Source organism: Mycobacterium sp. GA-1841 (genome assembly GCF_001954135.1).
In the GTDB taxonomy this organism is placed as follows: domain Bacteria; phylum Actinomycetota; class Actinomycetes; order Mycobacteriales; family Mycobacteriaceae; genus Mycobacterium.
Window position 1 is genome coordinate 54959 of sequence record NZ_MBEQ01000094.1, and the last position, 57503, is coordinate 112461.

Below are 57503 nucleotides of genomic sequence, written 5' to 3' on the forward strand. Positions count from 1 at the left end.
CCGCCGGAGTTGATGAGCGCTGACACCGCAGCGAGGGTCTGTTCGGTGCTGGGATAGGTGGAAGATTCGTTCAGTGAGAGCGTCGCGCCGACCGGTAGGTGCCCGACCGGGGATTGGTCGGAGGGGGGATCGAGGGCTAGGTGACTCGATCCGAGCAGGCTGGTTTGGCCGATGGTGGCAACCGCATTCGCCGCCACCGTGGCCTCTGGGCGGATCGAGATTTCGACGTCGGCGTGGCCGTCTTTGACTTTCATCTTGGCGATGCTGCCCACCACGACATCGCTGATCATGACCGGCGAGTTTGCTTCGAGCGTCCCGACGTTGGCGATCTCGACGTGATACACCCGGGCGTCTGGTCCACGTCCGGCGGCGCCGGGCAGTGGTAGGGAGTTGATGCCCTGAAACGCGCATCCAGCCGTCGAGGTCAACAACATGCAACCACCGGCGCCGATGAGCCGCCGCAGTGTGGAAATGGTGCTCATGACGGTGGTTCCTCTGTCGCCGGTGGTGCTTCCGCAGGCCTCGTCGGTTGCTCGGCCGGCAACAGCATCTCGGGCAGGTTGCTGGGATGGGGTGGTGCCGGTGGTGGGCCGTAGGCCGACACCGCAGGGGGTGTTTCGGGTGGACCAGGGTCAGGGCCGGTTCCGCCGGGCATCAGGCCTGGTTCGGTGTAGATCAAGTCTTCGGGTGGTGGCGATTTCGCCAGAAACGGATTGATGGGAAAGGGCAACATGTTGAAGTTGGCAGCGTTGAGTGCAGGACCGAGGTACTGGGCGCAAAGCTTGCCGGTCTCGGACGCTGTCACGTTGGCGATAGCCCCGATCGAGGAGCAGATGAACTGGACCGGATTGGAGAAGTTGGTCAGCACGAACGCTCCGGCGCCCGAACCCATTTGGGGGTCGAACATGTTGACGGTGTTGGCCAGTGCGTGTGGCGCGACGTGCAAGACCTGTTCGAGATCTTTACGGTGATCGACAAGGGTTTGGGTGACGTTGGTGAGGCGCTGTAGTTGTTCGCTGGTCTTGTCGCGAGTGCCGGCGATGAATCTCTGTATTTCACCTACGACGGCCGAGAGATTGGTCAGCGCTGCGTCGAGTTCGGAGCGGCTGTTGTCCAAAGTGCTGGTGAGTGTGGCGAACCGATCCTGAAATTGGACGATCTGGGCATTGCTGTCCTTCAGCGCGCTGACGAACGATTGCAAGTTCTTCAGGATGTCAGCGATGCTTCCCCCACCATCGGCGAGGATGCGTCCGACCCCGGACAGTTGAGCCAGTGTGTGGCGTAGTTTGTCGCCGTTGCCGCTCAAGGCGTTGGCGGTGCTGTCGATGAATCGGGTGGCGGCGGTCGACGACCCACCGTTGTGCGGTCCCAGGTCGCTGGCCAGACGCATCAGTTGTTGTTTGACTTCGTCCCAGTCGACGGGTACCGCGGTGCGATCGAGGCCGATCAGCGCACCGTCTGCGATGATCGTAGCGCTCGGCGCGCTTGGCGCGACAAGCTGAATGTAGCAGGCCGAGACAAGGTTTGGTGCGACGATGACGGCGCTGGCGTTGTCGGGCACCGGCACTGTGCGATTGATGTGCATGGTCACTGTGGACTGGGTGCCATGAGGTTCGATGGCTTCGATGGCGCCGACCGTGACCCCAGCTACTCGAACTTGGTCACCGGGGTAAATCGCACTGGCGTGGGTGAAAAGGGCGGTGATGGTTTTCGGAGCGAATGTCGTCACGCGCAGGAGCCATGCCGACGCGGCAGCGATCATTACGACGAACATGAGAGCGGTCGCCCGACGCAGCTGGGATGTGGCGATCATCGCGGGGCCTCCGGGATACCGTTGCGGGGCATCGGGAACTCGGGCCGCGGACCGGGCTGGTCAGCGGGTTGGCCGGCGGTTGGCCCCCGTCGAAATCCGAAGGCGTAGTCGAGGAATGGCTGCAAGAGATTGCCGGGCAGCAGGTCGGGCACGTAGGCGTTGTAGTAGAAGCCATTGGCGACGGTCTCACCGAGTGTGATCTGGAACTTCGCCAACGAGGGCAACATCTTGGCGATGTTGTCTCGGCTGCGTTCCAGCGTTGCCGTGACCGCGTTGAGTTTGTCCAGAGTGCGTGCCAGTTTCTGCTCGTTGTCGTGGATGAAGCCTGAGAGTTGTTGGGCCACCGCCGAGGTATTGACGAGCAGGTCGATGATGGCTTGTCGCCGCTGCACGAGTACCTCGACGAGGTCGTTGGCGTTGAGGATCAGTGTGTTGAGTTGTTGACTGCGCTGAGCGAGGACACCGGTGACTTCGGAGGTGGACGACAGCAGCTCACCGAGTGTCTGGTTGCGGCTGTTGAGAGATTTCGATAGCCGGGTGAGTCCGTCGAAGGTAGGACCCAACCGGGGAGCGATCTGGTCGATTGTGGTTGCCAGAGTCTCCAGCGACTGGTTCAACGTGGCGGTATCGGTCGCCGCGGCGTTGGTGGTGAGGTCGTCGACCGCGTCGGTCAACGAATACGGGGACGAAGTTCGCGTCTGCGGAATCACGTCCAAGGGGCGCATGGTGCCGCTGCCGGCGGACTCCAACACCAGCACTCGTTCGCCCAGGAGGCTGCCGGTGCGGATGTGCGCCGAGGTGTCCGAGGCCAGCCGCACTGTCGCGTTGACGGTGAAAGTGACGAGCGGCTGCAGGCCCCACAGGACCACGTCGGTGACGGTCCCGATGTCGACGCCGGACAGCTTCACCTTGTTGCCGGCGCTGAGACCGCCGGCTTCAGCGAACAATGCCTGATAGGTGATCTGTGATGCTCGCGCCCACAACCGCTCGGGTTGCAGGCCGACCGCGATGATCAGCGTTACCAAGATGATTCCGATGAGGCCACCGCGGATGAGGTGGGTACCGCCGTATTTCAGCATCAGGGCTCCCCGCATCTTCCGGCTTCTTGTTTGAACCAAGGAAATTCGGCCGTGCGGCCCTGCAGATCGGATACCCGTACCGCGATACCGCACAAGTAGTAGTTCACGAAGCTGCCGTAAGCGCCCGTACGGATCAGCTTGTAGTAGTTCTCCGGTGCCATTCGCAGGCCGGTTTCGAGCCGATCCTTGTCTTGGTCGAGTAGTGGCGCCAGGCGGTTGAGTTGTTCGACTGTGCCCGACAATGGCGGTCGTGCCTGGGTGAGCAGGCCGGCCAGCGACGCTGTGCCGTTGTTGAGTGACTCGATGGCAACGCCGATCGGGTCCCGATCTGTCGATAGGCCGTCGACGAGTCGTTGCAGGCGGTCGATGGTTCCGGAGAATTGATCGCTGTCGTTGGCCAGGGTGTGCAGGGTGGTTTTCAGATTGTCGATGACCGACTGCACGGTCGCGCTGTTGTCGGCCAAGGTGTTCGTGAACGAAGCGGTCTTGGACATCAGCGAATCCAATGTGGCGCCTTGGTCTTGGAAGACTGCGATCAGTGAGGAAGTCAGTGCGTTGACGTCTGCGGGGTCGAGGCCCTGGATGACGGGTTTGAGCCCGCCGAGTAACAGGTCCAGATCGAGTGCGCCGGCGGTCCGCTCCAGAGGAATTTGCGCGCCGGCGGTCAGTATTTCAGTGGGCCCGGGACTGTCGATGAGTTCGAGGTAGCGGTCGCCGACCAGGTTGAGGTAGCGCACCACAGCACGGGTTTTCTGGGTGAGAAGGACATCGCGTTGGGTGTCGAAATCGACTTCGACCGTCTTGTCCTCACGGAGCAAAACCGCGTTCACAGTCCCGATGCGGATGCCGGCCATGCGTACCGAGTCGCCCTTGTGCAGGCTTGAGGCGTCACCGAAGAGCGCCGAATACGACGTCTTGGGACCGGATTGGAACTCGCCGAAAACCATGAAGAGCGCTGCGGTCAGAAACGCCATGACCGCGGCGAAGGTACCGAATCTGACGAGAGTTGTTGTGACGTGCATGGTTATCCCGGTTGTCCGATCTGAGCGGTGTTGCGGGGCGGACCGTCGAGCGGGCCGAACAGCCATTGTTTGAGGCCATCGGTATTGAGAAGGATGTTTTGATTCCCGTATTTCCACGGGTTGCTGCCGGTGTCGGCGACCACCCACCGGGGCCGCCCGAGAAACGGCACCGGCAGATCTTCGCAGTGTGGGCCACCTTTGGCGGCAACTTTCGGTAGGTCGCCCGGATAGCGGTAGCGTTCCTGCCCGGCAGTGAGGCCGGCGATCACCTCGGCACCGGGGATTCGCAGCGGCTGCCACTTCGACATGTATGCCATCGCGGTGAGCTGACAATGCAGCGCAGCGTTGTACTCGTTGGTCAGATGGGTCGTGGGAACCAGCAGGTGCAGCGCATCGGCCAGCGACTGCCGGTTCTCACTCAGCATTGAGGTACCGCTTTGCGCCAATCCGATTGTGCTGAGAAGAAATGCATCGAGGTGGTGTCGCTCGTCGATGATGGAATTGCTGATGCGGGTGACGTTGTCGATGGTGGTGAGAAATTCCGGCGCGGCATCGACGTAAGTGCCGAATACGGTAGGGGCGACGGCCAAATCATGGCTGAGTGCGGGTAAAGCCGGCTCGGTGGCGGCCAGGAAAGCGTCGAAGTCATCGATTGTCTGCCCGATTCGGTGACCACGTCCGCTGAGCGCTGACCCCAACGTCGACAGTGTTTCGTTGAGTTTGTCGGGTGGCACATGATCGAGCAATGTGGTGAGTTGCTCGAAGAGGGTGTTGATTTCGACCATCACATGGCGGGCGCCGATGACCTGCCCCGCGGAGATGCGTTGTGACACAGGGTGCTCAGGATCGCGGAGTTCCACCGCCTTCGCACCGAATGCGGTCGGCGAGGCGATCTCGACGAGCACGTTCGCCGGTACCAGGTGGACGTGGGATTCATCGAGAGCGAGGTGGATGGCGGCCTGCCCGTCAGGCCGGGTTTCGATGGCCGTGACACGGCCGATCTGCACACCGTGCAGCTTCACCTTCGCCCCGGCGTTGAGAACCAACCCTGCTCGGTGCGAAAGCACAGTCACCGGCATTCCCTGACGAAAGTCGCCACGAAACAAGCTGACCGCCAGCGCGAGGACACCGATCAGCGCTGCAACAGTGGCGAAACCGGCCAGCGGCCGCTTGTACTGCGGTGGGTGGAGTCGGCTCACGTACTTCTCCATATCGCGCGACCAGCACGGTTCGTTTCACGACACACCGCGACCTCGGCAGCCGCTGCGAGGTGCACTGCGCAGGTCGGCGAAAACCACTGCCACCCACCGCCAATCGTGTGCTCAGGCCCCACCCCATACCTCCTTTGACGCCGAGCGAGTTACAGTATTGCCCGATATTATTTCAGAAACTGAAATGAATCTAGTGCCAATGGAGGCGAGAGTGAAGCGAGCAATGGCGGTCAAGGATCTTGCCGGGCCGGAGACGGCGGACTACATCGTCGTGGGTTCTGGGAGCGCAGGGGCGATCGTGGCCCGGCGGCTGGCCGACACCGGTGCGGCGGTCATCCTGATCGAGTCAGGCCGCCAGCGCCGTGGCCCGCTGGTGACGGTCCCCGGTCTCTGCGGGGCCATGCACGCGGTCACGGGCCTACAGCGGCTACTCACCTGGCCCGCCTACAGCGTCCCGCAACGACACATGAACGGCCGCAAGCTTCCCCAGTCCCACGGCCGCGTACTCGGCGGCGGCAGCGTGATCAACGGAATGGCGTTCGTGCGCGGAAATCGGCGGAACTACGACGACTGGGCGGCCGAGGGCGCCACCGGCTGGGCGTTCTCCGACGTATTGGCGTCCTTCCGTCGGCTGGAGAGTTTCGAGGACGGTGCCAGTGAACTTCGCGGGGGCCACGGACCGATAGCAGTGGAGCGCGCGACCGGTCTGGCGAGCGTTACCGAACGCTTCATGGCCGCGTTGGCGGCAACCGCCGGGGTCGGCATGAACAGCGACTACAACGGTGAACAGCAAGCCGGGGTGGCGCCGATACAGCAGAGTGCAGGCGCGGGCCGCCGAGTGGGGACCGACCGCGGCTACCTGTGGGGAGCACCGGCCAATCTCCGTGTGCTCACCGGAGTTACGGCAACTCGGGTGATCGTGGAGAACGGCCGAGCAACCGGCGTGGAGCTGGTTTCGGGCCGCAACCGGCGCCCGATCGGTCCCGTCCGCGCAAGTCTCGAGGTGATCGTCAGCGCCGGTTCGCTGGGCTCACCGCGACTGCTGATGTTCTCTGGTATCGGCCACGCAAGTCATCTGCGTGAGCATCGGATTCCGGTTGTTGCCGACCTGCCTGTCGGTGACAACCTGCACGATCATCTGTTCGTACCGATGTCGTACCAGGCGCCCGGCGGCCGCCGCTCCTCGCCGTGGAGTTTCGTCGGAGCAGCGGCCCGCGAATGTGTCCGGCCGCGCTCGACCTTTATGGCGCACACGCCATTCGAGGCGCTGGGCTTCGTAGACAGCGGGACACGGATCGGCACCGATGTTCCCGATCTTCAGATCTTCATACTGCCCCTTGGCTATCCCGAGAACCAGGATGAGCCGGGACTGCACCTGGCCGCCGATCCGTCACCGTCGTTGTCGTTGTTGCCGACCATGATCTATCCAGAGAGTCGTGGCACCGTGCGGCTGGCCTCGACCGATCCGTTCACTGCTCCGCTGATCGATCCGAACTACCTCGCCGATCCCCGGGATCTGAGGACCCTGGTGGCCGGCATGGAGCTTGTCAGGGAGACCTTGGCGCACCAGGCGATTTCACGGGAGATCGGCCGGGAGGTAATGCCGGGTTCGGATCAGACCGGTGTCGACCTGGCGGACTTCGTGCGTCGAAATGCTTCGGGCGTGTATCACCCGGTCGGGACGTGCCGGATGGGCACCGATGAGCGCGCGGTTGTCGATCCAACGCTGCGGGTGCGGGGAGTGGAGGGGCTCCGGGTGGCCGATGCATCGATCATGCCAAACATAGTGGGCGGCAATACGAATGCTGCGTCTATGATGATCGGTGAGCGGGCTGCTGAACTGATCATCGACGGACAGTTCCGGTGAAGGGGGCGCCGCGCGTCAGCGGGCACCGCCCGGCACGGTCTGACCACTGCGATATTTCAACCGCAACACGTAATAACAGAGACGTGCTGTTCAGCGAGGTGTGGCAACACATCCATTCCGCCTCTGCCCCTAAGGGATTCAATGGGTGCGGCAGCGGTATGACTCCACGGTGATGTCCGTCGGCCGTCCCTCCGGTTGCCCGATTTGCCACGTGCTGGCCGCACCGGCGGTGAATGGTCCTGGCGCTCCTTGCGATCCATAGTACCCACGCGGATCCCACGTCTTGGCCTCCGGATACGGCCAAGGGCATGCCACGGAGGACGCCGCGCCGGTCACACGCACCAGCCAGAATGCCGAGCTGAAACTGATCATTGCGACATTGAGGATGAGCGTCATCACCAAAAAGGTGGCCAACTTCGGGCGACGAGAATGCAGGCGCATTCGTCGGGCGAGCTTTTCCGCCTGAGTTTTCCCGGTGTCGTCGCGATAGAGCAGGATCGACGCCGGAATCATGATGACCGTGATGAGGACACTGGCCATCAACAATGGGAACTGACTGTTCTTCCCGACATCGATCGAGCCGAATTCGATGACATGGCTATACGTGAGGAACTGAGCACGGGTCAGCAGGATCTCTTGAGCGGCATCCCAGATGACACCGATGACGAAGGTGAGTAAACCAATCGAGATGAGCGGATGGCGCCAGACGAAGCCCTCCGGGCCTTTGCGCCGTTGGAGAGCTCTCAGGATCGGGTTGGCCAGGAAGTACGGAAGTAACACATAGGGCGCGTAAACGAAGGAAGTGATCGGCTCGATGATCGGAGAGATGTTGAACCACGGCCAATCTCGGGGAAAGTGCCAGAGATTCGGGTTGTAGACCAGCCCTATCGCCCAGTTGTTGATCGGGTCCCACCACAGCAATGTGCTGGAGGCAAGGACCATGAGCACGGCTGGATGCCCCGGGCGCCGCCGCCACGCCAGTACGGACGCGACGAAGATCCCGGCAGCGAGCAGGGCCCCGAGTACCTGTCCCCAGAGAATCCAGTCGAACGGGTAGAGAAGTGGCTCCACCGGTGGCGGCTTGCCCACCCCGTCGGGATTCGCATTCTCGGGCGATACCGGCCCGTGCTTCTCCGCCGATACCAGTACGAATACGAACAGCGCCGCGACCACCACCCAACAGACAACGGGCTTCCACGGCAAAGTACCGCGTGACCCCACCGCACGCGTCGCGACCGCGGACTCCTGGACACGAATCAATGGCTTCATGGGTCTCCGTGCTGATCGTCGCGTCCGTGGTGGCGCGTAAGGCGAATCTCGCCTTGCAGGCACAATAGCCCGTTTCTTTCAGAAACTGAACTATTTGCCTGGAGCGCCGACACAACGTCGGCCGGTATCGTGTGACGTCGTGACCGACACCATTGGAGCCGCCGACGACGCCGATATCGTCGATTTCCTCGGTGCCGTGATGGATGTTCAGCGCATGCTCTCGAGCCTGACCATGCCTGTGGCAGAGGAGCATGCGATCTCTGAACGCGCCCTCGGCATCATCTTTCTCGTCCATGCCGGACTCGACCGCCCCGGCTTGCTGCACGAATATCTCAATGTCTTGCCGAGCACGATCACCTCCGACATCGACAAGCTGATCGCCGCGGATCTGCTGAGACGGAAGCCATCGAAAACCGACCGACGGGTCACCCGGATCGAGGTGACACCGCGAGGCGCGCGCGTGCAAAAGGAGTCATTGGGCCGACTGCACGAGTTCTTCCGCGCCAAGGTAGCCGGCGTCGCTCTCCAAGAGCTCCAAGATTGCATCGCCACACTGCGCAAACTGAGCGGCGTTCCACAGTCGCCGGTTCCCAATCCGCTGCGTAGAGACGGGTCATCGCCGGATTAGGCTCCGGACAAGTTGGTCGGTCACCAGCCATGCCGGGCCGAAGACTAGAAGTCAGTGGACGCCTCCAGCCGGCTAATCAGTTGATCCCGGTGAGCGGTATTCCGAAGAGGTCGAAGTCAAACGGACTATGGGCTCGGACGAAAGGCGTTCGCCTTTGGCCGCCATCACATTTCTAGGGAACGAGACACCCCTTCACACGCGCCGGGCGGTCGACGTTTTCACCGTTGTGGTGTTTCGTATCAACCCCAGATTGGCGATCACGTGTTGCCACCCACAGAGTGTAGATTGCCATTTTCGATGACCGGCGACATCTCCTCCACCTGCAATCTTTCCCGGGTTGCCACAGATTTGACGGAAACGGTTTTGCCATCCAGATGGCGGATCCTAGAACCGGACGGTGGTCCGCGAAATGCCCACGCCGGCAAGTCGCCTGGGTCGTGAAGGCGGAGCGCGTGCCGTGTCGCAGGCGTTCAGGAGGTGGCTGTATCCCGCCGTGCCTCGTCAACCGTTGAGGATCTCGGTGATCCCCTCGCGGTAGGTGGTGGTCCGGAACTTGGGGAAGCGGGCGGCGAACTTCGAGGTGTCGAAGATGTTGTCGACGCCGTAGCGCGGCATGAGTTCCGTTGCCTCCTTCGCCTTCTCGTTGACCAGGCCGGCCAGCTTGAACACCATGAGCGGGACTGTGGTGAAGCGGATCTTGCGGCCCGTGACTTCCGAGGCGATCGTGATCATCTCGCGGTAGGTCAGCCGGTTCGGGTCGACGGGCAGGTGCCAGGTCTGACCGTAGGCATCGGGCGTGTTGCCGATCAGGCCCATGGCATGGCTGGCGTCAGGCGTCCAGATGAGGCTGCGCTTGGTGTCGGCGCTGACCGGGACCAGCGGGCGCTCGCCTTTCTTGATCCGGTCGAAGACGGTGGTGTTGGTAAGGCCTTGCGTCTTGCCGGGACCGTAGAACTCGGGGGCCCGCACGATCACCGCCTCGACCCGTCCTTCGTCGATCTCCTCCTGCAGCCGTGTCGCGATCTGCGCGCGCACAGCCGCCTTGCGTCCGCGGGGCTTGAAGGGGGTTCTGCCCTCGATCTGCGGGGCCGCCGTCTGCGGATACATGTAGGTGTTGTCGAAGAAGACAAGCTTGCTGCTGTGTTTGCGGACGGCGGCGATGGTGTTCTCCATCATCACCGGGAAGCGCTGCTCCCAAATCGCCGAGTCCATCGGCAGCCCGACGGTCAGATAGGCGATGTCGCTGCCGGCGACGGCGCGGTGGGTGGCCTCGGCGTCGGTCAGGTCGGCCTTGAGCAGCTCGTCCGTCTCGTTGACCTTGTCAGGGTTGCGTCCGACCAGCCGGATGTCATGGGTGACGTTCGCGTGCAGGTAACGCGCGAGTTCTTCGCCGATCTGCCCGTTGGCTCCTAGGATGGTTTGCATTCTTCGTTCCTCGATTCCGGTGGCCTTACTTCACGCCGGGCAGGTGTTTTGCCAGTCGTAGCCATAGGGTGGCGATGCGGGCGTAGGTCTTGGGACTGATGCCGTCGGGCGCCCCGACGGGTAGGAGTCTCTCGATGGCGATCGTCTGGGACTCTGTGTACTTCAGGATGCCGTGCTCACCGTGGCGGCGGCCCGATAGCCGCGTTTCTCATCAGAGGTCCACACGCTGAAGTTGAGACCGTACTCGCTGTCGTTGGCCTTGGCGATGGCTTTCTCTTCGTCGGCGACTCGGTAGAGCGAGACGAGTGGTCCGAAGGTCTCGTGGGCGTAGACCTCCATGCTGGAGTCGACGTCGGTGAGGATGGTGGGCTCGTAGAAGTAGGGTCCGAGGTCGGGGCGGGGCTTGCCGCCGGCGAGCACGGACGCGCCCTTGGCGACCGCATCGTCGACGTGCCGGGTGACGGTGTCGAGCTGCTTCTGCGACACCAGGGATCCCATGTCGGCGGAGTAGTCGATGCTCGGTGACAGTTTCATCGCCCGGGTCGCGGCGGCTAACTTGGCGGTGAACTCGTCCCACAGCGAATCGGGTACATAGATGCGCTCCATGGAGATGCACAGCTGGCCGGTGTTGGAGAAGCACGCGCGGACGGCTCCTGAGACCGCCGTGTCGACATCGGCGTCGTCGAGCACGAGCAGGGCGTTCTTGCCGCCGAGCTCCATCGAGCAGTCGATGAGATGCTGGCCTGCCTGAGCAGCAACAGTGCGGCCCACGGCTGTGGAGCCGGTGAACATGAGGAAGTCCGAAACCTCGATGATCGGCGTACCCAACTCGGCGCCGGACCCGGTCACCACCTGCACCAGACCGGGCGGCATACCCGCCTCCTCGAGCAGGTCGACGGCCCACAACGCCGAGTACGGGGTTTGGGCATCAGGCTTGGTCAGCACCGCGTTACCAGCCCCGATCGCCGGCAGGGCGTCGCTGATACCGAGGGTGAGCGGATAGTTCCACGGGGAGATCACACCGACGAGCCCCTTGGAGTGGTGCAGCTCCCAGACCTTGGTCAGCGCCAGCTGCGCACCCTGGCGGCACTTCGGCTTCAAGTAATCAGCAGCGGTGTTCGCGTAGTAGCGGCTGCTCATGGCCACGTCGAGTGTCTCCTCGAACGCATGCCTGCGTGCTTTGCCGTTCTCAAGTTGGATGAGGTCGAGCACCTCGTCCCGGCGGTCCAACACGAGGTCATGGAAACGCCGGAGCACGCCCGCGCGCTCCTCGACGGGCCGTTGCGCCCATACCTTCTGGACGCCGCGGGCTCGTCGTGCGGCGTCCAGAACGTCGTCGGGCGAGCAGCGCGGGACGCGGCCGAGGACTTTCCCGGTCATGGCGTTCGTAACGTCTTGGCGCGCATCAGGATCGGCCGCCCGTACCCGGGCGGCCAGCGACTGCAGCCGCGCCGAGTCGATGTTGTCGGCGATCGCAGTCATCGGCGCGGTCATCGTGCCGGAACCGAGACGGGCACGGGGATGTGCAGGGCGTTCTGGCATTCGGTGAACACATCGAAACGCAGTGCCTTGATCGGCTTGAGCGAGCGAATGTCGTCGGTCAACCGTCCGGACCCCAGCTCCAGTGAGATGTCTCGCGGGAGCAACTTGCTGCCCGCGGCCAGGTTATTGGTCTGGCTCAACGTGGCGTTCCAGCCCCCGCCCAGTTCCGTGTAGGAGATCAGTGTGGAGACCTTAGTACCGCTGGGAATCTGCTTCTGCGACGGAGTGGCGACGTCGATCGCGATGTCGGTGCCCCCGTCGTCATTGGCCACCCGGGCGATGGTCCGCCGGCTGTCGATGTCGACGTCGATCTCGGTCACCCACTTCGGGAAGCCGTAGCCGTCATGGCCGCGCACCTGGGCGATCTCGGTGTTCACCGGCAGCGACAGGACGTAGGCGTGCATCGAATCGTTCGCCAACGAGGAGACCAGGTCGGTAGCGGCAAGCTTGCCGTGTCGCGCGGGTCGCACCGCGATGCCGACGGTCGCCTCGGTGTAGAAGTCGATGTCGCATACGTCGTAGCGGAAGAACACCACGGAAAACAGCCCGATCCCCGGAACGACCTGCAGCGGGTCCAGTTCGCGAGGAAGTCGGGACCGTAGCGCCTTCATCGGAGCAAGGTAGGTGATCTGCGCTTTCGACATCGCATAGTAGAAGTTGGGCGTTCGCGTCGGCCCAATTGCGGACTGGACCTGTGTCTTGGGCAGCGTCCGGAAGAAGTCGACGCTGCGCACGCGGGGATCGGCGGCGACGACGTCCAGGTCAGCGTCCATGCGGTAGCGGTCATACAGCCCGCCCCTGGGCACGGTGACCTTGCGCTCTCCGAATTCGACTTCCACCACATCCTCGGCCGTGCCGTTGTCACGCCCCGTACTCGACGCCATCGCCGCCCCTTCCTCAATGTGTGCAGTGCATACATGGCGACGATAGAATCTCATGTGAGCGGTGTCAACATGCAAATGTATCCGCGGTGGCGCCCGCCATGGCGGGCGACTGCCATGCTTTAGGCCGGATAGACGAAGAGGTATCGACGCAACGATGACAACCACCAAGGGCAGCTACCATCACGGCGATCTCCGCGCCGCGCTGTTGACGACAGCCATGGACATGCTTGAGCGGGGTGAGCAATTCTCCATCCGCGCCGTGGCCCGCGAAGCCGGCGTCTCGCCGACTGCCCCGTACCGACACTTCCCCGACCGCGATGCGCTGGAATCTGCCCTGGCAGCCCAGGGCTTGCGCGACCTGAAGGACGACCTGACGCGTGGCCGTGAATTGCCGTGCACCATCGGTGAATTGGCCGACCTCGGAGTAGCCTATGTCGAGTTCGCTCTCCGCCGGCCCGCCCTGTTCCGGCTGATGTTCGGCAACGAGTGTGACCACGAGAGCGACGAGCGGGTGCGGGCGGCAGCCGCGGTGCACGAGCTTCTGGCAACGGCGATCACGCGCGTCTTCCCCGCTTCCGACCCCATCGACCTTGCCCTGGGAGGGTGGGGACTGGTTCACGGTTTGGCCTACCTTTACCTGGACCGCAAGCTCAGCAGCTCGTCCATCGAGGACGTCGTCGCGCAAGTCCGTTTGTCGTTCATCGCCGTACTCACCGCGCGATCCTGAGTTCGACCGGACCGGACCTCGCCGCGGACACTTTCCGTTGACGACCCGTCGCCGTCGCGCTAGCGTTATGTAAGCGATGCATACATTCGCGTCGCGTACTGCACTCGCCGACTTCAGAAGGGCGACACCATGACTGATCTTCCGCCGCCCGTCACGCCCTACCTCGAACCCGAGGCGAAGGAGCTGTGTGAACAGACCGATCCGCACCCCCGCATCTACGAGGTTCCACCTGAGCGGGGTCGCCAGATCCTCTCCGACCTGCAAGGCGGTGAGGGCGTCGACCGCCCCGAAGTCGATGAGGAGTGGGTCGAGGTGGATGCCGGCAAGTGGGGAACGGTCCGGACCCGCATCATCCGGCCCAAGGGGGTCGAAGGGCCGCTGCCGGTGGTGTTCTACGTCCATGGCGCCGGGTGGGTTTTCGGCGACGAGCACACCCACGATCGGCTCTTCCGTGAGCTCACCGTCGGTGCCGGTGCCGCCGGGGTCTTCCCGGTCTACGACCGTGCACCCGAGAAGAAATATCCCACCCAGGTCGAGCAGAACTACGCCGTCGGCCAGTGGGTCGTCGCTCACGGCGCCGACCACGGACTCGACACCTCACGCATCGCGGTGACGGGTGAGTCCGTCGGAGGTTGCATGTCCGCGGTTTTCGCCTTGATGAACAAGGACCGCGGCGGTATCGACCTCAAGGCGCAGGTGCTGCTCTATCCGGTCACCAACGCCGACTTCGACACTTCGTCCTATTTGCAGTTCGCCGAGGGCTACTACCTGACCCGCGACGGCATGAAGTGGTTTTGGGACGCCTACGCCCCTGATAAAACCCAGCGGGCCGAGAAGTACGCCTCGCCTCTGCAGGCCTCCCTCGACGACCTCGAAGGCTTGCCGACCACCCTGGTCATCACCGACGAGGCCGACGTGCTGCGGGACGAGGGCGAGCAGTACGCCAACAAGCTCCGAGAGGCCGGGGTCGACGTCACCTCCGTGCGGGTGGCCGGGATGGTCCATGACTTCCTGCTCCTGGACAGCCTCCGTAATACCAAGGCCGCCAACGTCGCTCGTAGCCTGGCCATCGATGCGCTGAACAAGGCGCTGCACTAACCAGAGGCCTCCAACGGCCATGTCGACTCCGAGTTGACCACCGATGAATGGCACGGGCATGAGCCACCCCTTGCGAATTGACGAGCACGGCACCTCGAACCGGAAAATCCAACGACAACACGTAAGACAAGGCTGGAAATGACGAAGCGCATCCTGAACGTTGTCACCAACGTCGCCCACTATGACGACCCAAGCCACCCGACTGGACTCTGGCTGTCCGAACTCACCCACGCCTGGCACGTTTTCGACGAGCACGGCTTCGAACAAACTCTCGTCAGCCCCGCCAGCGGCAAAGTGCCGCTCGAGCCCAGAGCACTGAAGTTTCCCAATTACGACAAGACCGCCAAAGCCTGGCACGCCGACCCGGCCAAGATGGCGCTGCTGGAAAACACGCTGAGCCCCAACGAGATCGACTCAACCGACTACGACGCCATCTACTTCACCGGCGGCCACGCCGTCATGTACGACTTCCCCGACAGCGAGGGCTTGCAACGGATCACGCGCGAGATCTACGAACGCGGCGACATCGTTTCGTCGGTATGCCACGGCTACTGCGGACTCCTCAACACCAAGCTCTCCGACGGCTCGTATCTCATCGCCGGCAAGAAGATGACCGGGTTCGCTTGGCAAGAAGAAGTACTCGCCCGCGTCGACAAGCTCGTCCCCTACAACGCCGAGAAAAGGGCCAAAGAGCGCGGCGCGCTCTACGAAAAAGGTCTGATTCCTTTCACTTCCTACGCTGTCGTCGACGGGAATCTCGTCACGGGACAAAATCCGGGCTCCGCGAAGGAGACAGCGAAGAAGGTCGCTTCGCTTCTGGGCTAGCTCACTTCTATGCATCTACACGTTTGCGCAAGCAGTGCAGCGTACGACTGAGCGTCCCTCTGGTGCCACCGGCGAGGGGACTTGTGTTGTGCACGTTTCAGCTCACGCCAACATCGTGGCCCGCACTACCCGGACCAGATCCTGCAGAGCCGCGAAAACCAAGTCAGGAGCGTCGAGTTGGGGACAGTGGCCGGCGTTGTCGAGCACATTCAGCTGGGCTCCGCCGATCGCGGTCGCGAGTCGGCGTGACGCGGCGAGCGACACAATCGGGTCAACCCGGCCGTGCACCACGGTGGTCGTGCATCTCACCAAAGGGACGATGTCGACAGCGTTCACCTCGGTGACGATTTCCCGCGCGAGCGCCAAGATGTGCCTGCGCTGGGCCGGCTGCTGAAGCTGGTCGGTCAGCAGCCGGATCATCATCGGGTCAACCGCCGCTTGCTTGTCCCCATAAAGGCCGTATCTGGCGATACTGTCCGACAATTGACGGCGTACCGCCGCCGGGGCCGGCACAGAACCCAGCCACCCCAAGCGTCGGCCGGCAGCGCGCGCAAGCACCCGTCCTAGCGGAGTCCAGCCGAAACCCGCCGCATTCACCGGCATCACCGCTCCGACTCGGTCGTCGTCGGATCTGGCGGCAGCACGTACAGCGAGCAGACCGCCGAGTGAGTTGCCTACGACCACGGCCGAGCAAGAGGCACCATGCCTGCCGACCATCTCATCGACGAATCGGTCCAGCTGCGGTAGCCGCGGACCCGGACGAAACGGGTCCGCGGCACCGAACCCGGGCAGGTCCGCCGCCACCGCGGGGATACCGGCCGCTGCGCAGCGTTGAAGGATTGCCTGCCATGCATCTGCGGGATGAGCAAAGTCGTGCAACAGGATTACAGTCGGGCCGTCTCCGGTCACCGAAAGTTCTCGTGTCTGATATCCCGCGTAAGTGGCGCTGTCTATCGTCACCATCGCTCTATGCCTCGAGTGCACGGGCTTCATTTCCACGTGTGACCGGAATGCCGAGTCTCCGAAGCCCGCGCGCGGCAGTCGCGCGCATCAGAGCGACTATCAGTTTGATCTTGAGAGGCGAGTACGGGTACCAGTTCGGTTCAGTGCTGAGAGTCGGTATCCGTGGTGCTGTGATCGCTTGCTGCCGGCAGTATTTCCGCAGCCCGGATGCTCCGCCCCACCTCGAGCCGACGCCAGATTCCTTCCAACCTCCCATGGGCAGTGCAAAGCTGAACAGATTCGCATATACGTCGTTGATGTTGACCGCGCCGGCCTCCAGCTTGCGGGCAACACGCATGCCGCGTTGCGTGTCACGCGTCCATACGGTGGCCGACAACCCGTAGACCGAGTCGTTCGCCAGCCGGATGGCTTCTGTTTCGTCTGCGACCTTGATGACCGGGAGCGTCGGGCCGAAGGTCTCCTCGCGGATGCACGACATCGACTGGTCGACGTCAGCGAGCACGGTGGGCTCGAAGAAGTTGCCTACCCCGGTCGTCGTGCCGCCGGTGATGGCGTGAGCGCCCGCAGCTACAGCCTCGTCAACATGCCGCGACACGATATCGACCTGCGCTCGGCTCGCCAGCGGACCGACGTCGAACTTACAACTGCGGTCATCCTGGCCTTGGCGTAGACCGCGCACAGTGTCGACAAGTTTCGCGAGAAACTCGTCGTAGACGGGTGCTTCGACGTACACCCGCTCGACCGAGATGCAGACCTGGCCCGCGTTGAACATGCCACCCCATGCGATGCCCTTCGCGGCGCGATCGAGATCGGCGTCGGCCAGCACGATCGCCGGGTCCTTGCCGCCGAGTTCCAGGCTGTACGGGACCATCCGGTCCGCGCAGTGCCTGCCGACGATTCGTCCCGTCCTGGTGGAGCCGGTGAACTGGACGTAGTCGACCTCCGCGACGACCGCAGCGCCAGTCTCCGCGTACCCGATTGCGAGTGAAAGTACCCGTGGCGCACCGATTTCAGTCCAACCACGGACGAACTCGACCGCGCTCAACGGAGTGACCTCCGAGGGCTTCAACAACACCGCCGCTCCAGCCGCGAGTGCCGGGATCACGTCCAACGCAGGCTGTGCGAATGGGAAATTCCACGGCGAGATCACGCCGACGACCGGGTACGGCCGGTACACCGTCGTCAGCTTCTTCGGCAACCCGAGCAGCCCGTGTGCCGCGGGATGCTCATCGGCGAGAAACTTCTCGGCGTTCTTCCCCCAGTAGTTGAGCAGATCAATCGCGGCGAGCGGCTCGATATAGCTGTCAACGCGAGGTTTTCCGGTTTCGGACTGGACCACGTCGTTGATGCGTTCCGTGTGATCGAGCACCCACTCCTGAAACTTCAACAGCCAGTGCTTGCGGCCGCTTGCTCCGAGATCCTCCCAACCACGTTGGGCAATACGCAGATCAGCGACTTTGGTGGCGACGATCTGTGGAGTGTCCACGGGTACCGCGCCGGCCACTCGGCCGTCTGCCGGATTGCGCACTTCGATCATCGGTAGATCTGCCTCAATTGTCCGTGCCACGAGCGCGGTCCTCGTACGCCTTACGTTGCGCACTGTTGACGTCGTCGGTGAAGACATGGTCGCCACCGAGCCAGCTGGACAACGTTTCGCCAACGGACATGGGCAGGAACTTCTGCGTCGAGATGATGGCGCCGATCAGTCTGCTGACGCGCAGCTTGGCCCGCGGGTGGTTGATCAACGACACGATGCCTTCGGCGATGGCACTGGGCTCGACATTGCGAAACCCCTTGATGCCCTTGGTCCCTGCGGTCAGTTCGGTGTTGACGAACGACGGCATCATCGTCGAGAAGCGCACCCCGGTGGTGCGGTTCTCGACGCGGACGGCGTCGGTGAATCCGACGACCGCGTACTTGCTGGCGCAGTAGGTCGCCAAACCGGGGGCATAAGTTTCGCCGGCCAGCGACGCGACGTTGATGACGTGACCTGATCCGCGCGGAACCATCCGCCGCACAGCAAGTTTGGTACCCAGAATCACGCCGTAGGTGTTGATGTCGAGGATTCGTCGGGTCACGGCGTTCGGCTCGTCGGTGATCGTGCCAACCGGCATGATGCCCGCGTTGTTGACCAGCACATCGATCGGTCCGAGCCGGCGTTCCACGTCGTCCAGGAACGCATTGAACGAATCCGGATCAGTGACATCGAGTCGGCCGGCAACCTCGAGTCCCAAATCGCTGCCCGACTGCTTCACGGCCGTTTCGTCGATGTCGCCGATCGCGACTTTCGCGCCCAGATTGTGCAAGGCGGTCGCCGTCGCAAGCCCGATACCCCGCGCCCCGCCGGTGATGACAATAACTTTGCCGCGCACCGCTGCTACCCGATCTGCCATGGAAACTCCTTCATATGGCGCCGGTACGAGTCCCGCCCACGGCACCTGCCAGTTGCAGGGCGAGAGCGGTGATGTGGTCCGGCGCATCCAGTTGGGGACAGTGCCCGACGCCGTCCAGCAACTCGAGTCGACTCTGTGGATTGGCGGCGTGCAGGCGCTTGCTGGCCGCGACCGCGACGAGCTTGTCCCGGGTGCCGTGCACGAACACGGTGGGATAGGCGATGTCGTGTGCGGTGGCGACCACTGCGACCTCGACCATCAGCCGGCCGCCGAGAACGGCGAAATCGCTCCGTACTCGCCGCGAGCTGAGTTGGTCGGTCAGCAGCGCGACCACGGCGGGGTCGGCGAGCCGGTAGTCGCCGTAAAGCAGTTGGGCGCCGACAACCTTCGCGCTCTGTCCGAAGATCGCACCCGGGATCGGCAACCTGGCCAATGCGGCCAGTGTCCGGCCTCGGCACGTCATCCCGGCCTTCATCAGCGGCGTCCACCGGTCGGTGGCGGTGTCCAAGGCAAGCAGCCCGCGTACGGGCAGACCGGATTCGGTGTCGAGCAATCGCACCGCAGCGCTCGCGCCGAGTGAGTTCCCCACCAGCACGACGGGAGTGCCAATTCCGTGTGTGGTCACCACGGCCCGCAGAAACCGCACCAGCTGCGGCAGGAACGGACCCGTCGACGGTGGGTCGGCCTGGCCGAAGCCGGGCAGATCGACCGCGATGGCCGCCTGCCCGGCCGCGGCGCACCGCTGCAGAACGGGACGCCAACATGGCGCAGGATGGCCGAATCCGTGCACCAGAACCAGCGTCGGCCCCGCTCCGTCGACATACAGTTCGCGGGTACCGACACCGGCGTACTCAGCGCGCCGCTCGCCGATCATTCGGTGGCGGCCCAGTGATCCAATTGCGCGGGCAGCTTGTCGAGCAGCCAGGGGCCGTCGGTCTCGACGACATCCTTCGTGGTCCAGCCTTGCAGCAGTGACACCGCGCCACCCTGCACCGCGAGAACCTTGCCAGTCAGCGGGCAGTCCTCGGAGGCGAGGTACACGACGACCGGGGCAATGTTGGCCGGGCTGAACGCATCGAACTCGCCATCGGGAACTTCTTCTTCGAACATGGCGCTCATGCCCGGGGTGGCCAGGGTGAGGCGAGTGCGCGCCACCGGGGCGATCGCGTTCACGCGCACGCCATAGCGCTCGAGTTCCAGTGCGGCCACCTCGGTGAGGGCAGCGATACCGGCCTTGGCGGCACCGTAGTTGGCCTGCCCTGCGTTGGGCATGAATGTGCCGGATGCCGACGCGGTGTTGACCACCGCGGCCTTGACCCTTTTACCGGCCTTGACCTGATCCTTCCAGTAGGCCGCGGCATGGTGGAGCACCGAGAAATGACCCTTGAGGTGCACCGCGATCACCGAGTCCCACTGTGACTCGTCCATGCCCGCGATGAACGCGTCGCGCAGGATACCCGCGTTGTTCACCACGATGTCCAGGCCGCCGAACTCTGAAATAGCCTGGTCAACAAGGCTTTTCGACCCAACCCAGGTGGCGATGTTGTCAGTGTTGGCGACGGCTTTGCCGCCGGCGGCGATGATCTCGTCGACCACCTGCTGAGCCGGCCCGGCGTCCGTGCCGCTGCCGTCGTTGCTGCCGCCGAGGTCATTGACGACCACGCTGGCACCCTCTTTGGCGAAGAGCAGCGCGTGCTCGCGCCCGATGCCACGCCCGGCGCCGGTAATGACGGCGACACGATTCTCCATTGAACCCATGGTGTTTTCCTTCGGTTGAGTCAGGGCTGACGAGCCAGAGCCGGTCAGGCGACCAGCGCGGCCAGCTTGTCGAGGGAGGCTTCGAGCTCCTTGGTGGAGGCCCGCTCGATCGCACCGCCGATGGCGCCGACCATCATCTGGCTGATGAACTCCGCGTCGAGCGTCGCGATCGACGCGTCGTCACCCTTGGGTTCGACAGTCAGCGTGAAGGCGATCTTGGCGCCTGCCATGCCGGTGCCCGAGAACTTGGTCGTGTTGGGTGCGTCGTACTCGTCGACGGTGAAGGTGATCGTGTTCGCCATGCCCATGATGGTGAGAACCTCGGCCATCGTTGCGCCCTTGGACAGCTGAGCCGGCGGCGCTTCCTTCCACTTGGTGTGCAGAGTCAGCCACTCCTCGAACCGGTTCGGGTCGGAGATCACCGCCCACACCTTGTCCTGCGACGCCGCAAACTCCCGGCTTACGTTCGATGATGCCATTTTCGTACTCCTTGTTCGTGATTGATGTTGTGGAACAGATTGTTTCAGCGCTGGGCTGGTCGGTAGGCGGTGACGACGGCGGCGCCACCGAGACCGATGTTGTGGGCGAGAGCAACCTTGGCGTCCGGCACCTGACGGGCGTCGGCCTGGCCGCGCAACTGCCACGTCATCTCGGCGCACTGCGCGAGCCCGGTCGCGCCGAGGGGGTGGCCCTTGGAGATGAGCCCGCCGGACGGGTTGACGACCCAGCGGCCGCCGTAGGTGGTGTCGCCGGCGTCCACCAGTTTGTGGCCCTCACCTTCGGCGCACAGGCCCAGCGCCTCGTAGGTGAGCAGTTCGTTGGGGGAGAAACAGTCGTGCAACTCGATGACGTCGACGTCGTCGGCGGTGATCCCGGCCTGCTCGTAGACGTTGCGGGCCGCGGTGGCACTCATGTCGTATCCGACGAGCGCACGGGCGGTTTTCGCGGAGAACGTCGACTCCATGTCGGTGACCAGCGACTGGCCCACGATTTCGACCGCACGATCCGCGAGGTCGTGCTCCTCGACGAATCGCTCGCTGGCCAGCACTGCAGCGCCGGAGCCATCCGATGTGGGCGAGCACATCAGCCGCGTCATCTGCAGCGGCTCATAGACCATCTTCGCGGACTGGATCTCCGCCAGCGTGTACACGTCCTGGAACTGGGCATACGGGTTGTTTGCCGAGTGCCGGTGGTTCTTCTCGGCGATCTTGGCGTAGTGCTCCGGGGTGGAGCCGTAGCGTTCCATGTGCTCGGCACCCGCGGCGCCGAACATCCAGGGCGCCACCGGCATTGCGAAGTCCCGCAACTGGGCGAGCGCCTCGATGTGGCGGAGCAGCGGCTGCTCCCGGTCGGTGAAGCCGGCGTCGAGTGAGCCGCTCTGCATCTTCTCGAAGCCGATCGCCAGCGCACAATCGGCCAACCCGCCGCGAATCGCCCGGGCTGCCAGGTACAACGCCGACGATCCGGTGGAGCAGTTGTTGTTCACGTTGACCACGGGGATGCCCGTCATGCCGAGCTCGTAGATGGCCCGCTCGCCGGAAGTCGAGTCACCGTAGACGTAGCCGGCGGCAGCCTCCTGGACCTTGCCGTACTCGATCCCGGCATCCTCCAGGGCCTTGGTGCCGGATTCCTTTGCCATCGCCGGGTAGTCCCAGCCCTCGCGGCGACCCGGCTTCTCGAACTTCGTCATGCCGACACCGACGACAAATACCTTGTTGGTCATGGTGTTCACTCCTTGAATTCGGCGAGACCGTCGGTGATGACGAACTTGTCGGGCTTCTCATCACCCGCGGTCTCATAGGCGTACACGCCGTCTGCCTTACGCCAGATGCGGCTTGTGATGGTTTCTTTCGGCCGACCCGGCTTCGTCAGACGCACCGCCAGCCGCTTCAACCGAGCGGGATCTTCGGGGCTGATATTGGCGATCAAGGCGTGCGAGGTGAACGCGATGGTGCACAACCCGTGGATGATGATCCCGGGAAGGCCCATGGCCCTGGCGAATTCGTCGTCCAGATGGATCGGCATCGGATCACCGGCCGGCTCGCTGTACCGGAACGTCTGGTCCTCGTCGAACTGCTGGACCACGGTGAAGTCCGGGTCACGCTCGCGCAGTGAGTCGTCGAACGCGTGATCAGGCGCGGGAACGCCGAGCGAGCCGTCGAATTCGCCGCCGCGGAAGAACCCGATGAAGTATTGCTCGTTGACCAGATCGCCGCGGTCGCTGCGAGTTTCCATCAGCGTGGTCACCACCACGCCAGATGACTTACCCTCGATGCCGATCGGCTTGGCCCGAACGGTCAGCACCTCGCCGGGTTCGATGGGGCGGCGGAACCGGAAGTCGTGCTCGCCGTGCAGGATTCGCAACATTAGCTCGTCCGGGACGACGGACATGGTGGCGTCCGCCATCATCACCATGGCCGGTACCACCGCGAACACCGGCGGCGCGTACGTGCCGTCCAAGTGCTGGGCGATCGGGTCGTTGGTGGCCTTGGCGTACGCGATCGTGCGCTCGGCCTCAACCTTGAACTCCTGCTCTTCGCCCCATACATCGAGGCGGTCGAGGTTGTATCCCTCGTTATCGGCCACTGGTGAACTCCTGTGCGCTTCATCGGGCGAGTTGTCACGGTCGACGCTAAGGAGCGGGACGGGGTCCGGCGATGACCGAACCTCTCGCCCCGTTGACCGAAACGCTCACGTCTTTTCACCGGTGCCCAGAGCCGGTTGCTACGGTCAGCGTCATGTCCGCCGGCCCTGAATACACGATTGCGATTCGGCGCGTGCAGGACATGATCGAGCTCGGACGTCGCCTGAACTTGGACGTCGAGACCCTGCTCACCGAGGCGAGCATCGAGCCGATGCTGCTCGACGAGGGGCGCTCCCGCGCCACGGCCGCCCAGGCCTCCACCCTGATCCGACACGTGTGGCAGGTCACCGACGACGAACTGCTCGGGCTGGGTTTGCAGCCGGTGCCGCGCGGCACCTTCCGCCTGGTGTGCTTCGGTCTGCTCAGCGCCGCCGACGTGGGCACTGCCCTACGACGGTTCGAAAGCTTCAACAAGTCACTGCCGGGGGTTCCGCCGGTGATGCTGTCCGAGGATGCAGGAGTCGCCCGCGTCTCGTTCGACATCAGTGCCGTCTCGCAGCCGGTGGGCCTGGCCATCGACACCATGCTGGCCGTCGTGCACCGCTTCATCGGCTGGGCGATTCGTCGCAGGGTGGCGCTGCTAGGGGTCGAGGTGCCGTACCGGGCCGATCCCGAACTTGACGACTACGACCTGTTATTCGGTGCGCCCGTGCGGTTCTCTGCACCGGCACCGGCGCTGATGTTCGACGCCGAGGTGCTCTCCGCGCCGATCGTGCGCAGCGAGCAAGAGTTGATGGAGTTCCTTCGGGACGCGCCCGCGGGGGTGCTGGAACGACGTGACTATGGGGTCTCACTGACCAGCCAAGTGCGGCGCATCCTGCAACGCGGCCCGGCCGGCGACTGGCCGAGCGTCGAAGACACCGCGGCTGAACTGGCCATGAGTCCGCAGACCCTTCGGCGCAAGCTGCGTGAGGAGAACACCTCGGCTCGCGACATCCGGGAGGACATCCTGCGTGACGCCGCGATCGCCAGCTTGGTGCGCGGCGACGAAACCGTCGCGGCACTGTCCCGTCGGCTCGGCTTTTCCGAACCCAGCGCGTTCTCCCGAGCCTTCCGGCGTTGGACCGGTAGCGCGCCGGGCTCATATCAGCATTGAAAACGCGCCCAACCACCGTGAGCGATCCGGTCAATGAGGTGATCGCCGCGGTCATTGGTGGCGGACCACCAGACCCATAGCGTCGAAGCAGGAGTCATCACAGACCAGAGGAGTTCAACTGTGGCCTTGCACCGATCATCATGGATGGACAAGGACCTGGACGCGCTGACCGATCTCGCGCGCCGGTTCTACGAGAAGGAATGCGCCCCGAACGAGGAGCGCTGGGGCGCCCAGCAGCACGCCGACCGCGAAGTCTGGAAAAAGGCCGGTGAGCTCGGCCTGCTGTGCACGAGCATCCCCGAGGAGTACGGCGGTGGCGGCGGCACCTTCGCCCATGACGCAGTGATCGCGGTCGAGCAGATTCGTGCCCTGGCACCGAGTTTCGGCGGGCCACTACACAGCACCATCGTCGCCCACTACATCAGCAGCTATGGCACCGAAGATCAGAAGCACGCCTGGCTGCCGAAAATGGCCAGCGGCGAAGCCATCGGCGCCATCGCCATGACCGAGCCGGGCACCGGCTCGGATCTGCAGAGCATCAAGACCAAGGCCGTCAAAGATGGTGACGACTATGTGATCAGCGGATCCAAGACGTTCATCTCCAATGGCTTCCTGGCAGATCTGGTGATCGTGGCCGCCAAGACCGCTCCCGAGAGCAGCGGCGTGGACAGCACCTCGCTCATCGTGGTGGAGACGGATCGCGCCGGCTTCCGGCGCGGCCGCAACCTCGAGAAGATCGGCCAGCACGGCCAGGACACCGTCGAGCTGTTCTTCGACGACGTCCGGGTTCCCCAGTCCAACCTGGTGGGCGGCGCCGAAGGGCTGGGCTTCATCCAGCTGATGCAGCAGTTGCCGCAGGAGCGCCTGATCCTCGCCGTGATTGCGGCTGCCGCGATCGAGAAAACCGTCGAGCTCACCGTCGCCTACACCAAGGAGCGAGAAGCGTTCGGCAAACCTGTCTTCAAGTTCCAGAACACCCAGTTCGTGCTCGCCGAGTGCGACACCATCAAGAGCATCGCCTGGAGCTTCGTCGATGATTGCGTCGCCAAGCACCTGGTGGGCGAATTGGACGTCCCGACCGTGGCCAAGGCCAAGTGGTGGCTCGCCGATCAGCAGTGCAAGGTCGCCGACGAATGTCTTCAGTTGTTCGGAGGCTACGGCTACATGACCGAGTACCCGATCTCCCGGATATTCGCCGACTCCCGTATCCAGAAGATCTACGGGGGCACCAACGAGATCATGAAGATGATCATCGGAAAGAGCCTGTGACCATGGGTCCGCTGCACGGTGTCAAGGTCGTCGAGATGGCAGGGCTGGCGCCGGCCCCGTTCGGCGCCATGATCCTGGCCGACCTGGGCGCCGAGGTGGTCCGGGTCGATCGGGGCGGCGCTCCCGGCGGTGGGTTGGTGCCGCCCGACGGACCGCTTGACCGCGGCAAGCACACCATCCGGCTCGACCTCAAAGAACCCGCGGACCGCGAGACCCTCTTTGCGCTCGTCGATGCCGCGGACGTGTTCATCGAGGGCTTCCGTCCCGGTGTCGCCGAACGGCTCGGAATCGGTCCGGACGACCTGATGTCGCGCAACCCGCGGCTGCTGTACGGACGGATGACCGGCTACGGGCAGGACGGGCCGCTGGCCCCGCTCGCCGGGCACGACATCAACTACATCGCGATCTCCGGGGCGCTCGATCTGGTCGGCCGCGCCGGGGAGCGTCCGCTTCCGCCCGGCAACATCATCGGTGATTTCGCCGGCGGCGGAATGCTTCTCGCGCTCGGTGTGCTCGGCGGGCTCTACGAGCGCGAACGCTCCGGCCTCGGGCAGGTGATCGACGCGGCGATGGTCGACGGTTCGGCGCTGCTCACCGCATTCATGCACGGCATGCACCACAACGGGCTGTGGAACCAGCCGCGCGGACAGAACCTGCTCGACGGTGGCGCGCCGTTCTACGACACCTACGAGTGCGCCGACGGTAAATACGTGGCCGTCGGCTGCGTCGAGCACCCGTTCTACCTGCAGCTGCTGACCGGACTCGGCATCGACGATCCGGAGCTGCCGTTCCAGCTCGACAGCACCCGCTGGGATCAGCTGCGCGACGTCATCGGCGCCAAGTTCAAGGAACGCACCCGTGACGAATGGGCGGCGGCGTTCGCTGAATCGGACGCCTGCGTCGTGCCCGTGCTGAGCCCGTGGGAGGCACACCAGCACCCGCACAACCAGGCCCGTAGCGCCTTCATCGAGGTCAATGGATTGCGTCAGCCCGCACCGGCACCGCGATACAGCCGAACTCCGGCAGCGACACCGAAACCGATGTCCGACGATCCTGACGAGATTCGGAATCTGTTGTCCCGCTGGAAGGTTGCCGGCAGGAGCAACACATGAACCTGATCGCGATGCTCAAGGACCCCGCTCGCCGGGCCGGCCTTGAGATGCAATCGCTGATCGCGGTGTCGCGCGCGGGAATGATCGGGATCGAGACACCACACCGGATCGTCCAGATCATCAAGGCACTCACCGACTACGGGCCGTTCGGCGCGGCTCCGCGGATCGCCGCGATCCGCCACGGCCAACGCGCCGCGGTCGCCGACGAGCTGGGCGAACTCAGCTTCGCCGAGCTCGACGAGCAGGTGAACCGGCTCGCGAACTCACTCCGCGCCACGGGCCTGCGGCCGGGCGCGAACGTCGGCATCCTGTGCCGCAACCACCGCTACCCGCTGATCGCGGCGTTCGCGGCGTCACGGGCCGGGATGAGCGGGACCTGGCTCAACACCGCGTTCTCGGCGCCGCAGGCACGCGAGGTCGCCGAACGCGAAGGCATCGACCTGCTCATTCACGATGCCGAGTTCGACGATGTCGTCACCGACATCAACCCGCCCCAGGGACGGGTCCGCTGCTTCACCGACGACCCCGCCGACGATCAGCTCGCGCAGCTGATCGCGGCCGGGGATCCGCAGCGGCCCGCCGTACCGGCAAAGCCAGGCCGGATCGTCCTGCTGACCAGCGGCACCACCGGAACGCCGAAGGGAGCGCCGCGCGCCGAGCCCAAATCACTGACCCTGCCCGGCGCGCTGCTCGATCGGTTACCGATGCGCGCGCGAGAGACGACCGTGATCGGGCCGCCGCTCTTCCACGGCACCGGGCTGATCATCGCGCTACTGTCCATCGCCCTCGGCTCGAAGCTCGTCCTGCGGCGTCGCTTCGAGGCCGCAGAGTTCCTCGACGACATAGAACGCCACCGGGCGACGACGATCTGCGTGGTTCCGATAATGCTGCAACGGATCCTGGCGCTCGGCGACGAGGAAGTACGCCGACGGGACCTGTCCTCCCTTCGCGTCGCGTTCTGCGCCGGCTCGCAACTCCCGGCCACAGTCGCCATCGCTGCGTCAGACCTACTCGGTGAGGTGATCTACAACCTCTATGGATCGACCGAAGTCTCCGTCGCCACGCTCGCGACCCCAGCGGATGTGCGGGCCGCCCCGACGTCGGTCGGCAAACCGGCACTCGGCTCGACGGTCAGGATCTACGACGGAGACGGCAATGAGGTCGCCCGAGGCGGCACGGGACGAATCTTCGTCGGCGCCGCAACCCCATTCGAGGGCTACACCGGCGGTGGAGGCAAGGAGATCATCGACGGACTGATGTCGACCGGCGACATCGGCCACTTCGACGACACCGGACGCCTCTACATCGACGGCCGTGACGACGAGATGATCGTCTCGGGAGGCGAGAACGTCTTCCCGCGCGAGGTCGAGGAACTGCTCGTCACCCACCCCGCAGTCATCGATGTGGCCGTGATCGGGGTCGATGACCCCGACTTCGGGCAGCGGCTACGCGCATTCTGCGTCCTCGCCGACAACGCGCAGGCCAGCGAGAAGGAACTGCAGAGCTTCGTCAAAGAGAACCTCGCCCGCTACAAGGTCCCGCGCGACATCGTCTTCCTCGCCGAACTGCCGCGCAACCCCACCGGCAAAGTCCTCAAACGCGAACTCGCTTGAGGTACACGTGATCGCTTCGACGCCAACACAACCCAAGGCTTTGGACGCTCACCAACTGCCGATCACAGTCCGACCATCGCCATGCCGGCGTCGTTGTAACGGTTGCCTCGCACGCCGACGCGCACGGCAAGTGCGTTGAGGTCGGCGATGTCGTCTGCGGACAGTGCAATCTGGGTGGAACCCGAGTTCTCGTCGATGCGATTGCGGTGGCGGGTTCCAGGGATCGGCACGATCCACGGCTGCTGAGCGAGCAACCAGGCCAACGCGATCTGTCCCGGGGTGGCACCTCTGGTTTCGGCCAGGCGTCGCACGTGCGCCACCAAAGCTTCATTGGCCGTGATGTTCTCGGTGTTGAACCGCGGGATCGTGGCGCGGATGTCACCGGCGGCGAATTCAGTCGAAGCCGCAACGGTGCCGGTCAGAAAGCCCTTGCCGAGTGGGCTGAACGGCACGAACCCGATGCCCAGTTCAGCGCAGGTCGGTAGCACCTCCGGTTCCGGATCGCGGGTCCGCAACGAGTACTCGCTCTGTACGGCGGTGACGGGGTGCACGGCGTGGGCACGGTGGATCGTCGACGCACCCGCCTCTGACAACCCGAAGTGACGTACCTTGCCGGCGGTCACCAGCTCGGCGACGGCGCCCGCGACGTCTTCGATCGGTACCCCGGGATCCACACGGTGTTGGTAGAAGAGGTCGATGACGTCGGTCCGCAGCCGGCGCAGCGAGGCGTCGGCGACCCTCTTGATCTGGTCGGGTCGCGAATCGGTGCCGGCCATTTTGCCGTCCACGATGTTCCAACCGAACTTGGTGGCGATGCTCACCTGGTCACGAAGCGGCGCCAGGGCCTCGCCGACGAGTTCCTCGTTGACGTAGGGCCCGTAGACCTCGGCGGTGTCGATGAACGTGACGCCCGCTTGCTCGACGGCGTAGCGGAGCACACCGATCATGTCGTCGCGGTCGCCAGGGTTGGGGCCATAGCCCTGCGACATTCCCATGGCGCCGAGACCAATGGCCGAGACTTCCAGTCCCTGCCCGAGTGTGCGTGTGTGCATGAATCCTCCTCAGTTCGCCGGGATTTCGATTCCGTATTTCTCGCTGGTGATGCCTCAGGTGCCGGTTCGCCACGAACCCCGGTGTCCAGCTATGTGGCTCGGATGGGGTCCAGTCAACGCCGGTATTCGCGTGTAAGGGAGTCCCAGCTGTTCGGGGGACTGCCAGTACCTCCCACCTCGGTGCGGAGCGCCCTACCGTGGAGACATGACCACGATGGACTTGCGCAGCGAGATCCGCGAGTTCTTGAGCTCACGGCGGGCACGGATCAGCCCGGATCAGGCCGGGTTACCCGCCTACGGCGGGAACCGACGAGTCAAGGGACTGCGCCGCGAAGAGGTGGCACTGCTGGCCGGGGTGTCGGTGGACTACTACGTGCGCATGGAGCGAGGCAGCCTCGCCGGTGCCTCCGAAACCGTGCTCGATGCGCTGGCCTCGGCTCTACACCTCGACGAAGCCGAGCGTGACCACCTCTTCGCCTTGGCCCGCGAATCCGGAACCCACAGCACCCGTCGGCGGCGCAAAACTCCGGCAACGGTGCGCCCGGTGCTTCAGCAGGTGCTCGACGCCATCACCGACGCACCCGCCTGGATCCGCAACGGCCGCCACGACATCCTTGCCATGAACCAACTCGCCCGCGCGCTGTATTCCCCCGTCCTCGCCGACCCACGACGACCAGCCAACACCACACGCTTCGTCTACCTCAACGCCGAAGCCGCCCGGGAGTTCTTCGTCGACTACGACAAGGTGGTCCGTGACGCCGCCGCGATGCTACGGCTAGAAGCCGGACGCAACCCCCACGATGAAGAACTCGTGGCATTGATCGGCGAACTGTCAACCCGCAGCGAGCTTTTCCGGCAACGCTGGGCCTCCCAGGACGTGCGGTTCCACCGGTCCGGCCGTAAACGGTTGCGCCACCCCGTCGTAGGTCAACTCGACCTCGACTTCGAAGCCATGGAACTTCCATCGGAACCTGGTCTGGCACTGAACATCTACACCGCGGCCGCAGGCACCCCGAGCGCCGACGGCCTCAAACTGCTCGCATCCTGGGCCGCCAGCCAGAACCTCATGACGGAAACCGCTCCCCCCCAACCGCTGAGGCGCTCGGCACCGTCGAGGCGACAACCAGAATGACGACCAGTGACTTGTCGTGAACGAGAGTAGGGAATTCCATGGCAGACACGGATTTCGACCAGATCTTCCCACTCGGGGAGCCCAACGATGCCTACGCGCAGTACTTCACCGGGCAGAGCTACCTAGCCCCGCTCGCCTCCGGGAGTGTCCCGGTAAGCAATGTGTCCTTCGAACCGGGCTGCCGCAACAACTGGCACATCCATCACGGCGCCGCCGGCGGTGGTGACCAGATTCTGCTGTGCACGGCGGGCAGCGGCTGGTACCAGGCTGAGGGTCAGGACGCCGTCAGCATGATGCCGGGCACCGTGATCCGCGTCCCGGCCGGCACGAAGCACTGGCACGGCGCGAAGGTCGACTCGTGGTTCTCCCACATCGCCTTCATCACCCCCGGCGAAAACGTCAGCAACGAATGGCTCGAACCCGTCACCGACGAGGTGTACGGCCGGCTCCCAAAGGACGGAGAAAACGCATGAGCATCCTGACCGAGACCTACGCCCTCCCTAACGGCGTCGAGATCCCCAAGTTGGGACTGGGGACTTGGCTGATCGACGACGCCTTGGTGGCCAACGCGGTGCGAGCGGCCGTAGAGATCGGTTACCGCAACATCGACACCGCCCAGGCCTACGGCAACGAGCGCGGCGTCGGTGAGGGCGTACGCACCTCCGGCGTGAATCGCGACGAGCTGTTCGTCTCGACCAAGCTGGCCGCCGAGATAAAGGACTATGCCAGTGCAGCCGCCGCGATCGAGGGATCACTGGACAAGCTCGGGCTCGAGTACATCGACCTGATGCTCATCCACAGTCCGCAGCCCTGGAACGACTTCCGCGGCGGAGACTACGCCGAGGGCAATCGTGAGGCGTGGCGAGCGCTCGAGGACGCCTACGAGGCCGGCAAGCTGCGGTCGATCGGGGTCTCGAACTTCGAGGAAACTGACCTCGACAATGTTCTCGGCGCGTGCACGGTCGCACCGCACGTGAACCAGATCCTCGTGCATGCGGGCAATACCCCGGCCGACCTCATCGCCTACTGCGGGAGCAAGAATATCCTCGTGGAGGCCTACTCGCCGATCGCGCACGGCGAGATCCTGAAGAACCAGGACGTCGCCGCGATCGCGGAGAAATACCGAGTGTCGGTACCGCAGCTGTGCATCCGCTACACGCTGCAGCTCGGAACCGTGTCACTGCCGAAAACCGCCAATCCAGAGCACATGCGCTCCAACGCGCAACTCGATTTCGTCATCGCCGACGACGATATGGACGTCTTACGCAACCTGGACGAACGGGACTACGGCGACGCCAGCGTCTTCCCTGTCTACAGCGGCAAATAACGCCCTGCACCAACGACATTCGTCGCCTTCACAAGCGTCCGTTGTTGCCGACTATCCTCGAATGCACGGATTGGAGGTGGTGGCCCAGATGACCGAGGCGCAGAAAGCACAGCGACGGATCAAGGCTGTGCGCGCGATCCGCCGCAGCTCGGAACTGGAGGGCTCGCGCAGCACCGACGCCACCCGCGCAGACCAGGTCGCCTACGCACGCGGCTCGATCACCGCAGCTGAACTCACCGATCGCGTGCGCCGCCGCTACAACGTCCGGTAGTTGCCACACCCCTGGGATACCGGCGATATCGAGCGCACTTGCAGGCTATTTCGTCTCCGGCACAAGCACTCTGAGAAACCGGGTCGGAGCCCGCACAGCCGACGAACTTCGGGACGCGGAGAATGACCTCGTCGAGACCCGCCTGATCGAGCTACGCGAAGATCCCAACCTAGTGGGACAACGCTCATACGATCTCGACTACCTGCAACGCATCCACCAGCACCTTTTCCAAAATGTCTACGAGTGGGCCGGAGACCTACGCACTGCCGGTATCGAAAAGGGCGGCGAGTCTGTCTGTCCCCCGGGCAACATCAACCAGGCAATGAACCACGTCGTCGACGAGATCCATCGCCACAACAAGCTCAAAGATGTGCCAAACGCCGATCTCGCCCTCACCATCGCGTACCTATACGACTACGTGAATTTCACCCACCCATTCCGTGAGGCAACGGCAGATCCACTCGCGAGTTCTTCGACCTACTTCTGTCCGAACGTCGCGCCGGACTCGACTGGGCTGAAACCGATCTGGACGAGCTGCACGGCGCGTGCCATGCTGCGCGGGCACAATCCGACCTCAGCGGGTTGATCGCCATGTTCGCAAAGATCCTCGACGATGAGCCCGCATACGATTTTTGACGTCATCATCGGTGCTGCCGTCCTTCGTCGCCGTGGTCATCAGTGTCGTTGGGCCCGCCCATACTGGGCTGGCTGGCTGGCTGGTGTCGATTCCAGAACTCCGCTGGCAATGACGCTTCCCTGACCTGTGGGTTCGGCGAGTTCCATTTTGTTCTGGCAGCGACATTCTCCATTTGAGGCTGGCAAAGCCGTAACCGCACGGTTGTGCAGCTTGCGTGTCTCACTGCACCCATTTCACTAGATTCGCGGGGCCGCAAGGGTTGTTGGGTGAAACCGTAATCGACGGTATCCACAAGTGCCTGCCGAAAGACACCACGGACTTGCACAGGCGGTGCGATATCGTCCCGAGATCTATAGAGCGCTTAAAAGATTCGCATACCGCGTAGCCGTGCGGCCTCGACGAAGGGCTTCGTGTGCTTGCCGATGCTGGAGGGCTCCAGTTGCGTAACTGGGTCGGTACCGGTTTCATCGTCGACGCGCCGCAACCACATCGCGTAGTTTTCACCGAGCGTGGTTCCCCATTTGGAGGGGTAGAGGATTCCATGCGGACGCTCACCGTCGAACACAATGATCCGCTCTCGAATCCAGGTAGCGATGCCGGTCGTGAGCTTCTTCATATCTGCTGCGGAACTCGTCAGTTCGCTGACCGTGAGCTGTTCGATCCCACACTCGGCCAACAGGGTCGCGCCCAGCTGTTCTGACAGCACCGATATCGACTCGGCGCCTGTTATGTCGACGAACCAACCGCTGTAGGGCAATTGCAGTTCATAGAGTGCGTGTGGTCACCTGACTTGGCCCCACTTTGGTCGGTGTTCTTCACCAATTTTGGCCCCGGTGGGTGGGTGAGCGTTTCCGGCCGGGTGGGGCGGTGTGTCGTCACGAATTTTGGCCCCACCCTCGTTCAGATCGTTCCTGTCGCACCGTCGTCTCTGGCGGTCGTCAGGGAGGTCGGTCAGGATGCGGTCACGCGTGGAACTGTTCGAGAAGATCAGGAGGGACCGGCGGCTGGAGAGCTTGTCGATCCGTGAGCTGGCGGATCGTCATGGGACGCATCGCCGGACGGTGCGCCAGGCGCTTGCCGATGCGGTGCCGCCACCGCGCAAGGCATACCCGGCCCGGCCCCGGCCGGCGATCGATGAGTGGGTGTCGGTGATCGATGGCTGGTTGATCGCCGATAAGGACGCTCCGCGCAAGCAACGCCATACCGCCCGGCGGATCTGGCAGCGTTTGGTCGCCGAGCACGGGGCCACCTGTGCGGAGGTGACGGTGTCGCGTTACGTCGCGCGTCGCAGGGTCGAGCTGGGGCTGGACCATCAGGAGGTGTCGGTCCCGCAGACCCATGAGGCAGGCGCCGAAGCCGAGGTCGACTTCGGCGAGTTCTACGCCACGATCGCCGGGCTGGTGGTGAAGTGCTGGATGTTCGTGATGCGACTGTCGCACTCGGGCAAAGCATTTCACGTCGCGTTCGCCACCCAGGCCCAGGAGGCGTTCCTGGAGGGCCACGTACTGGCCTTTGAGCACTTCGGCGGGGTGCCGGCCCGGATCCGCTACGACAACCTCAAACCCGCCGTCGTCCGGGTCCTCAAAGGCCGTGACCGTACGGAGTCTGAACGGTTCACCGCGCTGCGCAGCCACTACGGGTTCGACTCGTTCTTCTGCCGCCCCGGGGTCGACGGAGCCCATGAGAAGGGCGGTGTGGAGGGCGAGATCGGCCGCTTCCGGCGCCGCCACCTCGTCCCGGTCCCCAAGGTCGCCTCTGTGGCCGAGCTCAACGAGTTGATCGCCACTGCCGACCACCTCGATGACGACCGAGTGATCACTGGCCGCCCGATCACCATCGGGGCGGCGTTCGCCGCCGAAGCCCGCGCGTTGATGCAGTTGCCTGCCGAGGGGTTCGACTGCGCGCGGCTGCTGCACGCCCGGGTCGACAATCGGGCCAGAGTGTCTGTGCGGCAATGCTTCTACTCTGTTCCGGCCCGCTACGCCGGGCGGCGTCTGCCGGTGCGTCTGGCCGCCCGGACTGTCGAGATCTATGACGGACCCCGGCCGGTGGCCTCCCACGAACGCGCGGCCGGACGCTACGTGGAAGTCCTGTGCCTGGATCACTATCTGGAAGTCCTGGCGAGAAAACCCGGCGCACTGCCCGGGGCGACCGCCCTGGCACAGGCCAAGGCCCGCGGCGTGTTCACCAGCAGCCACCAGTCCTACTGGGATGCCGCCCGAACCGCCCGTGGCGATGCCAAGGGCACCCGCGCCCTGATCACCGTCCTGCTGGCGCACCGCAGCCTGCCGGCGACCGCGCTGATCACCGCGATGGAACGCGCGGTCACCTCGGGCTGTCTGGATCCCGAGGCGGTGATCATCGACGCCCGCCGCGAAACCAGCCCGCCTGCCCCCGTCGCCGCGATCGGCGCCCTGGCCCGATACGACCGGCCCGCACCCTCGCTGACCGACTACGACGACCTGCTGACCGGAAGTGACTCATGACCACCACCAAACCGGCGACCGTTGATGCCGCCGCACAAGCCTCCATCGGAGCGGCCGCCCGTGAACTGCACCTGCCCACGGTGCGCACCGAGTCCGCCCGGTTGGCCGAGATCGCCGACCGGGAACGCCACACCCATCTGCGCTACCTCGCCGAAGTCCTGGCCGCCGAGGTCGACGACCGCACCGAACGGCGCCGCGCCCGGCGCATCAACGACGCCAAGTTCCCCAGGCTGAAACGGTTGGCGGAGTTCAACATCGACGCCGTCCCCGCCATCAACCCGGCCCTGCTGGGGCAGCTGGCCGCCGGGCACTACATGGAAGCCGGCGAGCCGGTCGTGCTGCTCGGAGACTCCGGAACCGGCAAATCCCACCTGCTCATCGGGCTCGGGCTGGCGGCCTGCGAACAGGGCCGCCGAGTCCGCTACGTCACCACCGCGCAACTGGTCAACGAACTCGTCGAAGCCGCCGACGAGCGCGTCCTATCCCGGGTCGTGGCCCGCTACGGACGCCTTGATCTGCTCTGCCTCGACGAACTCGGATACGTCCAAATCGACCCTCGCGGAGCCGAATTGCTGTTCCAGATCATCACCGAACGCGAAGAACGCGCCTCCGTGGCGATTGCCACCAACCTGCCGTTCAGCGAGTGGGGCACCGTCTTCCCTGACCCCCGCCTGGTCGCTGCCATCGTCGACCGCGTCACCTTCAACGCCCACATCATCGAGACCGGCACCAAGTCCTACCGACTACGCACAAGCAAAACCGCCACCCGAGCCAAACGCCCCGACTAAACCGGGCGGGGCCAAAATTCACGACGACGGTGGGGCCAAAATTCACGACGACGGTGGGGCCAAAACACTTGACGAAACGCAATAGAGGGAGCGCACCTCCCGCCAGCCCTTCGAGATGGACCGGTACAGCATGGCTCCGTGCGCCGGCAGCTCTCGCGCAATCTGCTCGGCCAACGTCGCTGCGTCGCCAGGCCCAACGTCATCGAACAGCTCAGCCAATGGCGTCTGAGGCGGATCCGGCCTGATGTACTCCAAGACTTCGACGAACGCGCCCGTCGCCGAGGTGCATCCATAGATAGTCCGTCCCGGCGTATCCCAACGCGACCAGTCCTCGACAGGATGGTCGCCAGGAACGCGGGGTGGCGGATTGACCGGACCGTACTGGGTGCGAGCCACACGAAAGATGCTCTGCCCGGCACTGGCGACGATGTTGAGCCCCGTGGACGCGCAGATAGCCGTCTCCATCAACGACACCTGCACCTGCCCTCCTCTACACAGCGATCCGGCTGAGTATAGAAAGACTTCAGCTCAGGAATAGCTAGGAGTGGTAAGTGTCGGTGATGAATGCGTCCGCGGCGCGAAAGACAGTGGGGAATTTGTCTTCGCGCAGCAGTTCAGCCGGAGTGATTCCATCCATGCGAGGGTTGGCCGAGATCAGCCAACTACGGGCGACTTGATCATTTTCCGCTTCCTCGATCAGAAGAAACACGGTGTGGGCGGCCTTTAGGCGCCTCGTCCTTTCAGTCGAAGGCTCGGCATGGGAGCTGTCGCCCGGAGGGGCAGCCCAGCGCGCAGGCATCGCCCGGCTCTTGGAGCCTGCGATGTAGGCGGTCAAAGTGGGTCCGAGGCGGGCCAACAGGTAGGCGACAACCTCGTGGGTCTCCATGCGCGCGGTGTCGTCACCAGCCTTAACCAGCAGGTCAGACATTTCGCGAACACCTCCTCGGCCAGCCACGAGTCTATAGGACAACCACGCAGGCGGCGTTTATCATGCGTAAAGTAGCGCAGTAGTAGACGTCAAATATACCGGTTTTGACCGTAGGTCGTCACTTTGGGCTTCACGTCGGACTCAAGACCAACTGATCAACGGGTCGCGCCGAGCCGGAAATGTTGACGTGCGCAGCACATGAAAGCGCTGGCCAGAGCGGCCGATGGCTTCTTACGGCCAATACATTCAGAAGGCGCATGGCCCCAGTGACCCAGCAGCCGAGGCTGCGCTCCAAGGAAGCGAGCTGACACCTCAATTGGTCCGTCGCGGCCGATTGTCATGGCAGTGTGCACGTCTGGCCCGGTCTACCGCTTCAGAGCCTTCGTCCAGGCACGAAGGTGTCCGCCGCCGATTCCTCGGCGGGGGACGCTCGACAGGCACCTCTCAACATCGGACTTTGGCCTTGAATTCCGTCCGCAAACGTCCCACTTCGGCTCGACCAAGCAGCCACCAAGGACTGCACTGGCAACCGCAGATATCCCGGAGGATGCGGGACCGGCAGTGACAGCGGAGATGTCCGACCCTAGCTGTCTCTCGGTTCACCAAGTTCTCCGGTGCTTGTTTGAGATCGTCGTAGTATCCGGTTATGGCGTTGCGCTCTGGACAGATATTCGCAGGACTTCAGCGCCGTAAGCCTGCTCTGCGCAGCGGCATGGGTGAGGCGTACCTGGCGCAGCATCCTCGGCTGCCGCCAGGTCAACTTTTTGCGTAGCATCGCCGCAGTTGTGCCTCCTTCGGTTGCCGACTCAACTCCTGGGACTATCGGGGCCCCGGCATGCACCTTGTTCAAGTCAAGCAGTGGGAACCCCTTTGCGCCGGACTTCAGATTCCTCGCCACGGGACACGCCGCACTTCATTTCTCGCAGATTTGAAGCAAACATGCTTCACTTTTGCCATGCTCCAGTTGGACGAGGCGGCCAGCGATCGACTTCGGGATATCGTTGAGCAGCTACGGGATAGTCGCGTCATCGCAGTGCTCGAAGCGACCATCGCCGGCGTATGGCACGCGAACACCGCCCGATACGAGCCCAGCGATCTCGGAGACACACCGCGGTCGTTAGGCATCACCGCCGCCGAGAACATTCGTGAACTCGTCCTCCGTCAAAAGTGGGGTCCCGCAAGTACGGACGAACTCGGACGAGACGTCCAAATCACTGCACCGAGCGGCTCGCTGCTCGTCGAATCTCGCGGCGTGAACCTTCTCGTAAAGAAGGCCGATTCGATGGTCTCGCTGGTGGAACCCGACTGGAGCGGATTCGAGTGGGCTACTGAGAGCGACGTGCGTCGGGCTGCAGCCAGGAACAATAAGGCCCGGTATAACCCGCTACAGATTGGTGGTGGCACGCTCTTTGACGGCGCCTTCCCTGTCGAAGGCGACCCTAAGACGTTGCGCGACGTCATCCTTGTCTGGGCCGGCGGCTCGTCCAGCCCAAACACCGCAGGTTGGCTTGGCCTCCCAACCGAGAGCGCAGATCATCCTTGGTTGGCTGTGCAGCAAATCTGGTGGCACCAAGCTGACCCCGGCAGCTCGCAACGCGACCACATCGGCCCAACAGATCCAGACGCGGATACCTTTGAACGCCGACCGCTTCCGCAACCAGAGATTCGGTTGAAGCCGAAGCCGAAGACGGCAGGTGAATGAACGGGCCTAGTGAAGCCGTGCAAGCAGCTCGACGTCGTCGGGTCACTGGGTCTGTAACGACCTTCAGCGGTTCGCGGTTGTCGATTGCACGCCGGATGGCCCGCATGTCTCGCGCCGAACTTGCAGCATTGGTCGACATCTCGCCGACGGCAATCACCCAGCTTGAGCGGGAACAGTATCGACCGACGACGGCGGTGGCAGCAGAACTTGCACTCCGGCTTGGGGTACCAGGTCATTTCCTTCAACGCAGCGTAAGCGACCAGTCAATACCCGCTTCGGCAGCGCACTTTCGCTCCCTGCGCGCAACACCCGCGATCAGTCGCGAACAGGCTCTCGCCCACGCCGAACTCGCCCTCGAAGTGCTTTTCGCGGTTGAAGACTTTGTCGACTTGCCGCCGGCAGACCTTCCTTCATTGAAGGGTTACATCGGTGACATCTCCAAAGCTGACGCCGAACGTGCGGCGGCAGAAGCCCGTCACATGTTAGGCGTTACAGAAGGACCTGTGCCGCACGTCGTCAGACTCCTTGAATCCCGCGGTGTATTAGTTCTGCGGTATCCCGGTGACCAGTTCGACCGTCGTGTCGACGCGTTCTCTACATCGGTGACCAGCCGTCCGGTTGTGCTGCTGTCGTCGATGAAGGATGACAAGGCGCGCAGTCGTTTCGACAGTGCACACGAGCTCGGTCACTTGCTGCTTCATCCAGATGCGGAGCCAGGTTCGAAGCTAATCGAAGGTCAAGCCCAGGACTTCGCTGCCGCCTTTCTCACTCCCGCCGAGCAGGTCATCGATGACCTTCCCCGCAACCTCGACTGGGACGCGTTCCACATGGCGAAGCGGCGATGGGGCGTCAGCCTGCGTGCACTCGTGTACCGAGCTCACACCCTAGGTCTACTCTCAGACTCAGCCTACAAGCGCGCAAATATCGCGTTATCGAATTGGGGCACACCCGAACCCGGGCCCCTCGGCCCACCCGAATCTCCATCGCTCCTTGGTGCCGCAGTCGCTCTTCTCGCCGAACACGGCGTAACGGCGACAGAACTGGCTCAGCACGGCGCCCTGCCCGAGGAATATGTCGAAATGGTCGTCGCTGCGGCAACCGACATCCGGCCGAAAGTCAGGCCCACCTCACTATGACCGGCGACACCACGAACCAATGGACAGCCGACGAAGCAGGCGTCTACTTCAGTGATCGGTTCAATGTCGAACCTGACATCTTGGACAAATACGGAGCTTTCAACATATCCGTCGTCACAGACCTGCCCTTGTTTATTGACCCCTTCTTGTTGTTTAACAGCAGCAAGCCGAAGTACCAAGCACTGCACGAATCGATGATCGAATACCTGCGATTCTTGAAGTCAAAGGCGGATCTCAACCTCACCAGCGGACTGATCGACAGCTGGTATCGGTTCCCAGAAGTACGCCAGAACTGGCTAGGGTTTGCCGACGGAGGCAACGCGGGTCACGGCCTTGGCCGCGGGTTTGCTGCTGACCTCAACGAAGCTCTCGCATTTCTCCTGTCCGACTTCGGGTCCGAAGCAGTAACCGAGTCAACGCACCTTGAGAAGCTCGCTTTGATACGAGCCGGGGTTGGCCGGGACACTATCAGCGACTTCACAACGAACCTGATCAAGCACTTCCTCTGTGACTACACCCAGACGTTCACGCGCAAGCACATTGTCGAGGAGCTATCGCGGGACTTCGCGGTTCCACGTGTGGCATTCAATCGCCAAACCGAAACTTGGATGAGCGGCAGATACCGATTGCCGAACCTCGACGGCGACTACGTACTGCTGACCCCGACGGATCTACTCACCCGAGAAGACACCTGGATCAACCACAATGACATGGTTCGTTCGTTTGACCAGATCGTTGAGGCGGTCAACGACGGGCAACTCCGCGCGCAGATGCAGAACTACCTCACTCGCCGCCTTAGTCAGAACCCAACGGCGAGGGAAATCAGAGATGCACGGGCTCGAACAGTTCGTGAGTTTCCCATCCTCGTAGACCTTTACATCAAGGCGAAAGAGGATGACCGCGAGGAAGCGAGTTCAGTCAGCGCTGAGCGGGCGGCTGACGCGTACAGCGTCCTTGTGTCGCAGGTGCAGGCCGCTGCGTCCGATATTGCGGCCAAGACCACGCTGTACCATAAGCCCTGGTCGTCCTACGCGGAAGCGCTAAAGGCTGTCGCGCTCTTCAAGCACTACGTCGAGCACCAGGACGGCTACACGCTAATCAATCGCGGTGGTGGCAAGCCCTTCTCGTCGGAGAAGGAGGTGCAAACGTTTTTCGGGCTGCTCCTCACCCAATCGAGATTCGACGTGAATCGGGAGCCGAACAACGGCCGAGGCCCCGTCGACTACAAGATCAGCTCAGGTGCCCACGATAAAGCGCTCGTCGAGTTCAAGCTTGCGAAATCGAGCTCACTTCGCCGCAACTTGGAGAAGCAGGTCGAGATCTACAAGACAGCAAACAAAACACCCCACGCCGTCAAGGTGATCATTGCGTACACCGAGGGAGACATGAGCAAGGTTGAGCGCGTTCTCGCCGAACTGGGGCTCACCGGCGACAGCTCAACCGTAGTGATTGACGCCCGCAGCGATAACAAACCCTCAGCCTCGACTGCGTAATCCCTAGCGAAGCCCTTGCAGGATCCCGGACGCTTAATCACCTGCCGCACAGCACGGCGATGCTCTTCCAACCCTCGATACTGAGCTTGGGCAAACAAATGGCTTGCGCTCTTGCGCCCACACCGCGCCCGAAAACTCCCCGGCATGCGTTTCAGCGAGGCGGTTCACTTCCAACGAACGCTAATTGTGAAGTCAGGTAGGCGTCCGCCACAGTCCGTGCCGATAACGCCCAACTACGTCGCGCCGATAATCCCGCCTTCAGTCGACTTCGAGACGGAACACCGTGAAGACGAACCCTGCGCTGTCTTAGCCATCATCAAGCCCTGCGGTTAGCGCCTTCACGCCTGTGCCGCCAACGCGGGACGGTTGTCGGACGCAACTGTCATGCTGAACCAAGGAGGGCTGACGCATGGCGGTGGACGATGCAGCAGAACGTGGGTCTGCAGCGAACAGTTTGAGCACGAGGTTCCCGCTGTTGGCCGCCGAATGGCATCCGACCTTGAACGGTGATCGCGTCCCTTCTTCGGTTACTGCCGGCGCCAAGCTGAGGGCACACTGGCTGTGTCCGGTGTGTAGTCACGTCTGGCAGGCGCGAGTGAGCAGTCGCACCCACGGGCACGGATGTCCGGCATGCGCGCGTAGAGAAACAGGGCGGTTGAAAAGCCTTCCTGTGCCGGGAGATTCACTGGCGGAACGATTTCCGGAGGTCGCTGCCGAATGGCACCCCAACAAGAACGGCGATCTAACTCCAAAGACTGTCGGCTACGCCAGCAACAAGAAGGTCTGGTGGCTCTGCGCGAGATGCGGTCATGAATGGCACATCCAGGTCGCCAACCGCACTAGCGGCAGCTCATGTCGAAAGTGCGCACACGCCGCGCTGCGTAGGCCCAAACCGGGCGCCTCCTTAGCCGAGCGCAATCCCACGGTGGCAGCCGAGTGGCATCCGACGCTCAACGGTGACCTCACACCAAGTGAGGTGGCATTCTCAGCCAAACGCAAGGCCTGGTGGAAGTGCGCCGGCTGCGGTAACGAGTGGGAAGCGTCCGTGGGCAACCGCGCTGCAGGCGCGGGGTGCCCTGGCTGCAGCCGCCGCGGAAGGGGCCGCACAGACAACCGCCGACCCCCCAAAGATACTGCCGCTGACCCTGTCCCGGTGCGCAGGGCCTCGAAACCAACACAGACCTCTCTGCCAGGAATGCCCGAACCACCCTCGGCGGACCACCAGCTGCCGCCAGGTACATCACTGACGGAGCGCTACCCTGAGGTCGCGGCGCAGTGGCATCCGACCCAGAATGGTGACCTCAAGCCTGCCGGGTTCCGTTGGGCCAGCAATGTGCGGGTGTCGTGGTTGTGCCCGACGTGCGGCCACGAATGGTCGGCGATGATCATCAGTCGGACGCGCGGTGGTGCGGGTTGTCCCCAGTGCGGGCGGCGCCGGGCCGGCGCAAAACTGGGTACGCCCCAGCCTGGGCAGTCGCTCGCCGAACGATTGCCCGAACTCGCCGTGCAATGGCATCCGAGACTCAACGGTGACCTCACCCCAACCATGGTCACCGCCAAGAGCGGCAAACGTGTTTGGTGGTTGTGCCCTGGATGCGGCAACGAGTGGGAAGCACAGATCGGTAGTCGCGCAACTGGTTCCGGCTGTAAGGCATGCGCGATGCGGCAGATAGCTGTGACACACGCCAAGCCCGGCCATGGCCAGTCTCTTGCTGAACAGGATCCCGAGCTGGCCGATCAGTGGCATCCCACACGCAACGGTGACCTCACCCCGCATGACGTCACGGGCAACAGTGGCAAGAAGGCGTGGTGGTTGTGCGCTCGCGGCCACGAATGGCAGGCGATGATCAACAATCGGACCAAGGCACGCGGCTGCCCAAAATGCATTCTGTGGGGCACTAGTGCCGAAGAGATCCGTCTACGCCACGAACTCCTTGCTGCGGGTGTACCGATCGAGGTCGAGCACGCGGTCATCACCCCCCAGAAGGGCAGGCCGCTGAACTGCGACATGGTCGTGCCCGCGTGGAACGTCGTGATCGAGTTCGACGGCAACAGATTTCACAAGACCCCCAACGGTCATCAGAAGGATCGTCGGAAGACTGCAGCCCTGGAAGACGCCGGTTGGACAGTCATTCGTGTACGCGAAGATCTCGAACCCATCAGCGGCCGTGACGTTCTCGTCCCGAAGTTCTCTTCCGAAGTTGAGCGCGCCAAAGCCGTCCTCTTCAAACTCGACCAACTGGGCTACCGCGCTATACACCACAATGAGTACCTCAGTACCGACGAACCTTGGGCCGCGGCGGACGCCGAGACAGAGATCCGACGACCTCGGGCCAACTCACTGGCAGCTAAGCTACCGGACCTGGCTGCACAGTGGGACCCAGTCAAGAATGGCCCACTGACACCCCAGCACGTCACGTTCGGCAGCGGGCAGAAAGCATGGTGGCTCTGCCCAGTGTGCGGCAACAGCTGGCACGCCGTAATCGGTAGCCGCGCCTCGGGCGTCGGCTGTCCCTCTTGCGGGCGTAGAGCCAGCCTGATAGCTCGTAGCACACCAAAGCCCGGCAACTCGTTGGCAGACCGTTACCCCGAAATCGCCGCCGAATGGCACCCCACCCGAAACGGTGACCTCGCACCTGAAGCTGTCGCGCCCGCAAGCAGCAAGAAGGTGTGGTGGAAGTGTTCCATGTGCGACCACGAGTGGGAAACGGTCGTCGCGAGACGGACCACACGCGGGGCCCGCTGCCCGAATCGGTGTCGACCGTGACGAACCTGACCCGCGCCCCTTCTCTCGATACCCTCGGCAAGCGATCACGGCCCATGCGCGCGAGGAAGGTCGAGGTCCTCCTTTTCGCCAGCAGCGCATGGACCCTAATGGCCCGCACAGACGGGCTACTGGAACAGCGCCTCTGCGGCGCGCAAATTCGGCCACTCAGAGAGCCGGCTCATTTCGCCTGCACGTCCGTATCGCCGATAGAGTCGCTGAACTTCCTCACATGGCACACGCCACATCGAAAGGCGGACGAATGGGTAGCAAGAAGACCGAGATCATCGATATCAGAGTCGATGAACTGGCACTGTCGCTTGTGGGATGGCAGGCAGTGGACGCTCAAGCTCGTCTCCTCACCGAGTCGCATGACAGGACCGATCACGAACAGCAGCTCGCCGTCTCGGCAACCTTCCGCTTCCTGCCCGAGGATTGGACCGAACGGTTCAAGGACAGCGATGGAGACGATTTCGCCTCGGAGGTCTTCCTAACTCTGAACCGGCGCGACATCCCCGCCCCCACGAGTAACCACAAATGGGTCGTTCTCGAGAAGATCAGGAAGGCTACGAAGGGCCTGATCCGCGTTTCGACCAAGAGTGATACCTGGACACGTCGCGCGCCGCTGACCGCGAAAGACCTCGATCTCCGGCTCACGGCCTACGATCTCGACTACGTTTCGGACCTATACATCAACTCGAAGCTCAGCCTTCCGGGTCCTACGACCACCCCACTCGAAATCATCGTGGTGGACGAAACCAGCGCCGACGCCCCTCGCGCGAAGGTCGCTATCGCACACGCCTACCTGTCGAAGGGCGATTACCGTACGACACTTACCGTGCACGCTGAAGGCACTTTCGAATTCGGCAGCGCGGAATGCCTTCTCAAGGCATACGTGGACCGGCACGATTGGGCAGACGGCGAATCCACCGTGAAGGACTCCGCCCCCTTCGAGGTCGACGTACCGGAGGTCAAATTCGAGATCCTGGACGATTCCGGATTTTTGCTCGACAATCGAACCTGCAGATTCCATGGGCACATCCCGATCGACGACCAGGGGAGCGTCCCCCGCCGCCAGCCACGCTGGATCGGCCGCGACGTCATTGACATCAGTAAGCTGCCAGGCGATCCGCATCGGGTCGTTGTACGCGTCACCGACGGCGAGGAATGACCGCTGCCAGCGGCTGGCATAGTGTCGACAGCCCAGGCCTCGCCCCTATTTCATCGATGTCCTGGCAAGATACGGGGAAGCAACCAGGGAGGGGTGGAAATGCGCCGCAGCGACAACCACTACATACCGATCCTCAAAGGTCGACTCGGCGAATTGAATGCGATTAGCAAGGTCGCTGCCGACGTGTCGGGAGATTACACGCCGCTAATCGAGTTTGTAGCTTCGACAGATGAAATCCTGGACGAAAACGGTGAGCCGTCGCGCATATCGGTAGAGAAGTCAGTGATGCGATCGATCGGCCGTCTGGAAAAGTACTGGCCAAAGGCGAATGACGTCATGGTTGACCTCCACGGGCTGCCAACCTTCGAAGGTTACTCGCCGATAGTGACGGTCATTGAGCAATTCGGGGCCGAGAGTGTCATACCGGTTTGCAGGCCGAGTGATCTGAAGGATGAGACGGGCATGCTGCGCCGCCTCCGCTCCACCTTGAGCACTTACGATCGCAAGAATATTTGCATACGACTTGCTGACGAGGACCTCGAAGAACGCGACGAGCCGATCTCGTCGTACATCGACAACTTGCTTGATACGTTGATAGCCGAGCCGGAAAACATCGATCTCATAGTCGATTTCGGTCCGGTCGATGCAGAAAGCTCCGGATTCAAGGCGCGGATTGCTCGCCTTGTGATCAGTGAACTGCCCCACATCAACAGGTGGAAATCGGTCACGCTCGCCGCAGGAGGTTTCCCCGCAACACTGGACTCCGTCCCTCCTCAATCGCTGGATAGGCTGCCCCGCAGTGAAGTGAAAATGTGGCAGACGGTTCGAATGCGGTTGAGCGGAAACGGACGAGTGCCGGCGTTTGGCGACTATGCGATCGCCTACCCGCGACAACTCGCAGGTGTAGGTTTTGCGCCGGCCCCGCAGATTCGGTACACCACACCGGAGAGTTGGCTGATCCTCAAGGGCCGCAAAGCCGACCGCCGGAGCAACGCCCAGTTTTTCGATATTTGCGGCGAGATTGTGAGCAACCCCGACTTCACACCCGGGTTGTCATGGGGTGACGAGCAGATCCGCGATAAGTCTCGGTACGCTCATGTCAGCCCGATTCCCCCAAGCGCTTCCCCTGGCAACGCCATGATGTGGCGGGCAATCGGGACAAGCCACCACATCGGCCTGGTCATAGACCGGTTGACCAAACTTGGCGAACCTTAAGCTGAGTACGCACATGCAGCTTCAAATCGCGAATTGGCCACTTCGCCAACCGATCCCACAGGTCCCACCGGGTCTCGCGGGATTTGACAACCTCTCCATGCCGCTTGAGCAACGCCGCTGCTTCGTCTCTCCAGAGAAGCTGAGCGACAGCCAGCCGGTCGCAAGTGGGGTTCTTGCGTGCAGCTCGACGGCGCTTAAGGACCAGTTCCCCTCGGACACTTCGCACTTCGAGAATTCCCCACCAGGCTGGCACCAGCATCGCCAACTTGTCGACGTACCGCGCCCCGCAGACGATGGTGCTGTAGTCGAGCACCCTGTCGTACAGCTCAATCTGCGTTGGCAGACGGTCGAGTTTGTCTCGATCGCTCTTGATCTCATAGCCGTGGAGTGATCCGTTGATCACTGCCACGTCCACGCGTGTGGCGCCTAAGCACAGGCCCATCTCGTTCACAATTCGGTCGCCTTGGAACCGTCGGCCAAGGTCGTCAATTAGCGCCATCCGAATATCGATGTCACGCATATCCGGACTATACGACACGAGAACAATGTCACCTGGGATCCGTGGAGGCCGTGCATGAGCTGGTACTTGCCCTTACTGACAGATCCGCCCGTTCTCCCACCAGCACCCACGGCAGAGGCCGCTGATCCAACAGACCAGTGGGCCGATTGGAAGACCTGGACGGCCATCATCGGGGCCGTCACGGGGTCCTATGGTGCCGTCGTCTCGACACTTGCGCGTAGAGACGTCAAATGGAGACGTGCAGCTAAGCATCTAGACGAAGTCAGGCCGGCCCTAGTCAAACTCCGAGATGCCATCGCGGAGGCGCTGGCGGACGGTAGAAGCATTGTGTCACTACGCGCGGCCGCCCTTCGCGGTCCGCTGGAGGCGTTGCACGACAATCAAAGTCGATTGGCAGATGTGAAGCTAGCGAAGGCCGTCGGGCAAGCCGAGCGTGAATATTCAACCATCTTGGCGCTAGGTGACGATGCAACCGCCCATCGGCGAACAGAGGTGTTGGATGCGACAGCCAGTGCCATCAGGACGGCATTGGATCGTGTGACCCTCATCGAGCGCAAATCACTGCCTTAACCCAACCGCGGCCCTAACCCGACACAACGTCCTCCGACTTTGACGAGTACGAGCGGCTCGGCGAAGTCGACGCACCATTCGTCTTGAGCGTGAGAGGCGAATGTCGTCAGCACGGCCGACAACGGCTGCGCGACTCGATGCGGGGGAGGGCGCGCCGCTGTCGCCGACCGACGAACGTAAACCGGGGCCGGGCTGCATTAGCGCTTCTAATGCGGGCTAAAATTCATTAGCTGTACTTGACCAGCGCATACCCATAGCGTCGACCACATGGCTTCACCCGTCCTCGTCGGATTCCTCACCACCATGGCGTTGATCGCCGCGATCGGCGCCCAGAATGCCTTCGTGTTGCGTCAGGGCATCCGCGGCGAGCACATCGTCGCGGTGATCGCGTTGTGCACTGTCTCGGATCTGATCCTGATCGCGGCCGGCATTGCCGGTGTCGGGGCGGTGATCACCGCACATCCCGATGCCGTCACGGTGGTGAAGATTGGCGGCGCGGCCTTCCTGATCAGCTACGGCGTGCTCGCGGCGCGGCGTGCCTTCCGGCCGTCGGCCCTCACCCCGTCGGAGCGCACACCGGCCCGACTGGCCGAAGTCCTGGTCACCTGCCTGGCGTTGACCTGGCTCAACCCGCACGTCTATCTCGACACCGTGGTCTTGCTCGGCTCTCTGGCCAATGAACACCACGAGCAGCGCTGGCTGTTCGGTGCCGGCGCCGTGCTGGCCAGCGCGGTCTGGTTCACCGGTCTGGGCCTCGGGGCGCGGCGGCTGGCCGGGTTGTTCGCCACCCCGATGACCTGGCGGATCCTCGACGGCGTGATCGCGGCGACGATGATCGCGCTCGGTGTGGGCCTTGCGGTGACCTGAGCGGCCCGGGCCGTAACGCCGGGGCAGGTCGCAACGGCATCGCATCGATGGGACAGACTGACCAGGTGAATCGCATCTTCCGACGTGGGCAGCCCACCGCCGCGCACCCGTTGGCGGACGCGCCCGCATGGTTCACCGCCGCGTTGGACGAGACGCCGCAGCACTCGACCATCGACGTCGGCGGCTGCCCGATCCACCTGCGCGCCTGGGGCGACCCGGACAAGCCCCCTCTGGTATTCGTCCACGGCGGCGGTGCCCACTCCGGATGGTGGGATCACATCGCGCCGTTCTTCACCTCCACGCACCGCGTCGTCGCCCCCGACCTGAGCGGGCACGGCGACAGCGGCAAGCGCACCGAATACGCCCTCTCGATCTGGGCAAAAGAAGTGCTCGCGGCGGCGGAGGCGTCCAGGGCTTCCGACTCCTCGGCACGGCCCACCATCGTCGGCCACAGCATGGGCGGCTGGGTAGGCGCCTCGGCTGCCACCCATTACGGAGACCAGATCGACAGCATTCTGGTCATCGACTCACCGCTGCGTGATCGCGCTCCCGAGGAAGTCCGGTTGCGTAAGCGGCGCCGCGACGGAGCCGGTTATGCGACCGAGGACGAGATCCTGGCCCGGTTTCGGGCGGTTCCGAAGCAGGACGTGACACTGCCCTACATCGGTCACCACATCGCCGAGGAATCCATCCGCAAGGTCGATGACGGATGGGTCTGGAAGTTCGACCCCGACATCTTCGGCGGCCTTCTGATGGACGAAACGCCGGACGACGAGGAGCTCCTGGAGAACGCGTTCGCCCGAATCCCTTGCCGGATCGGCTATTTGCGATGCGAGAACGGGGTGGTGCCGCCCCGGATGGCCGATCAGATCCGCTCGATCCTGCAATTGCGCGGACCCTTCGTCGAACTCGCCGAGGCCGGCCACCACCCAATGCTGGACCAACCCCTGCCGCTGGTGGCGACCATCCGCACCCTGCTGGAGTTCTGGTCGATCACTTAGCGTGCAAGGGTCCGGCAAAGGACTTCTTCAGTGCTCTCGGGGCTACGACCGGCAACAGCGCTGCGAGCATTTTGCGTTTGAGCCCCGTCGGGTTTCGGATCAGTTCGATGTCGATTCGCGTACCGGTGGCCAGCGGAGTGAGTTGGAATGTCCAACCACCGCCCGGACCGAAGACCTTCGAATCGTGGGTAGCCACGATGACGCGGCGACGCTTGGTATCCCAGTCGTAGCGGGCACGCTCCCACGCCGCAGCCGTTCCCTCGGTCACTTCTGCCCAGGTGCCGCCGAGCGCGTGTACGTGAAAATGCTCCTCGTCGATCGTCGGCCACTGCGCCGGACGTGACGACCCAAAGTCGGTCAGCACGTCCATGACGGCGGCAGTGTCGAGGTTGGACGTCATCTGAAAACGGACAACGGACATGGTTGTACTCCTTGGCAACGAATTTGGGACGTAACGGGATTCACCGCGGTCGGGATTCCAGGGTGAATGCCATCCCTCCATCTGACTTGCCGCCGGTGACCAAGTCCAACGATTGCTTTAGCTGACAGCCATCTCAGATCGAGATGAAACCCCGGATCGCCTGCAGATGTGACTCGAAGACGGCGAGCGCCGGCCCCCAGTTTGTTAGTTAGTCTACCTATAGAGTAAGGTTTCGACCCTCTTCGGCGCAGGCCGAGGCCACGCGTGCAAACGCCCTGGTATCGAAGGAGGTCGCTGCAGTGTCTCAGCAGCTGGTCGAACGTCCGGCCACCCCGAAAGGCGGTGGCACGTTGGTTGCGGTGCTCGCGGCCGCCGGCGTCAGCGTTTCCCTGATGCAGACACTCGTGGTGCCACTGGTTCCACAACTGCCCGAGATCCTGAACACCAGCCCGGCCAATGCGTCCTGGGCGGTCACCGCCACACTTCTCACCGGCGCCGTGGCGACGCCGATGTTCGGTCGACTCGGAGACATGTTCGGCCCCAAGCGGATTCTCATCGCCTGCGCGGTGTTTCTCACCGCCGGTTCGGTGATCGCCGCGCTCACCAGCTCCCTGGCGCCGCTGGTGGTCGGTCGCGCCCTGCAGGGCTTCGGCGCTCCGGTCATCCCTCTGGGCATCAGCGTGCTGCGCGCCGCCCTGCCGGCCGACCGCGTCGGCGGCGCGATGGGTATGGTGAGCGCCTCACTCGGCGTGGGTGGCGCACTGGGTCTGCCCCTGTCCGCAGTGATCGCCGAGCATTCCAGCTGGCACGTATTGTTCTGGTTCGCAGCGGGTTTGGGCCTGCTCTCGGGAATCCTGTTCGCGACAATGGTCCCCGACATCGTGCCCTCGACGTCCACGGGCCGATTCGACGCGCTGGGGGCGGTCGGACTGGCCACCGCACTGCTGTTGTTACTGCTCCCCATCTCCAAAGGCGCGTCGTGGGGCTGGAGCAGCCCCCTCACGCTCGGCTTGCTGATCGGGTCGGTCATGGTCTTCGTGGTGTTCGGCTGGTGGCAGTACCGCGCGCCGACACCGCTGGTCGACATGCGCACCACGCTCAAACGCCCAGTCCTGCTGACCAACATCTCCTCGGTGGCAATCGGATTCGGGATGTTCGGGACCAGCCTGATCGGCCCCCAAATCCTGCAGATGCCGGCAGCAACCGGGTACGGCCTGGGCCAATCCATGGTGATGGCGGGCCTGTGGATGGCGCCGGGAGGCCTGGCGATGATGGCCGCATCCCCGGTCGCGGCCAAGGTGATCGCCACCCGCGGACCGCGGTTCACCCTGGTCCTGGGCGCCGTCATCATCGCGGTGGGCTACCTGGGCGGGACCCAACTCCTTGGCTCAGCGGCAGGTGTCCTGACATTCGGCGTGGTGTGCAGCGTCGGCGTCGGCTTCGCGTTCGCAGCCCTGCCCACCCTGATCAACTCGGCCGTGCCGGTGTCAGAAACCGCTGCCGCCAACGGGATCAACTCACTTGCCCGTTCGCTGGGCACGTCGACCTCCAGCGCGGTGACCGGCGCGGTGCTGGCCCAGATGACCATCGTCTTCGCCGGCCAGACGTTCCCGACGCTGGCGGCCTTCCAGACCGCCATGCTGATCGCCGGCGGCGCGGCCGTGGTGGGAGCTCTGCTGGCCGTGACGATCCCGACCGCAGTCCCGACGCCGGCGTTGGCGGATGTGGAACAGGTCGTGGTGCCCGTCCCGGTGCGACGCCGGGCCCAGCGACTCGAGAACGTGCTGACCGCGCTCGGCCGCCAGGCAGCAGTGGCGTTGCAGATCCCCTCGACGCCCTACCGACTGGACCGCGGCGACTACGTCATCGCCTCCTATCTCGGCGGCGGTGACCCCCTCACCCTGGACGAACTGGCGCGCGCGGTCGACAGCCCGGCCGAGACCGTCGATGAGCGGTTGTCCACCTTGATTCGCGACGGCATGGTCGGCCGATCCCCCACCACCGATCAGGCCGCACCGCCGCGCTTCCTGCTCACGTCGCACGGCCGCAACACCTTTGAGCGCCAACGCGCCCTCAATATCTCCCGGCTGGAGTCCATCCTGTCGCGTTGGGATGACGGCGACGTGGCAGCCCTCATCGGCTACCTCGGACGGCTTTCCGACGGCATCGACGGCGAGGTGCAACGGCAGAACATGGCGGCAATGTCGACCCCGGCGGCCACCCCACCACCGTCACCGAACGCGCCCACCGCACCTCTGCACACGCCACGGTCACCTGGGGCGCGGCGTCGCCCGCAACCCGTCGCACCGCAAACGTCCCGAGCGCGGTGGAGCACTCCGCCTCGGTAGCTCGAAGCCACGTCAGGTACCGCGAACCACCAATTCCACTGGTAGACGGACGGATTCGACATGGCGCTGGGCGATGACGTCCAGCAGACATCGGAACGCGGTGGCACCGATCTGTCGGGCCGGGGAGCGCACGGTGGTCAACGGCACCGGCAGCTGCGCAGCCACCGGGATGTCGTTGTAGCCCACCAGACCCAGCTCGTCGGGAATGCTCAAGCCGACGTCGCGGGCCACACCGACCACGCCGATCGCGATCGAGTCGCTGACCGCGAAGATGCCTTGCGGCCGATCGGGACCGGTCAGCAGCTCGGTGCCGGCGCTACGGCCGCCGGCGACGTCGAACGTGGAACGTTTGACCCGGTGCGGCGGCAGCTCGACCCCGGCGTCGGCCAACGCGTCGCGGAATCCGGCCAGGCGGTCGTTGGCGGTGGTGGCATGCGCCGGGCCGGCGATGACGGCGAGATCGCTCAGGCCGCGCTCCAGCAGATGCTGCCCGGCCAGGTATCCGCCGCGACGGTCGTCGCCGCCGACGAACGGGACGCCGGCCTCAGCGTGGCGGGTCATCAGCAGCACCGGTACCCGGCCGAGGTTCAGCGACTCCAGGAAGCGGTCACCGGGGATGTGCAGGCTCGACAGCAGCAGGCCGTCCACCTGCCGGCTGACCAGGAATTCGATGGCGCGCCGCTGCGCGTCGAGGTCGTCGGGCGGGCTGGAGAGCAGCACGGAGTACCCCGCGGCGGTCGCGGCCTCTTCGATGCCCTCGAAGTACGTCGCCACCACGCCGTCGGTCAACCGCGGCATCACCACCCCGACCGTGGTGGTCCGGCGGGTCCGCAGGCTGGCGGCCTGCAGGTTGCGCTGATACCCCAGTTCGGCGGCCACTGCCCGCACTCGCAGCGCCGCCTCCGACCAGCCGTCGATCGGCTCGGGCTGCCGCAGCACCCGGGACGCCGTGGAGATGTGGACCCCGGCGCGGTCGGCGATCTCTTTGAGCGTCGGCGCCCGACCCGTCACTGCCGACCTCCTGATCCGGCGGATTGACCGCATCCGCGATGCGCCCTTACTGTAGGTGATGCAATCGTTCTCGCAAACGTTCTGACAACCGATTGCACACGTCTGCGGCTCCAGGAGGAAAAATGTCCAAGGCCACCACGCTGGCCCAGCTGTTCGCGCTCGACGCCCTCCTCGATGAGGACGAGCTCGCCATGCGCGACACGGTCCGCAAGTTCTGCGATCAGCGCATCCGGCCGCACATCGCGGAATGGTTCGAGGCCGGCACCCTGCCCGCCCGCGAACTGGCCACCGAACTCGGTGGACTCGGCGTGCTCGGCATGCACCTCGACGGCTACGGCTGCGCGGGCACCAGCGCGACGGCCTACGGCCTGGCGTGCCTGGAGCTGGAAGCCGTCGACTCCGGCCTGCGCAGCCTGGTCTCGGTGCAGGGCTCGCTCGCCATGTTCAGCATCCACCACTGGGGCAGCGAGGAGCAGAAGCAGCACTGGCTGCCGAAGATGGCCACCGGCGAGGCGATCGGCTGCTTCGGGCTGACCGAACCCGACTTCGGTTCCAACCCGTCGGGCATGCGCACCCGCGCCAAGCGGGACGGCGACGACTGGGTGCTCGACGGCACCAAGATGTGGATCACCAACGGTTCCATCGCCGACGTCGCCGTGGTGTGGGCGCAGACCGACGACGGCATCCGCGGTTTCGTCGTCCCCACCGACACCCCCGGATTCTCGGCCCCGGAGATCCACGCCAAACTCTCGCTGCGCGCATCGGTCACCTCCGAACTCGTGCTCGACGGGGTGCGCCTGCCCGCCGATGCGGTGCTGCCCAAGGCCCAGGGCCTGCGCGGCCCGCTATCGGCGCTGAACGAGGCCCGGTTCGGCATCGTCTTCGGTGCCACCGGCGCTGCGCGCGACTGCCTCGAGACCGCCATCGACTACGCGCAGACCCGCGAGGTGTTCGACAAGCCGTTGGCGGCGTACCAATTGACGCAAGCCAAGATCGCCGACATGGCGCTCGAGGTCGGCAAATGTCACCTGTTGGCCTACCACCTCGGCCGGATCAAGGATCGCGGGGAGATCGCCCCCGAACAGGTCAGCCTCGGCAAGCTGAACAACGTGCGCGAGGCCATCGCGGTCGCCCGCGAATGCCGAACCATCTTGGGCGCCAACGGCATCACCCTGGAGTACCCGGTGCTGCGGCACGCCAACAACCTCGAGTCGGTGCTGACCTACGAGGGCACCTCCGAAGTGCACCAGCTGACCATCGGCAGGGCGCTCACCGGCGCCTCGGCTTTCCGGTGAACGCCGCGGATTCCGCCGGAGCTCTCGACGGCCTGCTGATCGCCGACTTCGGCCGGGTGCTGGCCGGCCCGTACGCCACCATGCTGCTGGCCGACCTGGGCGCCACCGTCGTCAAGATCGAGCGCCCGGGCACCGGTGACGACACCCGAAGCTGGGGACCGCCCTGGGTCGACGGGGAGGCCTCGTATTTCCTGTCGGTCAACCGCAACAAACAGTCCGTCACGCTGGATCTGCGCGACCCCGCCGGACTGGCGCAGGCGCAGGCGCTGGCCGCCCGGGCCGACGTGGTCGTGGAGAATTTTCTGCCCGGCACCATGGACCGGCTCGGGCTGGGCTACGACGACGTCAGCCGGACCAACCCCGGCGTGGTGTACTGCTCGATCACGGGATTCGGCCGCGAGCAACAACTTCCAGGTTACGACCTGCTGATCCAGGCGGTCGGCGGGCTGATGAGCATCACCGGACCGGATCGGGCCACCCCCACCAAGGTCGGTGTCGCCGTGGTCGATGTGATCACGGGACTGCATGCCGCGGTGGGCATCCTGGCGGCGCTGCGCCATCGCGACCGCACCGGCACCGGTCAGCGGGTCGAGGTGAACCTGCTCTCATCGCTGCTGTCGGCGCTGGTGAACCAGGCCTCCGGGTACGTCACCGCCGGCGTGGTACCCCAGGCCATGGGCAACCGCCACCCCAGCATCGCCCCGTACGAGGTGCTGCCGACCGCCGACCGGCCACTGGTGCTCGCGGTCGGCAACGACCGCCAATTCCAGGCGCTGACAAAGGTTCTCGGGACAGCCGAGCTCGCCGAAGATCCCCGCTACGCCACCAACGCCGAGCGCGTGCGCCATCGCGAGGCGCTGATCGAGGAGCTCATCCGGGCGCTGGCCACCGATACGGCCGACGGCTGGTACCAGGCGCTGACCGAAGTGGGGGTGCCATGTGGTCCGCTCAACGACCTCGCCGACGCCTTCGCGCTCGCCGAGCGTCTCGGCCTCAGCCCGGTGACCACGATCGACGATCCGTGCCGAGGCAAGCCGGTGGCCACCGTGTCCAATCCGATCCGGCTGAGCGTCACCCCGCCGCGCTACCGCACGGCACCGCCGCGGCTCGGCGGTTTGACGCTCGACGAAAATGGCTACCGTCAAACCATGTCTGAACCCAACGCCGATAGCCGCATCGACGACGTCGTCCCCGGTGACATCATCACCCTCGGCAGCGGTGAACCCGTCTGCAAGGTGGTTCACAAAGAGTCGACGGAGTCGGGTTTCGTGGTCACCTTCGAGGACGACGACGGTGCGACGTTCCAGCGGGAGTTGGCCGCCGGAACACCGGTCACGCGGTCCTTGGAGTCCAAGTGGGAGTCCACCCAGAGCCCGACCGCACATTCGGACTGAGACACCTCAGCGAACCAGGGTGGCGCCGCCGTCCAGTCGGATCTGTTGCCCGGTCATAAACCGGGACTCGTCGGCGAGCAGGAACAGGGCCGCATAGCCGGTCTCCCAGGCGCTGGCCCGACCCATCTTCAGCTTCACCACTTCCCGGTAGGCCTCGTCGACCTCCTCGGGTTCGAAACCGAACAACTCCTGCGAATCGTGGTTACCCAACGTGGAGTCGATCGGGCCGAGCATCAACGTATTCGCGCGCACGCCGGCGTCGGCGTATTGGGTCGCGGTGAGTTCGGTGATGTAGTTCAGCCCGCACTTACCCAGGGCGTAGGGCATGATCCCGATGTTGAGACCGACCTCGTTCTTGATACTCGCGATCGACGAGAAGTTGATGATGCTGCCGGTCGATCCACCCTCGTTCTTCTCCATGCACTGTGCGGCAAAGAGATTGCAGTAGTAGCAGCCCAGCATGTTCACGTTGATGCCGTGGTTGAAGTCCTCCACGGTCATCGCATTGTTCACCCGGTCGAACGGCGGGTTGATCGCCACGCTGTAGACCATCCCGTCGACGCGGCCGCTCTGCTGCATCGCGGTGTCGAAAATGCGCTGGCAGTCCTCCTTTTCGGCCACATCGGCCTGCACGGCGTAAGCCTTGCCGTTCTCCGCGGCGATCATCTCCACCGTCTCCTTTGCGGCGGCGAGGTTTCGGTCGACGACCACCACCTCCGCACCGTGGCGGGCGGCCACGATCGCTGTGGCCCGGCCATTGCCGATCTTGGGTCCGGGCATCTGGCCCCCACCCACGACGACCACCACCTTGCCGGACAGGTCGAATGCGGTGCGCTCGCGACGCTCGAAATCTGTTGACATATTGTTCTTTCCTTTGACTATTACGCGTAACGGATGGCGTGTTCCGGACAACCGTCGACCGCTTCGATGACGGCGTCTTCGAGTTGCGACGGGATGTCGGTGACGAGGGCCTCGGCGTAGCCGCCGTCGGTGAGCGTGAAGACGTCCGGGCACAGCCCCGCACATACCCCGTGTCCGCGGCAGAGTTCGTCGTCGACGACCACCCTCATCGGGGCTCCCCTTCTGCGCCCGCAGCAGGAGTCAGCTTGAGATGCAGATCGGTCAGACCGCGCAGGATGTACGTGGGCACATAGTCGTATCGGCGGGCGTCGGCGGCTCCGTGCTGGGACTCGTCGATCTCGATGGAACTGGTGGTCGCCAGCAGCCGCTGGATGACGACTTTCGCCTCGGCGCGGGCCAGCGGCGCACCGATGCAGCTGTGAACCCCGCGACCGAAGGCGATGTGCCGGCGGGCATTGTGCCGGTCCAGGTCGAAAACATCGGGGTTGTCGAACTGGCGCGGATCGCGGTTGGCCGCACCGTAATGCACCATCACCACAGTGCCCGCGGGGATCTCGACATCACCGACGGTCGTGGTGGCACGGGCCAGCCGGAAATCACCTCGGATCGGGCTCTCGAAACGCAGGGCCTCCTCGACGAAATTGGGCACCTGGTCGGGGTGACGACGCAGGTGTTGCTGGAGTTCGGCATCCTCGGCCAGGATCTTCAAGGCGGAGGACAGGAGCCGGACCGTGGTCTCCTGGCCGGCCGAGAAGAGATTGGCCGCCACCCGCACCACGTCGATGACCTCTGGGATCGATCCGTCCGGGAAGGTGGCCTGTGCCATCTCGGTCATGACATCGCGGCGGGGACTGCGGCGCCGGTCCTCGATGTAG

The 57503-nt window shown here is 63.9% G+C and carries 51 protein-coding genes and 4 pseudogenes (2 of these 55 running past the window's edge); 28 read left to right on the forward strand and 27 right to left on the reverse strand.

The genetic code is table 11. From position 1 onward, the window contains the following. The 5 genes in view from A5740_RS22015 to A5740_RS22035 are tightly spaced (at most 2 nt apart) and all read right to left on the reverse strand, a layout consistent with a single transcriptional unit that may run on beyond the window. Positions 1-482: the 5' end (the start) of an MCE family protein gene (locus A5740_RS22015; RefSeq protein WP_076197563.1), read on the reverse strand. The gene continues 739 nt to the left of window position 1, outside the view; 482 of the gene's 1221 nt are visible here — the first part of the coding sequence; its start codon is at positions 480-482; its stop codon lies beyond the left edge, outside the window. Continuing rightward, positions 479-1813 carry an MCE family protein gene (locus A5740_RS22020; RefSeq protein ID WP_076197565.1) on the reverse strand — a complete coding sequence of 445 codons (1335 nt, stop codon included), beginning with the start codon at positions 1811-1813 and terminating at the stop codon, positions 479-481. Before A5740_RS22020 ends, A5740_RS22015 begins: the two co-directional genes overlap by 4 nt. Further along, positions 1810-2892, reverse strand: coding sequence for an MCE family protein (locus A5740_RS22025; protein WP_076197715.1), 1083 nt, complete (start codon positions 2890-2892; stop codon positions 1810-1812). Before A5740_RS22025 ends, A5740_RS22020 begins: the two co-directional genes overlap by 4 nt. Next, positions 2892-3914 carry an MCE family protein gene (locus tag A5740_RS22030; RefSeq protein ID WP_076197567.1) on the reverse strand — a complete coding sequence of 341 codons (1023 nt, stop codon included), beginning with the start codon at positions 3912-3914 and terminating at the stop codon, positions 2892-2894. Before A5740_RS22030 ends, A5740_RS22025 begins: the two co-directional genes overlap by 1 nt. Positions 3915-3916: 2 nt before the next feature. Further along, the gene (locus tag A5740_RS22035) at positions 3917-5113 is read right to left on the reverse strand and encodes an MCE family protein (protein ID WP_254849293.1); all 1197 of its coding nucleotides are present in this window, start codon (positions 5111-5113) and stop codon (positions 3917-3919) included. A 223-nt stretch (positions 5114-5336) separates the two neighbouring features. Between A5740_RS22035 and A5740_RS22040 the strand changes: the two genes are divergently transcribed. Continuing rightward, entirely contained in the window at positions 5337-6992 is a 1656-nt protein-coding gene (locus tag A5740_RS22040) for a GMC family oxidoreductase (protein ID WP_254849294.1), read from the forward strand. A gap of 138 nt (positions 6993-7130) precedes the next feature. On the opposite strand, the gene A5740_RS22045 is transcribed toward A5740_RS22040, so the two are convergent. Next, complete coding sequence (locus A5740_RS22045) at positions 7131-8168, reverse strand: spirocyclase AveC family protein (RefSeq protein ID WP_175616323.1); 1038 nt, start codon at positions 8166-8168, stop codon at positions 7131-7133. A 232-nt stretch (positions 8169-8400) separates the two neighbouring features. Between A5740_RS22045 and A5740_RS22050 the strand changes: the two genes are divergently transcribed. After that, positions 8401-8889, forward strand: a complete 489-nt coding sequence (locus tag A5740_RS22050) for a MarR family winged helix-turn-helix transcriptional regulator (RefSeq protein ID WP_076197573.1) — start codon at positions 8401-8403, stop codon at positions 8887-8889. A 501-nt stretch (positions 8890-9390) separates the two neighbouring features. On the opposite strand, the gene A5740_RS22055 is transcribed toward A5740_RS22050, so the two are convergent. The 3 genes and pseudogenes from A5740_RS22055 to A5740_RS22065 form a co-directional block, all read right to left on the reverse strand. Then, positions 9391-10314: an NAD-dependent epimerase/dehydratase family protein gene (locus A5740_RS22055; RefSeq protein WP_076197575.1), complete on the reverse strand. Its 924-nt coding sequence runs from the start codon at positions 10312-10314 to the stop codon at positions 9391-9393. 25 nt (positions 10315-10339) lie between these two features. Beyond that, positions 10340-11808: pseudogene (locus A5740_RS22060) on the reverse strand (succinic semialdehyde dehydrogenase). Next, positions 11805-12740, reverse strand: coding sequence for an acetoacetate decarboxylase family protein (locus A5740_RS22065; protein ID WP_076197577.1), 936 nt, complete (start codon positions 12738-12740; stop codon positions 11805-11807). Before A5740_RS22065 ends, A5740_RS22060 begins: the two are co-directional and overlap by 4 nt. 154 nt (positions 12741-12894) lie before the next feature. Here A5740_RS22065 and A5740_RS22070 point away from each other — a divergent pair, with 154 nt between their 5' ends. From A5740_RS22070 to A5740_RS22080, 3 genes are all read left to right on the forward strand, one after another. Further along, positions 12895-13467 (forward strand): TetR/AcrR family transcriptional regulator, encoded by a 573-nt coding sequence (locus A5740_RS22070; RefSeq protein WP_076197579.1) that lies wholly within the window; start codon positions 12895-12897, stop codon positions 13465-13467. A 129-nt stretch (positions 13468-13596) separates the two neighbouring features. Continuing rightward, positions 13597-14565, forward strand: a complete 969-nt coding sequence (locus A5740_RS22075) for an alpha/beta hydrolase (protein ID WP_076197581.1) — start codon at positions 13597-13599, stop codon at positions 14563-14565. Positions 14566-14703: 138 nt separating this feature from the next. Beyond that, a complete protein-coding gene (locus A5740_RS22080) occupies positions 14704-15390 on the forward strand; it encodes a type 1 glutamine amidotransferase domain-containing protein (RefSeq protein WP_076197583.1) in 687 nt (228 codons plus the stop codon). A gap of 102 nt (positions 15391-15492) precedes the next feature. On the opposite strand, the gene A5740_RS22085 is transcribed toward A5740_RS22080, so the two are convergent. From A5740_RS22085 to A5740_RS22120, 8 genes are read right to left on the reverse strand one after another with little or no spacing between them, the layout of a single operon-like run. Then, positions 15493-16383 carry an alpha/beta fold hydrolase gene (locus tag A5740_RS22085; RefSeq protein ID WP_083654328.1) on the reverse strand — a complete coding sequence of 297 codons (891 nt, stop codon included), beginning with the start codon at positions 16381-16383 and terminating at the stop codon, positions 15493-15495. Further along, positions 16358-17890 (reverse strand): aldehyde dehydrogenase family protein, encoded by a 1533-nt coding sequence (locus tag A5740_RS22090; RefSeq protein WP_076197587.1) that lies wholly within the window; start codon positions 17888-17890, stop codon positions 16358-16360. The genes A5740_RS22085 and A5740_RS22090 overlap by 26 nt, the downstream gene beginning before the upstream one ends. A 13-nt stretch (positions 17891-17903) precedes the next feature. Next, positions 17904-18746 (reverse strand): SDR family oxidoreductase, encoded by an 843-nt coding sequence (locus A5740_RS22095; RefSeq protein ID WP_076197589.1) that lies wholly within the window; start codon positions 18744-18746, stop codon positions 17904-17906. 10 nt (positions 18747-18756) lie between these two features. Beyond that, positions 18757-19620: an alpha/beta fold hydrolase gene (locus A5740_RS22100; RefSeq protein WP_076197591.1), complete on the reverse strand. Its 864-nt coding sequence runs from the start codon at positions 19618-19620 to the stop codon at positions 18757-18759. Further along, positions 19617-20504 carry an SDR family oxidoreductase gene (locus tag A5740_RS22105; protein ID WP_076197593.1) on the reverse strand — a complete coding sequence of 296 codons (888 nt, stop codon included), beginning with the start codon at positions 20502-20504 and terminating at the stop codon, positions 19617-19619. The genes A5740_RS22100 and A5740_RS22105 overlap by 4 nt, the downstream gene beginning before the upstream one ends. Positions 20505-20548: 44 nt before the next feature. After that, a complete protein-coding gene (locus tag A5740_RS22110) occupies positions 20549-20983 on the reverse strand; it encodes an SRPBCC family protein (protein ID WP_076197595.1) in 435 nt (144 codons plus the stop codon). A 44-nt stretch (positions 20984-21027) separates the two neighbouring features. Next, positions 21028-22227, reverse strand: coding sequence for a lipid-transfer protein (locus tag A5740_RS22115; RefSeq protein WP_076197717.1), 1200 nt, complete (start codon positions 22225-22227; stop codon positions 21028-21030). Between the two features lie 5 nt (positions 22228-22232). Next, positions 22233-23090, reverse strand: a complete 858-nt coding sequence (locus tag A5740_RS22120) for a MaoC/PaaZ C-terminal domain-containing protein (RefSeq protein ID WP_076197597.1) — start codon at positions 23088-23090, stop codon at positions 22233-22235. 152 nt (positions 23091-23242) lie between these two features. Between A5740_RS22120 and A5740_RS22125 the strand changes: the two genes are divergently transcribed. The 4 genes from A5740_RS22125 (at position 23243) to A5740_RS22140 (ending at position 28238) form a co-directional block, all read left to right on the forward strand. Next, positions 23243-24244: an AraC family transcriptional regulator gene (locus A5740_RS22125; protein ID WP_076197599.1), complete on the forward strand. Its 1002-nt coding sequence runs from the start codon at positions 23243-23245 to the stop codon at positions 24242-24244. 144 nt (positions 24245-24388) lie between these two features. Then, a complete protein-coding gene (locus A5740_RS22130; protein ID WP_076197601.1) occupies positions 24389-25513 on the forward strand; it encodes an acyl-CoA dehydrogenase family protein in 1125 nt (374 codons plus the stop codon). Next, on the forward strand, positions 25510-26625 hold the full coding sequence (locus A5740_RS22135) for a CaiB/BaiF CoA-transferase family protein (protein WP_083654332.1): 1116 nt from the start codon (positions 25510-25512) through the stop codon (positions 26623-26625). Before A5740_RS22130 ends, A5740_RS22135 begins: the two co-directional genes overlap by 4 nt. After that, positions 26622-28238 (forward strand): AMP-binding protein, encoded by a 1617-nt coding sequence (locus A5740_RS22140; protein WP_076197605.1) that lies wholly within the window; start codon positions 26622-26624, stop codon positions 28236-28238. Before A5740_RS22135 ends, A5740_RS22140 begins: the two co-directional genes overlap by 4 nt. Before the next feature lie 62 nt (positions 28239-28300). On the opposite strand, the gene A5740_RS22145 is transcribed toward A5740_RS22140, so the two are convergent. Next, the gene (locus A5740_RS22145) at positions 28301-29290 is read right to left on the reverse strand and encodes an aldo/keto reductase (protein ID WP_076197607.1); all 990 of its coding nucleotides are present in this window, start codon (positions 29288-29290) and stop codon (positions 28301-28303) included. A gap of 205 nt (positions 29291-29495) precedes the next feature. On the opposite strand from A5740_RS22145, the gene A5740_RS22150 reads away from it, so the two are divergent. From A5740_RS22150 to A5740_RS22170, 5 genes and pseudogenes are all read left to right on the forward strand, one after another. Next, positions 29496-30422, forward strand: a complete 927-nt coding sequence (locus A5740_RS22150; protein WP_067764231.1) for a helix-turn-helix transcriptional regulator — start codon at positions 29496-29498, stop codon at positions 30420-30422. Positions 30423-30460: 38 nt separating this feature from the next. Further along, positions 30461-30895 (forward strand): cupin domain-containing protein, encoded by a 435-nt coding sequence (locus A5740_RS22155; RefSeq protein WP_076197609.1) that lies wholly within the window; start codon positions 30461-30463, stop codon positions 30893-30895. Continuing rightward, complete coding sequence (locus tag A5740_RS22160; RefSeq protein WP_076197611.1) at positions 30892-31749, forward strand: aldo/keto reductase; 858 nt, start codon at positions 30892-30894, stop codon at positions 31747-31749. The genes A5740_RS22155 and A5740_RS22160 overlap by 4 nt, the downstream gene beginning before the upstream one ends. A gap of 76 nt (positions 31750-31825) precedes the next feature. Next, positions 31826-32020, forward strand: a complete 195-nt coding sequence (locus A5740_RS22165) for a hypothetical protein (protein ID WP_254849303.1) — start codon at positions 31826-31828, stop codon at positions 32018-32020. After that, positions 32021-32656: pseudogene (locus A5740_RS22170) on the forward strand (Fic/DOC family protein). It begins immediately after the preceding gene. A gap of 362 nt (positions 32657-33018) precedes the next feature. Here A5740_RS22170 and A5740_RS22175 read toward each other — a convergent pair. Then, a complete protein-coding gene (locus tag A5740_RS22175; RefSeq protein ID WP_254849296.1) occupies positions 33019-33414 on the reverse strand; it encodes a hypothetical protein in 396 nt (131 codons plus the stop codon). A gap of 199 nt (positions 33415-33613) precedes the next feature. Between A5740_RS22175 and istA the strand changes: the two genes are divergently transcribed. Together istA and istB are read left to right on the forward strand one after the other, a co-directional pair. Further along, a complete protein-coding gene (gene istA / locus A5740_RS22180; RefSeq protein WP_076197613.1) occupies positions 33614-35143 on the forward strand; it encodes an IS21 family transposase in 1530 nt (509 codons plus the stop codon). Next, a complete protein-coding gene (gene istB, locus A5740_RS22185) occupies positions 35140-35931 on the forward strand; it encodes an IS21-like element helper ATPase IstB (protein WP_076197615.1) in 792 nt (263 codons plus the stop codon). The genes istA and istB overlap by 4 nt, the downstream gene beginning before the upstream one ends. Before the next feature lie 42 nt (positions 35932-35973). Here the strand turns inward: istB and A5740_RS22190 are convergent, their stop codons facing one another. Both A5740_RS22190 and A5740_RS22195 read right to left on the reverse strand, forming a co-directional pair. Continuing rightward, positions 35974-36411, reverse strand: a complete 438-nt coding sequence (locus A5740_RS22190) for a hypothetical protein (RefSeq protein WP_254849297.1) — start codon at positions 36409-36411, stop codon at positions 35974-35976. 58 nt (positions 36412-36469) lie between these two features. Further along, positions 36470-36859, reverse strand: a complete 390-nt coding sequence (locus tag A5740_RS22195) for a hypothetical protein (protein ID WP_076197617.1) — start codon at positions 36857-36859, stop codon at positions 36470-36472. Positions 36860-37814: 955 nt separating this feature from the next. Here A5740_RS22195 and A5740_RS22200 point away from each other — a divergent pair. From A5740_RS22200 to A5740_RS22225, 7 genes and pseudogenes are all read left to right on the forward strand, one after another. After that, positions 37815-38561, forward strand: a complete 747-nt coding sequence (locus A5740_RS22200) for a hypothetical protein (RefSeq protein WP_076197619.1) — start codon at positions 37815-37817, stop codon at positions 38559-38561. A gap of 95 nt (positions 38562-38656) precedes the next feature. Further along, positions 38657-39697 carry an ImmA/IrrE family metallo-endopeptidase gene (locus A5740_RS22205; RefSeq protein WP_371454790.1) on the forward strand — a complete coding sequence of 347 codons (1041 nt, stop codon included), beginning with the start codon at positions 38657-38659 and terminating at the stop codon, positions 39695-39697. Further along, the gene (locus tag A5740_RS22210) at positions 39694-41190 is read left to right on the forward strand and encodes a hypothetical protein (RefSeq protein WP_076197623.1); all 1497 of its coding nucleotides are present in this window, start codon (positions 39694-39696) and stop codon (positions 41188-41190) included. The genes A5740_RS22205 and A5740_RS22210 overlap by 4 nt, the downstream gene beginning before the upstream one ends. A gap of 409 nt (positions 41191-41599) precedes the next feature. After that, a pseudogene (locus A5740_RS29420) lies at positions 41600-42262 on the forward strand (zinc-ribbon domain-containing protein); the annotation flags it as partial. A 123-nt stretch (positions 42263-42385) separates the two neighbouring features. Next, complete coding sequence (locus tag A5740_RS22215) at positions 42386-43957, forward strand: zinc-ribbon domain-containing protein (protein WP_254849298.1); 1572 nt, start codon at positions 42386-42388, stop codon at positions 43955-43957. A 259-nt stretch (positions 43958-44216) separates the two neighbouring features. After that, on the forward strand, positions 44217-45125 hold the full coding sequence (locus A5740_RS22220; protein ID WP_076197627.1) for a hypothetical protein: 909 nt from the start codon (positions 44217-44219) through the stop codon (positions 45123-45125). A 99-nt stretch (positions 45126-45224) separates the two neighbouring features. Next, positions 45225-46340, forward strand: coding sequence for a beta family protein (locus tag A5740_RS22225; RefSeq protein WP_139335294.1), 1116 nt, complete (start codon positions 45225-45227; stop codon positions 46338-46340). Here A5740_RS22225 and A5740_RS28555 read toward each other — a convergent pair. Further along, on the reverse strand, positions 46306-46860 hold the full coding sequence (locus A5740_RS28555) for a sce7726 family protein (protein ID WP_076197631.1): 555 nt from the start codon (positions 46858-46860) through the stop codon (positions 46306-46308). The two genes, A5740_RS22225 and A5740_RS28555, sit on opposite strands and share 35 nt — an antisense overlap. 837 nt (positions 46861-47697) lie before the next feature. Here A5740_RS28555 and lysE point away from each other — a divergent pair. Next, positions 47698-48297 (forward strand): L-lysine exporter, encoded by a 600-nt coding sequence (gene lysE, locus A5740_RS22235; protein ID WP_076197633.1) that lies wholly within the window; start codon positions 47698-47700, stop codon positions 48295-48297. Positions 48298-48344: 47 nt separating this feature from the next. Beyond that, positions 48345-49298 (forward strand): alpha/beta fold hydrolase, encoded by a 954-nt coding sequence (locus A5740_RS22240; protein WP_076197635.1) that lies wholly within the window; start codon positions 48345-48347, stop codon positions 49296-49298. Here A5740_RS22240 and A5740_RS22245 read toward each other — a convergent pair. After that, positions 49291-49719: a hypothetical protein gene (locus A5740_RS22245; RefSeq protein WP_076197637.1), complete on the reverse strand. Its 429-nt coding sequence runs from the start codon at positions 49717-49719 to the stop codon at positions 49291-49293. The two genes, A5740_RS22240 and A5740_RS22245, sit on opposite strands and share 8 nt — an antisense overlap. 299 nt (positions 49720-50018) lie before the next feature. Between A5740_RS22245 and A5740_RS22250 the strand changes: the two genes are divergently transcribed. Then, on the forward strand, positions 50019-52067 hold the full coding sequence (locus tag A5740_RS22250) for an MFS transporter (RefSeq protein WP_254849299.1): 2049 nt from the start codon (positions 50019-50021) through the stop codon (positions 52065-52067). A 12-nt stretch (positions 52068-52079) separates the two neighbouring features. Here A5740_RS22250 and A5740_RS22255 read toward each other — a convergent pair whose 3' ends face one another. Continuing rightward, complete coding sequence (locus tag A5740_RS22255) at positions 52080-53078, reverse strand: LacI family DNA-binding transcriptional regulator (RefSeq protein WP_371454788.1); 999 nt, start codon at positions 53076-53078, stop codon at positions 52080-52082. Between the two features lie 122 nt (positions 53079-53200). Between A5740_RS22255 and A5740_RS22260 the strand changes: the two genes are divergently transcribed. Continuing rightward, positions 53201-54373: an acyl-CoA dehydrogenase family protein gene (locus A5740_RS22260; protein WP_076197642.1), complete on the forward strand. Its 1173-nt coding sequence runs from the start codon at positions 53201-53203 to the stop codon at positions 54371-54373. Then, positions 54370-55485, forward strand: a pseudogene (locus A5740_RS22265) (CaiB/BaiF CoA transferase family protein); the annotation flags it as partial. The gene A5740_RS22260 and the pseudogene A5740_RS22265, both read left to right, overlap by 4 nt. Positions 55486-55773: 288 nt before the next feature. On the opposite strand, the gene A5740_RS22270 reads toward A5740_RS22265, so the two are convergent. The 3 genes in view from A5740_RS22270 to A5740_RS22280 are tightly spaced (at most 20 nt apart) and all read right to left on the reverse strand, a layout consistent with a single transcriptional unit that may run on beyond the window. After that, positions 55774-56628: an SDR family NAD(P)-dependent oxidoreductase gene (locus A5740_RS22270; RefSeq protein WP_076197644.1), complete on the reverse strand. Its 855-nt coding sequence runs from the start codon at positions 56626-56628 to the stop codon at positions 55774-55776. A gap of 20 nt (positions 56629-56648) precedes the next feature. Continuing rightward, on the reverse strand, positions 56649-56837 hold the full coding sequence (locus A5740_RS22275) for a ferredoxin (protein WP_076197646.1): 189 nt from the start codon (positions 56835-56837) through the stop codon (positions 56649-56651). Further along, positions 56834-57503, reverse strand: the 3' portion of a protein-coding gene (locus A5740_RS22280) for a cytochrome P450 (protein WP_076197648.1). 671 nt of this gene lie beyond the right edge of the window; 670 of the gene's 1341 nt are visible here — the last part of the coding sequence; its start codon lies off the right edge, out of view; it ends in the stop codon at positions 56834-56836. The genes A5740_RS22275 and A5740_RS22280 overlap by 4 nt, the downstream gene beginning before the upstream one ends.

Excerpts from the sequence above, each read along its gene's own strand:
- A5740_RS22245 (WP_076197637.1), bottom strand. The coding sequence starts at position 49,719 with ATGTCCGTTGTCCGTTTTCAGATGACGTCCAACCTCGACACTGCCGCC.
- A5740_RS22055 (WP_076197575.1), bottom strand. The coding sequence starts at position 10,314 with ATGCAAACCATCCTAGGAGCCAACGGGCAGATCGGCGAAGAACTCGCG.
- A5740_RS22260 (WP_076197642.1), top strand. The coding sequence starts at position 53,201 with ATGTCCAAGGCCACCACGCTGGCCCAGCTGTTCGCGCTCGACGCCCTC.
- A5740_RS22225 (WP_139335294.1), top strand. The coding sequence starts at position 45,225 with ATGCGCCGCAGCGACAACCACTACATACCGATCCTCAAAGGTCGACTC.
- A5740_RS22025 (WP_076197715.1), bottom strand. The coding sequence starts at position 2,892 with ATGCTGAAATACGGCGGTACCCACCTCATCCGCGGTGGCCTCATCGGA.
- A5740_RS22030 (WP_076197567.1), bottom strand. The coding sequence starts at position 3,914 with ATGCACGTCACAACAACTCTCGTCAGATTCGGTACCTTCGCCGCGGTC.
- A5740_RS22195 (WP_076197617.1), bottom strand. The coding sequence starts at position 36,859 with ATGTCTGACCTGCTGGTTAAGGCTGGTGACGACACCGCGCGCATGGAG.
- A5740_RS22105 (WP_076197593.1), bottom strand. The coding sequence starts at position 20,504 with ATGGGTTCAATGGAGAATCGTGTCGCCGTCATTACCGGCGCCGGGCGT.
- A5740_RS22150 (WP_067764231.1), top strand. The coding sequence starts at position 29,496 with ATGACCACGATGGACTTGCGCAGCGAGATCCGCGAGTTCTTGAGCTCA.
- A5740_RS22240 (WP_076197635.1), top strand. The coding sequence starts at position 48,345 with ATGGGACAGACTGACCAGGTGAATCGCATCTTCCGACGTGGGCAGCCC.
- A5740_RS28555 (WP_076197631.1), bottom strand. The coding sequence starts at position 46,860 with ATGCGTGACATCGATATTCGGATGGCGCTAATTGACGACCTTGGCCGA.
- istB (WP_076197615.1), top strand. The coding sequence starts at position 35,140 with ATGACCACCACCAAACCGGCGACCGTTGATGCCGCCGCACAAGCCTCC.
- istA (WP_076197613.1), top strand. The coding sequence starts at position 33,614 with ATGCGGTCACGCGTGGAACTGTTCGAGAAGATCAGGAGGGACCGGCGG.
- A5740_RS22090 (WP_076197587.1), bottom strand. The coding sequence starts at position 17,890 with ATGATCGAAGTGCGCAATCCGGCAGACGGCCGAGTGGCCGGCGCGGTA.
- A5740_RS22020 (WP_076197565.1), bottom strand. The coding sequence starts at position 1,813 with ATGATCGCCACATCCCAGCTGCGTCGGGCGACCGCTCTCATGTTCGTC.
- A5740_RS22115 (WP_076197717.1), bottom strand. The coding sequence starts at position 22,227 with ATGACCAACAAGGTATTTGTCGTCGGTGTCGGCATGACGAAGTTCGAG.
- A5740_RS22125 (WP_076197599.1), top strand. The coding sequence starts at position 23,243 with ATGTCCGCCGGCCCTGAATACACGATTGCGATTCGGCGCGTGCAGGAC.
- A5740_RS22160 (WP_076197611.1), top strand. The coding sequence starts at position 30,892 with ATGAGCATCCTGACCGAGACCTACGCCCTCCCTAACGGCGTCGAGATC.
- A5740_RS22130 (WP_076197601.1), top strand. The coding sequence starts at position 24,389 with ATGGACAAGGACCTGGACGCGCTGACCGATCTCGCGCGCCGGTTCTAC.
- A5740_RS22205 (WP_371454790.1), top strand. The coding sequence starts at position 38,657 with ATGGCCCGCATGTCTCGCGCCGAACTTGCAGCATTGGTCGACATCTCG.
- A5740_RS22065 (WP_076197577.1), bottom strand. The coding sequence starts at position 12,740 with ATGGCGTCGAGTACGGGGCGTGACAACGGCACGGCCGAGGATGTGGTG.
- A5740_RS22215 (WP_254849298.1), top strand. The coding sequence starts at position 42,386 with ATGCCCGAACCACCCTCGGCGGACCACCAGCTGCCGCCAGGTACATCA.
- A5740_RS22220 (WP_076197627.1), top strand. The coding sequence starts at position 44,217 with ATGGGTAGCAAGAAGACCGAGATCATCGATATCAGAGTCGATGAACTG.
- A5740_RS22270 (WP_076197644.1), bottom strand. The coding sequence starts at position 56,628 with ATGTCAACAGATTTCGAGCGTCGCGAGCGCACCGCATTCGACCTGTCC.
- A5740_RS22095 (WP_076197589.1), bottom strand. The coding sequence starts at position 18,746 with ATGGCAGATCGGGTAGCAGCGGTGCGCGGCAAAGTTATTGTCATCACC.
- A5740_RS22070 (WP_076197579.1), top strand. The coding sequence starts at position 12,895 with ATGACAACCACCAAGGGCAGCTACCATCACGGCGATCTCCGCGCCGCG.
- A5740_RS22200 (WP_076197619.1), top strand. The coding sequence starts at position 37,815 with ATGCTCCAGTTGGACGAGGCGGCCAGCGATCGACTTCGGGATATCGTT.
- lysE (WP_076197633.1), top strand. The coding sequence starts at position 47,698 with ATGGCTTCACCCGTCCTCGTCGGATTCCTCACCACCATGGCGTTGATC.
- A5740_RS22210 (WP_076197623.1), top strand. The coding sequence starts at position 39,694 with ATGACCGGCGACACCACGAACCAATGGACAGCCGACGAAGCAGGCGTC.
- A5740_RS22155 (WP_076197609.1), top strand. The coding sequence starts at position 30,461 with ATGGCAGACACGGATTTCGACCAGATCTTCCCACTCGGGGAGCCCAAC.
- A5740_RS22145 (WP_076197607.1), bottom strand. The coding sequence starts at position 29,290 with ATGCACACACGCACACTCGGGCAGGGACTGGAAGTCTCGGCCATTGGT.
- A5740_RS22275 (WP_076197646.1), bottom strand. The coding sequence starts at position 56,837 with ATGAGGGTGGTCGTCGACGACGAACTCTGCCGCGGACACGGGGTATGT.
- A5740_RS22075 (WP_076197581.1), top strand. The coding sequence starts at position 13,597 with ATGACTGATCTTCCGCCGCCCGTCACGCCCTACCTCGAACCCGAGGCG.
- A5740_RS22110 (WP_076197595.1), bottom strand. The coding sequence starts at position 20,983 with ATGGCATCATCGAACGTAAGCCGGGAGTTTGCGGCGTCGCAGGACAAG.
- A5740_RS22140 (WP_076197605.1), top strand. The coding sequence starts at position 26,622 with ATGAACCTGATCGCGATGCTCAAGGACCCCGCTCGCCGGGCCGGCCTT.
- A5740_RS22100 (WP_076197591.1), bottom strand. The coding sequence starts at position 19,620 with ATGATCGGCGAGCGGCGCGCTGAGTACGCCGGTGTCGGTACCCGCGAA.
- A5740_RS22085 (WP_083654328.1), bottom strand. The coding sequence starts at position 16,383 with ATGAAGCCCGTGCACTCGAGGCATAGAGCGATGGTGACGATAGACAGC.
- A5740_RS22080 (WP_076197583.1), top strand. The coding sequence starts at position 14,704 with ATGACGAAGCGCATCCTGAACGTTGTCACCAACGTCGCCCACTATGAC.